Below are 54,518 nucleotides of genomic sequence, written 5' to 3' on the forward strand. Positions count from 1 at the left end.
GCGCGGCGTTTGCCGAGCGCACGCTGGAGGAGCAGGAACAGTTGTGGCGGCGCGCCAAGCAGGACGAGGCCGGCCACTGACAGACGCGGCGGCCGTGGCCGCCGCGTCATCCCGTTTTTGCTGTCGCGACTACTTCGCTGGAGCTGTCGCGTCGCTGGCGGCGCGCGGCTGCCATGCCGCACGCATCTTCTCGCGCTCGGCGCGCATCTTCGCCTCGTTGGCCAGGTTTTCGTCCAGCCCCTTGCGCAGCGTGGCGATCGCCTGGTCGACATTGGTCGGCTGTGCCTGCAGGCGGGCCAGTCGCTGGTAGACGTAGTCGCGCACGCGCGGGTCCTGCGACTTGGCCAGCACGTCGTTGTAGACCGCCGCCATGTCCTTGCTGCGGCCGGCCTGCTGGTACAGCCGTTCCAGCGCGCGCAGGTCGCCGATCACGCCGCTGCGCTGGTGGTGCATGTGATGGCCCGCCATGCCGTGGTCGCGGTCGCCGGGAAGGATGCGTGCCTGCTTGGTGACGACCATGTGCGGATTGGCGGGCGACGCCGGCGCGTTCTGGGCCATCGCGAACGTGGCCGACCCGGCCAGCAGGGCGACGAGGGCGGAAGCGAGGAGGGTCTTGCGTTGCATGGGCTGTCTCCGTGGGTAATGGGATGATCAACGCGCCGGCCGCGCAGGAGTTGACTGCGGCGTTCAGACTGCTGTCATCCTTGCAACCCTTTTGCGATCCGCTGCATCCAAGCCTGACCGACTACCGAGGAGAGTCCCATGCGCCGTCTTTTCATCGCCGCCATGCTGTGTGCCCCGTTCGCCGCGTTTGCCGCCGGATCGTGCGAGTTCGAGGCCCCGCGCAACCTGCAACTGGACCTGGCTGGCGTCCGCAGCGTGCAGATCGACGTCAACAGCCACGACCTGCACCTGATCGGCGGCGCCGACACCAGGGGCCTGACCCTGGTCGGACGCGCCTGTGCGTCGAAGAAAGCCGCGCTGGACAAGCTCACGGTCACCCAGCGACGCGACGGCGACCAGCTGTTGATCGACATCGGCGGCGACCACCAGGGTTTCAATTTCAACCTGTTCGGCGGCAACGTCAGCATGAGCCTGGACGTCACCGTGAACCTGCCGGCGAACGTGCCGGTCACCGTGCGCGTGGGCTCCGGCGACGCCGACGTGCGCGGCGTGCAGGAGCTGCGCAGCACGGTCGGTTCCGGCGACCTGCACGTGCGCCAGATCGCCGGCAAGTTCGCCACCAGCGTGGGCTCGGGCGATGTCGACGCCAGCGATGTCGGCAGCCTGCAGCTGGGTTCGGTGGGCTCGGGTGATTTCAAGATCGATGGCGTCAAGGGCGACGCCAGCATCGGCAGCATCGGCTCGGGCGACGTCACGCTGCGCAACGTCGGCGGCAGCGTGCACGCCGACACGCTGGGCTCCGGCGACCTCACCGTGCACGATGTCGGCGGCGATCTCACGCTCGGCGCCAAGGGCAGCGGCGATGTCGACCACTCCGGCATCAAGGGCAAGGTCAGCGTGCCGCACGACGACGATTGATTCCGCCACAAGCCGGCATCCCGTAGGGCGGGCACTGCCCGCCGCTCTTGATCGCGTGCATCACCGAAAGGCATGGCGGGCAGTGCCCGCCCTACGAAGCTGGAGCGAACAACATCGGGCACTTCGGTGCGTCTACGGCTGAATTCCGCGCCAGACCAGATACACCAACGGCGCGCACACCAGCAGGAACGGGATCGACACCCGGTGCAGTTGCCGCAGGCCGTGCGGCTGCCCTGCCAGGCGCAGGGCGATCAGGTTGGCCAGCGAACCGATCGCCACGCCGAAGCCGCCCACATTGACCGCCACCGCCAGCGCGATGGCATCCGGCGCTCGCTCGAGCAGCAGCACGGTCGCCGGCACGTTGCTGATCAGCTGCGCGGCGACAATGCCGCTGGCGAACAGCACCATCGGTTGATCGAGATGGAGCCCGTCGAGCACGCGCTGCATCAGCGGCAGCTCGGCGAAGTGGCCGAGGCCGAGGAAGATCGCGGCGAAGGTGAGCAGCAACAGCCAGTCGATCCGCACCAGCGAGGCGCGGGCCAGCGCCCCGAACAGCACCAGCAGCGCCACGGCGCCCAGCGGCGCCAGATGGTATTCCATCGCCACCACCATGCCGACCAGCGCAATCATCGACCACGCGCCGAGGCGGCCCGAGTGCACCGCGCCGTCGATGTGCCGGGGGCTCAATGCCACCCGATCGCGCGGCAGCCAGTACCAGGTGAACGCCGCCACCAGTGCCAGCATGACGGCCGCGGCCGGCAGCATCGCCAGCGCGAAATCGAGGAACGACAGCCGCGAGTGCTGCCACAACAGCAGGTTCTGCGGGTTGCCGATCGGGCTGAGCGTGGAGCCGGCGTTCACCGCCAGCGCCTCCAGCACCACCATGCGCAGCACCGGCAGGTTGGAGATCGCGCCGATGGACACGGTCAGCGGCACGATCAGGAACAGGCTCACGTCGTTGGTCAGCACCATCGAGAGCAGCGCGCTGGCGGCCACCAGCAACAGCCCCAGGCCGCGCAGCGAGTGCGCCCGCGCCAGCGAAGCGGCCGCTGCGTGCTGCACCAGGCCGCTGTCGCGGATGCCCTGGATCGCGATCAGCAGGCCGGTCAGGCCGGCCAGCGTGGGCAGTTGCAGCCAGTGCCGATAATCGTCGACCGGACGCGGATCGAGCAGCGCCAGCAACAGCACCAGCGCGGCGAACACCAGCAGCAGCCATTCGTGCTGCAGGCGTTTGCGCCAGCCGGTGGCGGGTGACGACGCGGCAGGTTCCACGCGCGCTCAGCCCTCGCGCAGCAGGCGCATCGGTGGCGTGCGGCTGACCCGGCGCGTGCCGGCCAGTCCCAGCAGCATCACCACCAGCGCGGCGGCGGCCGCGCTGGCTACCAGCGGCCACGCCGGCGGCACGAAGCCCTCGATGTGGAACACCGCCCGACCCAGCCACCAGCCGCCGCCGGCGGCACCCAGCGCGGCGGTCAGGCCGGCGACCAGGCCCAGCATGGCGAATTCGCAGGCGGCGGCCACGCGCAGCTGTGCACGGCGCGCGCCCAGCGTGCGCAGCAGCGCGGCCTCGTGGCGCCGCTCGGCCGCGCTGGCGGCCAGCGCCGCGGCCAGCACCAGGATGCCGGCCAGCAGGCTGAAGCCGAGGATCCAGCGCACCGCGCTGCCCACGCGGTCGATGATCTCGCGCACCCGATCGAGCAGCGAGTCGACGTCGACCAGGCTGAGGTTGCCGTATTCGCGCGACAGTTGCGCCAGTTCCGCCGCGTGTCCGGACGACAGGTGGAAGCTGGCCAGCCAGGTGTGCGGCAGCTCGCTGGCGTGGGCCGGGTCGAGCAGCAGGAAGAAGTTGACCCGGAACGAGCTCCAGTCGACCTTGCGGATGCTGCCCACCCGCGCCTCCAGGCTCCCTTCGCCGACGTCGAAGCGCATCGTGTCGCCGAGCTTCAGGCCGAACATGTCGCGCCACATGGTGTCGATCGACACCTCGGGCCGATCCGGCGCAGCCCCATGCCAGTGGCCGGCCACCACCTCGTTCGCCGGCGGCAGCGCGGCGGACCACGACAGCCGCAGCTGGCGATCGGTCCACTCCTTGGCGCGCGGGTCCGCGAACTGCAGTCGGTCGATGGCGTGGCCGTTGATCGCGGTGAGCTTGCCTACCGCCAGCGGCAGCATGTTGAGCTGGTCGGCGCCGATCCGCGCCAGCGATTGCGAAAAGCCGGCGCGCTGGTCGCTTTGCAGGTTCAGGGCGAACCAGTTGGGCGTATCCGCCGGCAATTCCTGGCGCCAGCCCTGCAGCAACGCCGGTGCCACCACCGCAAGCAGCAACAACGCGCACAGACCCAGGCTGAGCGCGGTCGCCTGGATCACGCTCAGCGCCGGTCGTCGCGCCAGCGCGGCCAGGCCCAGCCGCAACGCCGGGTGCGCGCCCGGCGCAATGCGCCGGGCCAGCCACAGCAGCGCGCCGGCCAGCAGCGCCGCGAGCACGCTCACGCCGAGCAGGCTGCCGGCGAGGATACCGGCCAGCTGCAGCGAGCCGCTCTGGCCCCAGATCAGGCCCAGCGCCACCAGCGCGGGGATCAGGTACAGCGCGTCGAAGCGCCGCACGCGCCGCGACAGACTCTGCCGGAACACTGCCACCGGCGGCACTTCGGCCAGCCGTGCCAGCGGCGGCAGCGCGAAGCCCACCAGCACCGCGATGCCCATGGCCGCGGCAGCGAATGCCGGCGCCAGCGGCAAGACCGTGGGCACGTTGCCGAACAGCTGACTGGCCAGCAACCACGCCAGCTGCGCCATTCCCAATGCCAGCGCGACGCCCAGCGCCGCCGCCGGCACGGCGAGCGCACCCAGGGTGCCCAGCAGCAGGCCGAGCACGCGCCGACGCGAGGTGCCCAGCGCGCGCAGCAAGGCCACTTCGGCAGTCTTGCGCCGCGCGTAGCGCTGGGCGGAAAGGGCGATCGCGATGCCGGCGAGCAGGGCCGACAGCAGCGCAGTCAGCCGCAGGAATGAACCGGCGCGGTCGAACGCACTGCGCATGCGCTCCCGGGTCTGCTCCGGCGTAATCAGTTGCGCACCCGAGGGCAGCGCGGTCGTCTCGGCCCAGTCGCGCCAGGCGCGCACCGCATCCGGCGAGCCGGCCAGCAACAGCCGATGGCGCGCGCGGCTGCCGCGCCCGAGCAAGCCGGCCTGCTCGGCATCGGCCAGGCTCATCAGCGCGCGCGGCGCCAGCGCGAGCAATTCGCCGCCGTCGGGCTGGCGCAGCAGTTCGGCGCCGATGGTGAGCGTGCGCCCGCCCAGTTGCAGGCGGTCGCCCACCGCAAGGCCCAGCGCGACCAGCGCGCGATGATCCAGATAGACCTCGCCGGCGGCCGGCGCGCGGCTCGGCGGCAGCGCATGGCCGTTGCGATCGCGCAGCTCCAGCGTGCCGCGCAGCGGATAGTGCGCATCCACCGCCTGCACGTCGAGCAGTTGGGTGCGTTCGTGGGCGAACGCCACGCTGGGAAAGCCGGCGGTGCGCGTCAGCTGCAGGCCGTCCTGGCGTGCCTTGTCGGCGAAGGCGGCAGGCAGGGCCTGCGGCGCGGATACGCCGATGTCCCCGCCGATCAACTCCGCGGCGCTGGCCAGCATGCCACGCTCGATCCGGCTCGCCAGCGTGGCGACCACGCCCAGCGCCACCACCGCCAGCACCAGCGAGGCGGCCAGCGTGCGCAGTTCAGGCAGGTGCCATTCGCGACGCAGGCTGCGCAGCGACAAGCGCAGCAGGCTCATGCCGGCACGCCCGCGTCGGTCGACGCCACGCGCCCTTCCTCCAGCTCGATGCGGCGATCGCAGCGCGCGGCCAGGCCGGCGTCGTGGGTGACCAGCACCAGGGTGGTGCGGTGGTCGCGGTTGAGCGCGAACAGCAGGTCGCAGATGTGGTGGCCGGTGCGCTGGTCCAGGTTGCCGGTGGGCTCGTCGGCGAACAGCACGCGCGGGCCGTGCACGAAGGCGCGGGCGATCGCCACGCGTTGCTGCTCGCCGCCGGAAAGCTGCGCGGGGTAGTGCCGCCGCCGCGCGCTCAGGCCCACCGCCTCGAGCGCCTCCCGCGCACGGCTGCGCGCCGCGCTGCTGCCCTCCAGTTCCAGCGGCAGCATCACGTTCTCCTCGGCAGTGAGCGCCGGCAGCAGGTGGAACGACTGGAACACGAAGCCGACCAGTCGCCGCCGCAGTTCGGCGCGGGCTTCCTCGTCCAGCTGCTCCAGCGCATGGCCGTCGAGGGCGATGCTGCCGCGGTCGGGCGTGTCCAGCCCGGCCAGCAGGCCGAGCAGGGTGGTCTTGCCCGAGCCGGAAGCGCCCACGATGGCGAAGCTCTCGCCGGGCATCACGCGCAGGTCCACGCCGTCGAGGATGTCGAGCCGCCCCTCGGGGCCGTTGACCGACTTGCTAACATCACGGGCTTCGAGGACGGGACGGGAAGAATCATTCATGCGGCGCTGCCTGTGGTTGCTGGTTCTGCTCTGCGGTTTCGGCGTCGCCCACGCGGCGGCGCCGAAGACCGTCCTGGTGCTGGGCGACTCGCTGTCCGCCGCGCACAACATTCCGGTCGAAGCCGGGTGGGTGCATCTGCTGGATGTCCGTCTGGGCAAGATGGTGCCGAAGTGGCGTGCGGTCAATGCCAGCATCAGCGGCGAAACCTCGCTGAGCGGCCGACACCGCTTGCCCGCCTTGCTGCAGACCTACCAGCCGGCGGTGCTGGTGATCGAACTGGGCGCCAATGACGGCCTGCGCGGGTTGCCGCTGCCGGCCTTGCGCGACAACCTGACGGCGATGATCGAGCTGGCGCAAAAGCACAAGACACGCGTGCTGCTGCTGGGCATCGAGCTGCCGGTGAACTACGGCCCGCAGTACCGCGACGGCTTGCGCGCGATCTACGCCGACCTGGCGCGCCAGCGGAAGGTCGCGCTGCTGCCGTTCCTGCTCGACGGCGTCGCGCTGGACCCCGGCCTCATGCAGGCCGACGGCCTGCACCCGGTGGCCGCCGCCGAGCCGCGCGTGCTGGAAAACGTGTGGAAGGTGCTGCAACCGCTGCTGCAAGCGCCCAACGTCCACTGAACGGCGCCGCGGCCAGTTCACGCCGTCGTCACCGTGGCTCCGGGTATACCTTCACAAATGTGAAACCGGACCACAGCGAGGCAAGACATGACGACTCATGACGAGCAAGCGGGCCTGATCCTGCTGGTTGAAGACAACCGCCAGATCGCCGAGATGGTGGGCGAGTTCCTTGAAATGCGGGGTTATTCCGTCGATTACGCGGCCGACGGCGTGAGCGGGTTGCACCTGGCCGTATCCAACAGTTACGACGTGATCGTGCTGGACCTGATGCTGCCCGGGCTGGACGGCCTGGAGCTTTGCCGCAAGCTGCGCAAGGAGGCGAAGAAGTCCACGCCCGTGCTGATGCTCACCGCGCGCGACACCCTGGAAGACAAGCTGGTCGGCCTGGAGGCCGGCGCCGACGACTACCTGGTCAAGCCGTTCGAGGTGCGCGAACTGGTGGCGCGGCTGCGCGCGCTGATCCGCCGCGACCGCCGCCAGGTATCCACCGAAGTGCTCACCGTGGGCGACATGACGCTGGACACCGCCACGCTGCGGCTGACCCGCGAGGGCCAGGATCTGGTGGTGTCGCCGATCGGCCTGAAACTGCTCGCGATCCTGATGCGCGAATCGCCGCGCGTGGTCAGCCGGCGCGACATCGAGCGCGAGATCTGGGGCGACACGCTGCCCGATTCGGACACGCTGCGCTCGCACCTGTACAACTTGCGTCGCGTCATCGACAAACCCTTCGCACGACCTTTGCTACATACCATCCATTCCGCTGGCTACCGGCTGGCCGACCTGGAATCGGAAATGGCGTCGGCGCAGCAACCTGCGTGATGGCGAGGCGGCGAGGGCAATGAACAGCAGGGTGTCGAACGCGATCACATTCCGCACGGGAGCCTTCAAGCGACGCATCGCCTGGGTGTTCGGCTTGCAGTTCGTGGCCCTGCTGATCATCGGCGCGATGGGCATTTTCAACGTCGCGCCGTGGGAAGCGGTGATCGTGCTGATCCTCATCACCACCGTGCTGGCGTGCCTGGCCGCCCAGCACGAGTGGGTGCAGATCCGCTCGCTGGCGCGATTGATGGCCGGCTGGAACGATGCCCGGCCCGACCCGGAAGCGTTCCACCCGCAACGCCTGTCACGCCGCACGGATGCGGACGTGGCGTCGCTGGCGCGCGGCCTGCACGGCTTCGCCACGCGCATCGCCGGTTACGGTCAGCGCGAGCGCAACTTCACCCGCGACGCCAGCCACGAACTGCGCAGTCCGCTGACGGTGATCCGCATGTCGGTCGACATGCTGGTCGACGAGCAGGGCCTGAGCGATTTCGGCTCGCGCTCGGTGCGCCGGATCAAGCGTGCCTCGCGCGAACTGGAAATGCTGGTCGAGGCGCTGCTGGTGCTCGCACGCGATGCCGGCACGCCGGTGGATACCGAGCGCTTCGTGGTGAACGACGTGCTGCAGGGCGAACTTCAAGCCGCGCGCGAAATGCTCTGCGGCCGGCCGATCGAGTTGCGCCTGGAACAGCCGGCGACCTTTGCGCTGGACAGCTCGCCACGGGTGTTCTCGGTGCTGTGCTGGCAGTTGCTGCGCAATGCCTGCCAGCAGGCCGAGCGCGGCAGCGTGGTGGTCAGCGTCGAACCCGGCATGGTAAGCGTGCGCAACCTCGCCCCGGCGAAAGGCGCTGGCGATGCCGATGCCGATGCCGATGCCGATGCCGTTGCCGATGCCGATGCGGGCGCGCCCGGTGCCGATCGGCACGGATTCGAGCTGGCGATCGCGCGGCAGATCAGCGACCGCTTCGGCTGGCCGCTGGAGCTGCAGACGCATGCAGGAGGCGAAAGCATCGCGCGCATCCGTTTTCCCGACGCCCTGCCGGCGGGCGGGCAAAGCCCGAACGCGTAGGCGCCCGGCAACGCGCAACGCCCTGTCGTCGCGTGACGGGAGGCATCGCGCGCAAGCGCGCTCCTGCGCGAATCAGCCGGCTTGCAGCGCCGGCGCCACGGCGAACGCGCAGCCGGTCTTCGCCTTCACGTCGCCCAAGCTCACGCCGTCGTTGAGCTCGATCAGGGTCAGGCCCTTGCCCTTCTCCACCGAGAACACGCACAGGTCGGTGATGACGAGGTCCACGCATTCCTTGCCGGTGATCGGCAACTCGCATTGCTGCTTGATCTTCGGCGAGCCGTCCTTCGCGCAGTGCTCCATCAACACCACCACGCGGCGCACGCCGCTGACCAGGTCCATCGCGCCGCCCGGGCCCTTGACCATCTTGCCGGGTACCATCCAGTTGGCGAGATCGCCGGTGGCGGAGACTTCCATGCCGCCGAGGATCGACAGGTCGATGTGGCCGCCGCGGATCATCGCGAAGGAATCGGCGCTGGAGAAGAACGCCGAGCCGGGCAGGGTGGTGATGGTCTGCTTGCCGGCGTTGATCAGGTCGGGGTCGACCTGATCCTCGGTGGGGAACGGGCCGATGCCGAGCAGGCCGTTCTCCGACTGCAGCACCACGTTCACGCCGGCCGGGATGTGGTTGGCCACCAGGGTGGGGATGCCGATGCCGAGGTTCACGTAGTAACCGTCGCGCAATTCCTTCGCGGCGCGCTGTGCCATCGCGGTGCGCGTCGGGTTTTCCTTGCCGGTGTTGGCGCCGGCGAGGGTGCGGATCTCGATGCGCTTCTCGTACTTCTCGCCCTGCACGATGCGGTCGACGTAGATGCCCGGCACGTGGATGTTGTTCGGGTCCAGCTCGCCGACCGGCACCAGGTGCTCCACCTCGGCCACGCAGACCTTGCCGCAGGTGGCGATCATCGGGTTGAAATTGCGCGCCGTCTCGCGGAACACCAGGTTGCCCATCGCGTCGCCCTTCCACGCCTTGACGATGGACAGGTCGGCGGTGATGGATTCCTCCAGCACGTACTCCTTGCCGTTGAATACCTTGGTCTCCTTGCCCTCGGCCAGCTTGGTGCCGAACGCGGTGCGCGTGTAGAAGCCGGGGATGCCGGCGCCGCCGGCGCGCAGCTTCTCGGCCAGCGTGCCCTGCGGCGTCAGGTGCAGCTCCAGTTCGCCGGCCAGCGTCTGCCGCTCGAACTCCTTGTTCTCGCCCACGTACGAGGCGTACACGCACTTGACCTGGTGGGTCTTGAGCAGCGGGCCCATGCCGAAATCGTCCACGCCGGCGTTGTTGCCCACGATGGTCAGGTCCCTGGTGCCCGCCTGCAGCAGGCCGCCGATCAGGTTCTCGGGGATGCCGCACAGGCCGAAACCGCCGGCGGCGATCGTCATGCCGTCGAACAACACGCCCTCAAGGGCTTTCGTCGCGCTCGGGTAAACCTTGTCCATTGCCGTGCCTTCCTCATGGAGAGTCAGCTGCCAAGGATACGACGGAATCGCGCCGGCCGGCCTTGTACCAAGGTCGCAGACAGGCAGGCACATGGCTTGACGCGAACAATTACGCATGTAAACATAGATTCACTTACACGCGTAAACGGTGACTCATGGCGATCAGCGAAGCCGAAGCGGTGGTGATGGACGTGCTCTGGCGCGAGGCCCCGCGCACGGCCGAGGAGATCCTGGCCGAGGTCGGGCCCACGCAGGGCTGGCAGGAGGGCACGGTGAAGTCCCTGCTCAACCGCCTGCTGAAGAAAAAGGCCGTGCAGGCCGAACGCGACGGCCGCCGCTACCTCTACACGCCGCTGCTGGCGCGCGAGCAATACGTGCAGCAGGAGAGCAAGGGCCTGCTCGATCGTCTGTTCGGCGGCCGCGTGGCGCCCTTGGTGGCGCACTTCTCCGAGCAGCGCAAGCTGTCGAAGAAGGACATCGCCGAACTGCGCAAGCTGCTGAAGGAGCTCGACGATGAGCAGCATTGATGCGCTGATGGCGGTGTGGGCCAGCCATGGCTGGTTGGCACTGCTGGCATTCACCGTCGCCGTAATGATCGTCGCCGCCCTGCGCAGGCCGTGTCGCCGCCTGTTCGGCACCGAGCGTGCGTTCCAGTTGTGGTTGTTGCCGCCATTGGCGGTGCTGGCGAGCCAGTTGCCGCATGCGGCGGGAGCCGAGCGTACGACGCTTCCCGCACTGGTCTACGCGATCACGTCGGCGGGCGCCGCATTGCCTGTCCCGGACGCCAACGGAGCGGAGTTCGACTGGCGCGGCGGCCTGGCTCTGGTGTGGTTTGCGGGCGCCGCGTTGATGGTCCTGCTGGGCCTGCTTGCCCAGTGGCGCTATCGGCAGCGCCTTTCGGGCGCCAAGCAACTGCTCGTGCCGTCCTCGCGCTGGCCAGTGTTGCTCGCGGCAAGTGCCAGTGTCGGTCCGGCGGTGGTCGGTGCGTGGCGGTGCCGCATCGTGCTCCCCGCGGATTTCGAACGGCGCTACGACCGCGTCGAGCAGGCGTTGATCCTGGCCCACGAGATGGCGCATGCGCGCCGGCGCGACGGCTGCTGGTGTCTGTTGGCGCAGTGCCTCGCTGCGGCGTTCTGGTTCCATCCGTTCTCATGGTGGGCGCTTGCCGCATTTCGCCAGGACCAGGAGCTGGCCTGCGATGCCAGCGTTCTGCGCCAGCACGGCATGCAGCGGCGCGCGTATGCGCAAGCCATGCTGAAAACCCCATCGGCGATACTTGCCTTGCCCGTGGGCTGTTCCTGGTCACCTCGCCACCCACTCACGGAGCGTATCGCCATGTTGAAATTGCCGCGTCCCGATCCTCGTCGCCGAATGTCCGGCCTGGCGACCATGCTCCTGCTGGCGCTGGCTGTGAGCGGCCTGGCCTTCGCTGCCAGCCAGCCCGGGCCGCCGGCATCGTCGTCCGACTCCGCAGGTCTCGCCCATCGCTATACGCTCAAGCTGGCACTTGGCGTGGATGGGCAGCCGGCACGCCTGCACGCAACGAGCTGCCTGAAACCGGGCGAGTACTACACGGATACCCAGACCGCCATCGGCACGCTGCCGCCATGGCATGGCCGTTACACCGTCGTGCCGGGCGAACACGGCATGCTGGAAGTGCAGGCGCATTTGAGCGGCGGTTCGTTGCCGGCCCCGGTCGATCCCAGGGTCCGCACCCATCCGGGACAGACGGCCACGATCCAGGTGGGTCAGCAGGTGGCCGGCAAGGACGGCAGGACAGTTGAAGATCACACCATCAAGATCGAGTTGACGCCCAGCGTCGGTTGTTGAATGCCGGGCCAGGCTGACGCCCTTGGCTATACTCCGCGACATGCGTTCGAGGAGTCTCATGTGAAGCCGCCATACCTGTTCCTTGCCCTTGCTGTCTTCGGAATCACCGCCATGAGCCACGCCGCCGTTTCGCCCGTGCTGGTCATCCACGGCGGCGCCGGCGTGGTCGTGCGTGACATGACGCCGGCGAAGGAGCAGGCCGTGCGTGCGGCGATGACCCGGGCGCTGCAGCAGGGCCATGCCCGGCTCAAGGCCGGCGACAGCGCGCTGGACGCGGTGACTGCGGCGATCACCGTGCTGGAGGACGATCCGAACTTCAACGCGGGCAAGGGCGCGGTGTTCACCCATGACGGGAGAAACGAGCTCGACGCGGCGATCATGGATGGCGACACCTTGCGTGCCGGCGCGGTGGCGGGGGTCGAGCACGTGAAGAATCCGATCCTGCTGGCGCGCGCGGTGATGGAGCATTCGCCGCACGTGATGCTGTCCGGCGCCGGTGCGGAAGAGTTCGCCAAGGAGCAGGGCATCACCCTGGTCGATGCCGCGTATTTCCGCACCGATGCGCGCTGGCAGCAATTGCAGCGGGCGCTGAAGGAGGATGCGGCAAAGCAGCCGCATGCGGACGTCGAGACGGCCAAACACTTCGGCACGGTGGGTGCGGTGGCGCTGGACGCGCGCGGCCACCTGGCCGCCGGCACCTCCACCGGCGGCATGACCGACAAGCGCTGGGGCCGCATCGGCGATTCGCCGATCATCGGCGCCGGCACCTACGCCAACGAGAGCTGCGCGGTCTCCGGCACGGGCTGGGGCGAGTTCTACATCCGTGCCGTCGCGGCACATTCGATCTGCATGAAAGTGACCCAGATGCGCGTGCCGCTGAAACGCGCCGCCGCCGAGGTGATCAACCAGCAGATCCCGTCGATGGGCGGCAACGGCGGCGCCATCGCGCTGGACGCGGAGGGCCACATCGCGATCCCGTTCAACACCGACGGCATGTATCGTGGCTGGATCGGCGCCGACGGTGTGCCGCACGTGGCGATCTACGGCGACGAGGATGACGGCACCACGGAAATCCCGGAGCCGGTTCCCGCCGAGAGCGACGCACAACCCTGACGAAACGGCGTAGGGCGGGCACCGCCCGCCATCGTGTCCGACGAAATGTCCGGAAAGCCGGCGGGCGGTGCCCGCCCTACGGGCTTGTGCATCGATGCGGAAATCCGGCCATGAACAACCCGACGCGACGCGCCTCTGTAGGAGCGCACCCTGTGCGCGATGCCTTCCGTTCCGAGACGAAGAGCTCGCGCACAGGGTGCGCTCCTACAAGGAACCGTCGGGCGGGCGCTGCCCGCCCTACCGGATCTTGCGCATCTGCGCGGGGGTGAGCTCGCCGCTGATGCCCAGGCGGCTGCTGTCGGCGCGGATCACCAGCACGCGCGGGGTCTCGCCGCCCCAGTTCGGGTCGAGCAGGAAGTTGAGGCGCTCGGGGCTGGCTTCGGCATAGGCCCGGTTCGGGAAGCCATCCACTTTCATGCGCTGCAGCCGCGCCTCGATGGCCTGGCGGCGTTCGATGCTGTCGGTGGTGACGATCACCAGTTCGATGTCGCGCGGGTGGGCACGCTGCAGTTTGGCCAGCGCTTCCAGGTTGGGTTCGCAATAGGCGCAGTCCAGCGCCCAGATCGCAATGATGCGGGTGCCGTGCGCCGGCGGCTTGAGCAGCGCAGGGATATCGCTGGCAGCCAGCGGCCGCAGCCCGGCTTGTTGCGCCAGCGCCGGCGCGGCGAAGGCGAGCAGGACAAGCAGGAACCAGCGATGCATCACAAGGCCTCCGTGTCGACGAGTTTGAAGCCGTCGGTCGTGTTCCAGGCGACGAATGCATGGCTGCCGCGCAACAGGAGCTGCGGCGAGCCGGCGGCGTGGGTGGAACTGGCAATGCCGCGCGGTGCGGCGAAATGCAGCCCACCGTCGTCCGAGCGGCGCAACATCAGTGTATAGCCGTCGGCGTCCACCTGGTTCCAGGCGATCCACACTGTATTGCCGCGCACGATGACATCGGCGTGGCTCGCACCCGGCCCGCCGATTTTCAGCACGTGTCGCGGCGCATGGCCGGGATCGAGCTGGCCGTACCAGATCGTCGGTGCGTCCTTGGCTTCATACCACACCGCATGTCGCACTCCATGCGCGTCGACCGCCAGGCCGGGCCCGTGATCGGGACAGGCGGCGACCTGCCACTGGTTGAAGGTGGCGCGCTCGGCGTGCGCCGGTGCGTTGCCGGCCGGCACTACCGCATAGGCATGGTCGCGGATGTTGTCACCGTAGATGGCGCGGAAAAACGCGACGATACCGCCATCGACCGTGCGCGCGAGCGTGGTGCGGCAGCACTCGCAACTGTGGTCCGCCAGTTTGCGTTCCGGTGCAAAGTGGCGGCCGCCGTCGGTCGAGCGCGCGTAGTAGAGCGCGAAACCGGCATACGGCTGGCCGGCAGCTTTGGCGGCGTCATGGTCGCGGCCGTCGATCCACGCCGACACGATATCGCCGTTGGTGGCGACCGCGAGCGAGTCGAAACCGCGCGTGGCCGGCGCGGTGTCGTGGTTGATGGTGATCGGCGCGACAAACGTCTTGCCGCCGTCGGTCGAACGCGCAAAGCGCACGTTGCCGACCCACCCGGCCGCAGGCTTGTCGGTCCATTGCACATAGACCTGGCCTGCCGGGCCGAAGGCGATCTTGGGTCGGTTTTCGCCGGTGGCGTAAATGGTCTCCGGCGCTTGGTTCACGGCCACCGGCGGGCTGAGCGTCTTGCCAAGGTCGGTGGAACGCTGCAGCACCACGTGCCCGCCACGCGTGCTGACCAGCCACAGCGTGCCCTGTGCATCGAATGCGGCGCTGGCGCCGAGCGCGGATTGGCTGCCCATGTCCATATGCATGACATGGGCGTTGACGGCGAGTGGCAAGAGGCCGAGGCCAAGCCAAGACCAGCACAGTGACCGGAGCCAGCGATGGAAGGATGGGGACATGACGGACTCCCTGGGCGCTGTCAGTAGTGGAAGGTCGCGCCGACATACAGCGAGCGTGGCGCACCGGGGTTCAAGACGCCGTCAGTGGCCGTGACCCGGTCGAACACACCGAGACTGGCGGCGTAGCGGCGATTGGCGAGGTTGTCGGCCTGAGCGTAAAGCTCCCAGCGGCCGTGGCGCCAGCCACCGCGCAGGCCAAGCAGCGTGTAGCCGCCAGCACGGTAGCTGTTGGCGAAGTCCGCGTAGCGGGTGCCGATGGCGTCGAGCGTGGGGCCGAGGTAATACCCGCCGGCGGTGCGCCACATGAGTTCGGCGTGCAGCGCGTAGCGCGGCGCCGAGGGCAGGCGGTGGTCGCCGTAGTGCGGGTCGTGGCGGAACGAGAAATCGTTCCAGCTGGCGCTGACCAGTGGCTCCAGCCGGGTGCCGCCTGCGAGTAGCCAGCTGGCGCTGGCCTGCGCTTCGATGCCGGCGTGCACGGTGCGCGGCAGGTTCGCGGTGAGGCTGGTACCGGGCGCGTTCGGGTTGTCGATCGAAAACACTTCATTGCGCAGGCGTTCGAGGTAGCCGGAAACGCTCCAGTGCCAGCGCGGTGCCGCACCATGTTCGTCGCTGGCGCCGCGCACGCCCAGTTCGTAGCTCTCTCCGCGCGTGGGTTTGAGGGTGGCGCTGGGGCCGAGATCCATGCGTGCGTTGTCGAGGTCGAACGTGTTGGGCGACTGGTACAGGCTGCCGACGCTGGCGTAAATCTGGCTGGCGGGGGTGAGCTGGTGGATCACGCCCACGCGCGGATTGATGGCGCTGAACCGGTTGGTCTGGTTGCGTGGCGTGCGGTTGCCGGCATCAAAGCCGTCGATCTGGCGATCGGTCAGGCGCGTGGTGGTGCCTTGCGCGCCGTACACCAGGGTCCAGCCCGGCGTGAATTGCCAGCGATCCAGCGCGAACAGGTTGGCGTGGGTGGTGCGCTTGTTCACCAGCGCCTGCAGCTCGCCGCGGGTGCCGACCTCGTTCGCGTAATTGCCCCCGCGGTTGGTCGTCTGTGCAAAGTTCACGCCCGCCACGATGTCGTGGTTGCCGGTGCCCAGGTGGTAGCGCAGCATGCTGCCGCTGGTACGCTGGGTGGTGTTGATGAGCAGGCTGAAGACATTGATGAGGGGGGCATCCGGCGCCGGGCCGCTCGGCACGTAGACATCGACGATCGGGTGGTACAACCGCTGTGCCTCGCTTGATACGCCGAACTCGAGCGAACTGTCGTCGTTCACGTTCCAGATGCCCTTGAGGGCGAGGCGTGCGGTGGTCACGTTCAACTGGTGGTTGCCCCGCGCATACGCCGGGTCGGCCTGCCACGGATCGGCGTGGAACTCGTCCCGGGTGAGCGCGCCCGGCAATTGCTGGCGGTTGTTGATGTACGTGGCGTAGGCGCGCAGCTCGAGGCTCTCCGTGGCCTGCCAGCCGCCGTTGGCATACAGGCTGTCGCGGTTCTGCTGGCTGTGCCGGCGGTAGCCGTCGTAATGCTTGGTGTCCACCGTGAACATGCCGTCGTAGTCGCCTGCGACGCCGCCGGTGCCCAGCGTGGCCTCGCCGTTGCCGTGGCTGCCACCGGTGACCGACAGCGTGCGCGGATCGCTGTTGAGCGCGGTGCGTGAGATGACGTCGATCGCACCGCCCAGCGTGCTGGCGCCGTAGGAAAGGGCATTGGCGCCGTTGGCGACGATGATGTTGCTTGCCATTCGCGGGTCGAGCATGCGGTTGTGGTTGTTTCCGTCGGCGGCGGATACCGGCAGGCCGTCCTGGAACAGCGCGACGCCGGCATTGTCGTACGCCAGCGAGTTGAGGTTGGAGCCGCGAATGGACAGCGTGAGGTTGTCGCCACCGGTATTGCTGTTGGCCATCACGCCGGGCACGTAGCGCAGCGCATCGGCGAGATTGTTGATGGCACGCCCCTGGAGGCTGGCGCCACTGGAGGCGTACACGCTGCCAGGTACCTTGCGCGCGTTGGCGTTGGCGTCGTCGCCACCGGTGCTGATCACGTAGACCGGGCCCAGCGTGATCGCCGAGTTCGCGTTGGCGTGGTCATCCGCGCCCTGCGACGCGGGATTGTCCGCAGCGGTGGCGGCGCCGAAGGCGCCACTGGGCAGCCCGGCAAGCGCCATGGCCACGGCCATGGCAAGCAACGACGCTCGCGGCGTCGCGTGCAAAAAAGTCGACATGGAAAACTCCGAAAACAGGTTGGCGTGCGCAACGGACGTCGCGCGCGGTGTATCCGTACTTTCAGAGCGGGGCGGGTGGTCCGCGGGCACCAAGGCCGTGGCGGGGACCAGCGACATAATCAAGGTGTTGGGCGGTGCGGACCGGGCCATGGACCGGTGCAATCGCCAGCAGCGCCACAAACAGCGCCAAAGTCAGCATGCTGGCCAGCAGTGGACAGTAGCCGCAGGTGCCGTTGTCCGGATGCGTGCTGCCATGGTCGGGATGCCCCGCATGGCCCGCATGGGCAGTGGGGGAGGGCTGATCGGGCCTCGCCATCATCGCGTGTCCGGCCATCGCCATCGCGTGCGGCATGCCGTAGTTGCCGGCACTGAGCACGCCAAGCAATCGACCGGTGGTCGGCATCACCAGCAACAGCAACATGGCCGCAAACGCAAGCCCCGCCAGCAAGCGGCGCTGCGGGTGCTGGTGGTGGGCGAAGAAGCGTTTCAGCGGCCGGTGAAGCATGGACTCAGGCGCGACTGGTGGGCATGACCGCGCTGGGCACCACAACCCCGATCGCACCAGCAGCGGATCGTGTCGCGATGGGAGAAGATGCGTACATGCTCACTCCAAGGATCATCGCTCAAAGGTTAGCAGTGCGGCCGTGAAGAAACAGGTGGCGTGATGTCGCGGCATGCATGGGATGCGCGCGGCACCAAAAGGTGCCGGCGCCGAACCTCACTCCTCGCCGGGGCGCTCGCGCACCGGGTGCTTGCCGAGCTTGCGCTGCAGCGTGCGGCGGTGCATGCCGAGCCGGCGCGCGGTCTCGGAAATGTTGCCGTCGCATTCGGTGAGCACGCGCTGGATGTGCTCCCACTCGAGCCGGCGCAGGGCCAGCGGCTGTTCGGGGGCGTCCGGCGGCTCGTTGTCTTCGGGCGCGGCGGCATCGCCGTCGAGCAGGGCGCGCACCACCGCGTCGGCGTCCACCGGCTTGGCGAGGTAGTCGTGCGCACCTCGCTTGATCGCCTCCACCGCGGTGGCGATCGAGGCATAGCCGGTCAGCAGCAGCACGCGCAGGTCCGGCACCAGGGTATGCAGCTCGGGGATCAGTCGCAGGCCGTTCTCCTCACCGAGTTTCAGGTCCAGCACGCAGTAGCGCGGGCGATGGCGGCGGGTCAGCGCGCGTGCCTCGTCGAAATTGCTGGCGGTGATGACCTCGAAGCCGCGCGAGCCGAGCGCGCGGGCCAGCACGCGCAGGAACGTGGCGTCGTCGTCGACCAGCAGCAAGGGGCGCACCGGATCGGCAAGGGGCGACTCGGTCATGGTTCGGTTTCCTTCACTCGGGCAGGCGTCCATTCTTGCCGGAAGCGGCGCCGGTTGCACGCCTGGCGCGTCAGCGCCCGGTATCGACCGGTTCGGCGATCACCGCCAGCGGCAGCCGCAGGCACATCTCGGCGCCCTGTTCGACGTTGCGCGCCACCAGTTCGCCGCTCAGGCGCTCGGCCGTGGCCTCGGCCAGTGCCAGGCCGATGCCGAGCCCGCTCTGCTTGCGCGAATAGCCGAGCCGGGTCAGTTCGTCGGCGGTGTCGAAACCCGGGCCGCGGTCGGACACGCTCAGCTCCAGCCAGCGGTCGTCGCGGGTGATGCGCAGCGACACTGCATTGGAGCCGTTGGCCGCCGAGGCGTCGGCGGCATTGTTGAGCAGGTTGATCAGCGCATGGCGCAGCCCGGCCGGCGTGCGCAGCACCAGCGCCGCCAGCGTCTCGTCGAGGCTCAGGGCAAGCTCCGCTTCGGGCCGCAACAGCTGGAAGCGCTCCAGGCAACCGTGGATGAACTTGTCCACGCGGATGCGCTCGGGGTCCTGCGACAGCTGCGCCTTGCCGAAGGCGATCATCTCGCGCAGGATCGTGCGGCAGCGATCCACCTGGTCCTCCAGCAGCGCCAGATCCTCGTCCAGCAGCGGGTTGCCGGCGTGTTCGCGGCGCAGCTCCGGCAGCAGCGTGCGCATGGTCGACAGCGGCGTGTTCAGCTCATGCGCGGCCCCGGCCGCCTGGGTGGCGATGGCCAGGATGCCCTCGCCGCGCAACGCGCGTTCGCGCACGCGCTGCACCTCTTTCTGCTGCTCGCGCAGTACCCGCGCCAGGCGGCTGATGAAGAAGCTGAGCAGCAGCGCCATGATGACGAAGTTCACGCCCATCCCCGCCACGTGCAGCGAGAACCGCCCGGGCGCGCTGCCATGCGGGGGCAACGGCAACGGAACATGCGCGTAGAGCAGGATCACGTAGGCCACGCCGGCCAGCGCCGACACCGCCAGCACCGAGCGCCCGGGCAACGCCGCCGCGGTGAGCGCGATCGGCACCAGCAGCAGGGTGATGAACGGGTTGCTGGCGCCGCCGGTGAAATACAGCAGGTAACCCAGCACCAGCGTGTCGAACGCGATGTGACAGACCGCTTCCCACTCGCGCAGCGGCCACGGTTGCGCCAGCCGCCAGGCGGCAAACACGGCGAACACCGCCAGCACGCCGATGCCCAGCAGCAGCGGCAGCAGCGGGATCTGCAGATCCATCCACCATGCGCACACCAGCACCGCGGTGCTCTGGCCGGCGATCGCGCACAGCCGCAGCCACGCCAGCGCGCGGGTCAGTGCGTGGGGTCCTACCTGTCGGATGACGATCTGCTGTGGCATGGCAGGCAATGTGTTGCGCGGTGTCGCGACCCGCCGGGTCGGCGGGTCGCCTGATCGCCGCCGGGCTTACTGCTCCGAACCGATCGTCGGCAGCGGCGCCGGGTTGTTGTGCGCGTGATGCTGTGCCGACAGCTTGCGCATCAGCGGCAGCACGGCCAGCGCGATCACGGTGCAGGCGATGCCGGCCCAGCCCAGCTTGCTGAACAGGCTGGTGTAGATCGGCATGGTCTGCAGCGGGTCGGTGATGTTCTCCGGAATGCTGGCGAAGTTGGCCACGATACCGCCCAGGTACTGCGACACGCCCGAGGCGACGAAGTACGCGCCCATCATGAAGCCGCCCATGCGCTCGGGCACGTAGCGCGCGATCATCGCCAGGCCCAGGCCGCTGACCAGCAGCTCGCCCAGCGACGAGGCGCCGTAGCCCCACACCATCACCCACGAGCTGGTCTTGCCATCCACCGCGAAGTGCGCGGCCCAACTGTAGATGAAGAAGCCCAGCGCCACCGCGGCGAAGCCGAGCGCGAACTTGGTGGCGATGGAGATGTCCTTGCCGCTGCGCCCGGCGGCGTTGTAGAGCAGCGCCAGGATCGGGCTCAGGATGAAGATCCAGATCGGGTTGAACGACTGGAACTGCGCCGGCGCCCAGTTCCACAGGTGGACGCCGAACACGTCGAAGCTCGGGTTCACGTTGCGCAGCGCGAACAGGTTCAGCGAGGTCGACATCTGCTGGTAGAAGATGAAGAAGAACACCGTCTGCACGGTGAGCACCAGCGCGGCGATCAGGCCGGCGCGCTCGGAGCGCTCGCTGGTGCCGATCAGCCAGGCGAAGATGCCCAGCACCACCGCGGCGGCCACATAGACGAAGATGCGCGCCACTTCTTCATGGGCCAGCACGTAGGCCGAGGCGAACACGGTCAGCACGCCGACGCCCAGCACGGCCAGCAGCTTGCCCACGTGCATCGGCTGTTCGTCCGGCGCCGAACCGACGTGGTTCAGCGTGTGGCGCATCACCAGGTAGTTGGCCAGGCCCACCAGCAGGCCGAACGAGCACACCGCAAACGCGGCATGCCAGCCCAGCTCGTTGCCGTAGTGCAGGTTCACGTAATCCTTGATCCACGGCGTGAGCAGCATCGAGAACGTCGAGCCGATGTTCACCGCCATGTAGTAGATGGTGAACGCGCTGTCGATCTTGGAGTCGTCGCCCTCGTAGATCTTGCGCACCAGGTTGCCGGCGTTCGGCTTGAACAGGCCGTTGCCGACCACGATCACGCCCAGCGAGCAATACAGGAACCAGACGCTTTCGGTCGGTACGGCCATCAGCCCGTAGCCGACCGCCAGGATGGTCGCGCCCAGCAGCATGGTGCGCCGCGTGCCGAGGATCTTGTCGCCCACCCAGCCGCCGATCGCCGGTGCCACGTAGATCAGCGCCGCCGCGGCGCTCCACACCAGGTTGGCCTGCTCATCGGGGAAGCCCAGGCGCTGGACCATGTAGTAGACGATGAGCGCCTGCATACCGTAGTAGCCGAAGCGCTCCCACATTTCGATCAGGAAGACGGTGCTGAAGGACTTCGTCTGCGAGACGGCTGGGTTCTGGGTGGCCATGTTTTCCCCGGGCATTGGTTCAAATCCTGGTGGCGTGCGCGCACGCACCGGTGCCGCTGGACCCTGAACGGATCACAACCGGGCAAGGGTAGCGCATCCCCCCAAAGGTCATAGCTGCACCGCCGCATGACAATTCGTGCGCTGCGTGCTTGCGCTGTGTGCGCCCGATGGGGCGGAGGAACGGCTGTGGCATCATGGCGTGCCCGCGTTCCGCGGCGCGACAGGAGCCCGTTCGCCATGCCCCAGGCAAGCTTTCCCCGGACCGCGCGCGTCCGCGTTTCCTCCCGCACCGGCGCCGCGTCGCCGGTGTCGGCCTGAAGCGGAGGCGCAGCATGCCGGCCGAGGGTTTTCGGGGTCCGCGCCAGGTCTGGAACGCGTTTCGCTGGTCGATGAAGGGGCTGCGCGCCGCCTGGCGCCACGAGGCGTCGTTTCGGCTGGAGGCGATGCTGGCGGTGGTGCTGATTCCGCTCGGCCTGTGGCTGGGCGAGGGTGGCGTGGAAAAGCTCCTGCTTGTCCTCGCGCCGCTGCTGGTGCTGTCGGCGGAGCTGCTCAATTCGGCGATCGAGGCAGTGGTGGACAAGGTCAGCCCCGATTTCAACGAGCTGGCCGGCCGCGCCAAGGACATGGGTTCGGCGGCCGTGTTCGTGCTGCTGGTGCTGGTGGCGTTGAGCTGGGGCCTGATCCTGCTGCCGCGCTGGTTTTAGCTCCCGGTCGTGCTCATTGCGCCGGGACAGGCCGGATGCTGCAATGCAGATCCGTCCGCTCAGGAGCGATGCCATGAAAATCTTGCGTACCTTGATGATTCTGCTGCTGGTCGGCTTGATGTCCGGCTGCGGCTACAACGCCATGCAGCGTCAGGACGAGGCGGTCAAGGCAGCCTGGTCCGAAGTGCTGAACCAGTACCAGCGCCGCGCCGACCTGGTGCCGAACCTGGTCAACACGGTCAAGGGCTATGCCCAGCACGAGGAGAAGGTCTTCGTGGAGGTGACCAACGCGCGCGCCAAGGTGGGCAGCCTGCAGGTCAACGCCGACACCATCAACGATCCGCAGAAGCTGCAGCAGTTCCAGGCCGCACAAGGCGAGCTGGGCAGCGCGTTGTCGCGGCTGATGGTGGTCAGCGAAAACTATCCGCAGCTGAAGGCCGACGGCCTGTTCCAGAACCTGCAGGCGCAGCTGGAAGGCACCGAGAACCGCGTCACCGTGGCGCGCAACCGCTACGTGCAGGCGGTGCAGCAGTACAACGCGATGATCCGCACCTTCCCCAACAACATGACCGCCAAGATGTTCGGCTACAAGGTCAAGCCGAACTTCAGCGTGGACAACGAGAAGGCCATCTCCACCGCGCCCAGGGTGGATTTCGGCACCAGTGCGCCAGCGCCCGCGACCTCGGTGCACTGAAGTGATCCGCCGCCTGCTGCCGCTGCTGCCGCTGCTGGCGTTGCTGCTGTGCCTGCCGGCGGCGCTGCAGGCGGCGGCGGTGCCGCAACTGGCGCGGCACGTCACCGATCTCACCGGCACGCTCAACGCGGCCCAGGTCGACCAGCTCGACGCGCAACTGGTGGCGCTGGAAAAGGCCAAGGGTGCGCAACTGGTGGTGCTGATGGTGGGCAGCACCGGCGAGCAGCCGATCGAGGAGTACTCGCTGGCGGTCGCCGAAGCCAACAAGATCGGCCGCAAGGGCACCGATGACGGCGTCCTGCTGCTCGTCGCCAAGAACGACCGGCGCGTGCGCATCGAGGTCGGTTATGGCCTGGAGGGCGCGATCCCCGACGCCGCCAACGCGCGCATCATCCGCGAGTACATCGCGCCGAAGTTCCGCACGGGCGACTATTTCGGCGGCATCCACGACGCCGTCGGCGCGCTGACCCAGCTGATCGACGGCGAGCCATTGCCGCCACCGGTGGAAGGGGCGCCGCGCGAGGATCGCGGCCTCGGGCTGCAAGGCATGTTGATGATCGCGTTGTTCGCCGCGATCTTCCTGCGCGGCGTGCTGGGCCGGGCGCATGCGCTGGTACGGGTGCCGCTGGGCGGCGCGCTGATTGGCGGCCTGTTGTGGCTGCTGGTTTCCGTCGGCGCCGGCGTGCTCGGCGCGGTGGTGGGCGGCATCGTGATGCTGCTGCCTTCCGGCGGCGGGCGCTCGATCGGCGGTGGCGGCTGGGGCGGTTTCGGTGGTTTCGGCGGCGGCGGATTTGGCGGCGGAGGTTTCGGCGGCGGCGGTTTCAGCGGAGGCGGCGGCAGCTTCGGCGGCGGCGGTGCCTCGGGGAGCTGGTGACATGACGCGCATGCAACGAGTGCTGGCAAACACGTTCGAGGGCTGGTTCCAGCTGCGGCGGCGTTTTCCCGCCAGCTTGCTGGACGAGATCACGGCTGCCATCGCCGCCGGCGAACGTGGCCACCACGGCGAAGTGCGCGTGGCCATCGAATCGCGACTCCACCCGCTGGCCGTACTGGGCGGACTTGACGCAGCCATCCGCGCGCGCCAGCTGTTCAGCCAGCTGCGCGTGTGGGACACCGAGCACAACAGCGGCGTGCTGCTGTACGTGCTGCTGGCCGAGCATCGCATCGAGATCGTTGTCGACCGCGGCATTGCCGCACGCGTGTCACCGGCGGCATGGGCCGGCATCTGCACCACCATGCGCAACCACTACGCAAACGGCGAATGGCGCGAAGGCAGCCTGGGCGGCATCGCCGCCACCCACGCCCTGCTGCTGCAGCACTTTCCCGCCCACGACAAGGCCAATCCCGACGAGCTGCCGGATCGGCCGGTGTTGCTGTGAACGCGCGCGGGCGTGTCCCGTGGCCAGACCGGCACTCGTAGGAGCCCGCTCGCGGGCGATGCTTTTGCAGATCCCTGGTCCGAGACAAGAGCATCGCCCGCGAGCGGGCTCCTGCGTGCGTGCGCCCGCGGCATCTTTCCGAATCCTTGCGTGACGCTACACTTGGCCTTTGCCCGATCGGCCCCTTCCGCATGTCGCAGCCTTTTGTCGCCCAATTCGATCCGGTCGCCTTCCATGTCGGTCCGGTGCAGGTGCACTGGTACGGCCTGATGTATCTGCTGGGCTTCCTCTTCGTCGCCGTGCTGGGCGAATACCGGCGCCGCCGCGGACGCCTGCCGGTGAGCCGCGACGCGCTGGGCGACTTGCTGTTCTACGGCATGCTGGGCGTCATCGTGGGCGGGCGCATCTGGTACATGCTGTTCTATTACGAGGGCGGTATCGGCTGGATCTGGCGCGAGCCGCTGGTGCTTTTCAAGGTGTGGGATGGCGGCATGAGCTTCCACGGCGGTCTGCTCGGCGTGCTCGCCGCAGGCTGGTGGTGGTCGCGGCGCAACGCGCTGCACTTCTTCGACACGGTGGATTTCGTGGCTCCGCTGGTGCCGCTCGGACTGGGCCTGGGACGGCTCGGCAACTTCATCAACGGCGAACTGTGGGGCAAACCCGCGCACCATGCATGGGCGATGATTTTCCCCGGCGCACAGGCCGAGGACATCGCCTGGGCCACGGCGCACCCGGCCTGGCTGCCGCAGCTGCAGCAGTTCGGCGGGCTGACCCGACATCCCTCGCAGCTCTACGAACTGTGCCTTGAAGGCGTGGTGATGTTCGTGGTGCTGTGGCTGGTGTCGCTGAAACCGCGTCCGCGTTATCTGGTGTCGGGTTTGTTCGCGCTGCTGTATGGCGTGTTCCGCTTCGCGGTGGAGTTCGTGCGCGTGCCCGATGCGCAACTGGGCTATCTGTTCGGCACCGACTGGGTGACGATGGGACAGATGCAGTCGCTGCCGCTGATCGCGGTCGGGCTGGTGCTGATCGCCATGTCCCGCCGCGCGCCCACGTTGGCGCTGGCCAATCCCTCGTAGGGCGGGTACCGCCCGCCGCTTCTTGACGCACATGCGGCGGGCATTGCCCGCTAGCTGTTCCCCGGCACGACAATGATGGGCATTGTCCTCCCCGCGGGCGGCGTCAGAAGTTGCGGTCGCCGCCCAGGATGTCGCCCAGGCCGCCGAGGATCGAGCCCTCGCCGCGACGTTGCCCGCCGCCCTGCGGCGCGGCTGCCAGCATGCGACCGGCCAGTCGCGAGAACGGCAGTGATTGCAGCCACACCGTGCCCGGGCCGGTCAGCGTGGCCAGGAACACGCCCTCGCCGCCGAACAGCATGCTCTTGATGCCGCCGACCGCTTTCACGTCCATGTCCACGGTGTCGTGGAAAGCCACCACGCAGCCGGTGTCCACGTCCAGCCGTTCGCCCGCGGCCAGCTCGCGTTTGATCATGGTGCCGCCGGCATGCACGAATACCCAGCCGTCGCCTTCGAGCTTCTGCATGATGAAGCCTTCGCCGCCGAACAGGCCGGTGAGGATCTTGCGCTGGAAGAAGATGCCCAGTTGCACGCCGCGCGCGCCGGCCAGGAACGCGTCCTTCTGGCAGATCAGCCGACCGCCGTGGTCGGAGAGTTTCATCGCCAGCACGGTGCCGGGGTAGGGCGCGGCGAAGGCGACCCTGGCCTTGCCCTGGCCGCGGTGGGTGAACACCGTGGTGAACAGGCTCTCGCCGGTGATCACGCGCTTGCCGGCGGAGAGCAGCTTGTCCATCAGGCCGCCGCCGCTCTGGCCGCCGCTGGAGCCGTCGCCGAACACGGTATCCATCTGCACGCCGGCCTCCTTGTACATCAGCGCGCCGGCCTCGGCGATCGCGCTTTCGCCCGGATCGAGTTCGATCTCGACGAACTGCATGTCCGTGCCCACGATCGTGTAGTCGATCTCGTCGGCGCGTCCGCTGCCCAGCGTCGCCGGCACCGGCGGCGGACCCATCGCCGCGCCCAGTTCGGCCACGCTGCGGATCGCCTTCCACTCGGTGAAACCTTCGCGCCAGCAATAGCCGTCCGGCTGGCGCCGGGCCTGAGCCATCGCGGCGGCGTCATCCAGCGGGCCGACGCGTTCGGTATTCTTGCCGTAGCTGAAAAACCACGCTGCCATGACCGTCTCCGTGCGGAAAAGCCAGAGTCTAGCCGTGGCCCCTGCAGGAGTGCACCTTGTGCGCGATGCTCTTGTGCCGTGCCTCGAAGAGCATCGCGCACAGGGTGCGCTCCTACCTATACTTGGCCGATGCATCCATACCTCGACCTGCTCCGCCACGTCCTCGACCACGGCACCCCCAAGGCCGACCGCACCGGCACCGGCACGCGCAGCGTGTTCGGCTGGCAGATGCGGTTCGACCTTGCGCAGGGTTTTCCGCTGGTCACCACCAAGAAGCTGCACATCAAGTCGATCGTGCACGAGCTGATCTGGTTCCTGCGCGGCGACACCAACATCGCCTACCTCAAGGAACACGGTGTGCGCATCTGGGACGAGTGGGCCGACGCCAACGGCGATCTCGGCCCGGTCTATGGTCAGCAATGGCGCGCGTGGCCGACGATCGACGGCGGCACGATCGACCAGATTTCCTGGGTGGTGGACGAAATCAGGCGCAACCCCGATTCGCGGCGGTTGATCGTCAGTGCCTGGAACGTCGGCGAGTTGCCGAAGATGGCGCTGATGCCGTGCCACACGCTGTTCCAGTTCTACGTGGCCCCTTCGTCGGGCCCGGGACAGGCTGCCAGGCTCAGCTGCCAGCTCTACCAGCGTTCGGGCGACATCTTTCTCGGCGTGCCGTTCAACATCGCGAGTTACGCGTTGCTCACGCACATGATTGCGCAGGTCTGCGGCCTGGCCGTGGGCGATTTCGTGCATACCCTGGGTGACGCCCATTTGTACGACAACCATGTCGAGCAGGCACGCTTGCAGCTGAGTCGCGAGCCGCTGCCGCTGCCGCGGCTGGTGCTCAATCCCGAGGTGCGCTCGGTGTTCGATTTCCGTTACGAGGACATCGCGATCGAAGGCTACCAATCGCACCCGGCGATCAAGGCCGCGGTGGCGGTCTGATTCCGTGCGCGGCGCGGCCTGCTAAGATTCCAGACATCCCGCGGCGCCCGAGTGGCCGCCTTTTCGATGATCACGATTGCAAGGATTTCCCATGGCCATCTCGCTCATTGCCGCACTCGATGAAAACTTCGCGATCGGCCGCAAGGGCCAACTGCCATGGCACCTGCCGGACGATCTGCGCTGGTTCAAGCAGCTGACCGTCGGCAAGAATGTGCTGATGGGCTACAACACCGCCGTCTCGATCGGCCGCGCGCTGCCGGACCGGGTCAACATGGTGCTCACCCGCCGCCATGAGGCGCCGTTTCCCGGCCAGATCACCGTGCGCTCGATCGAGGAGGCGCAGGCGCGTTGCAGCAACACCGGCCTGATGGTGATCGGCGGCGGCATGGTGTTCGCCGAGGCCTTGCCCAACGCGCGGCGGATGTACCTGACCTGGGTCAGCGCAGCCATCGACGGTGCCGACACGTTCTTCCCCGGCGTGCACTTCAGCGATTGGACTGAAGTCTCGCGCGTGCATCACAAGGCCGATGCCGAGCACGCCTACGACTTCGACATGGTCGAGTACCTGCGCAACGCGTGATGCCCGCAACGGTCATGCACGTGATGGCTGGCGTCCTGCTGGACGACAATGGTTGCGTGCTGCTGGCGCAGCGCCCGGCAGGCAAGCATCTGGCGGGATTCTGGGAGTTCCCCGGCGGCAAGCTCGAAGCCGGCGAGACACCGCTGGCGGCACTGGCGCGTGAACTGCTGGAAGAGCTGGGCATCCAAGTGCGCGACGCCGAGCCCTTGGTCTGCTTGCCGTGGCGATACGAGGATCGGGAGCTGCTGCTCGATGCCTGGCGCGTCTCGTCGTGGCGCGGGGAACCCCGTTCGCTCGAAGCACAGCCGTTGCAGTGGATGCTGCCGGCAAGCGTCGACCCGATGATCCTCGCTCCCGCGGACCGGGTGATTCTGGCGGAGCTGACGGCGCCGTTGTAGGAGCGCACAGGGTGCGCTCCTACAGTGCCAGTGCCAAGTACCGCTGGTGCAGTTCGGCCACGGGCTGATCCAGCGCGCTTTCGTCGCCGCTGTTGTCGATCACGTCGTCCGCGAGGGCGAGGCGCTCGGCGCGAGTGGCTTGCTGCTCGATCATGCGCCGTGCCAGGGCCTCGTCGACGCCGTCGCGGGCGATCAGGCGGGCCAGTTGCACGGACTCGGGGACATCGACCACCAGTACGCGGTCGACCCAGCGGTACTGCGCGATGTTCTCCGCCAGCAGCGGGATCGCCAGCAGGCAATACGGCGCGCTCCCGCTCTGCGCGCGTTCGCGCAACCAGGCACGCACGCGCGGGTGGATGATGGCTTCCAGCCTGCGCCGCGCGGCGGGATCGGCGAAGACGCGCCGGCGCATCGAGGGACGATCCAGCTCGCCGCGGTCGCCCAGCACGTCCGCCCCGAATGTGGCAACCACCTCGGCAAGGCCTTCGCTGCCGGGTGCGATCACCTCGCGGGCAGCCACGTCGGCGTCATGCACCGGCACGCCGAGCGCCTCGAAGCGCCGCGTCACCGCGCTCTTGCCGGCGGCCACGCCGCCGGTCAACGCCACCACGAGGCGCGGCCCGCCGCTCATCGCAGGCCGGTGAAGTGCATGTAGCCCTGCAGCAACTGGGGACCGGCCATGAACCACACCCAGCCGGCGGCGGCCAGGAACGGTCCGAACGGCATCGGGATCTCGCGCCCGTGCCTGCGCAACGCGATCAGGCTGCCGCCCACCAGGGCGCCGATCAGCGACGACAGCAGGATCACCGGCAGCAGGGCCACCGGCCCCATCCACGCGCCCAGCGCCGCCAGCAACTTGAAGTCGCCGTGGCCCATGCCTTCCTTGCCGGTGAGCAGCTTGAACGCCCAGTAGACGCTCCACAGGCTCAGGTAGCCGATCGCCGCACCGATGATCGCCGAAGGCGCGCTGGCGAACAGCGGGATCAGCGACAGCACCATGCCCAGCCACAGCAGCGGCAGGGTCAACTGGTCCGGCAGCAACTGCGTGCGGAAGTCGATGCCGGCCGCGGCGATCAGCACCCAAGTGAACACCAATCCTGCCAGCGCGGTCCAGGACGGTCCGAATTTCCAGACCACCAGCGCGCTCAGCACGCCGCTGAACAGTTCCACCAGCGGATACTGGATCGAGATCTTCGCCTTGCAATAGCGGCAGCGTCCGCGCAGCAGCAGCCAGCCGAACAGCGGAATGTTGTCGGCCGCCGACAACGGATGCTTGCAATGCGGGCAGTGCGAAGGCTCGCGCACGATACCCGGCGGCAGCGGCGCGTCATCCGCCGGCAACTCCAGCACCTCGCGCGCCTCCCGGCGCCAGCTTGCGGTCATGCGCTCGGGCAGGCGCAGGATCACCACGTTGAGGAAACTGCCCACCAGCAGGCCGAGCACGGCGGCGAGGGCGATCCAGACGGACAGCGGAAGTTCGGGCATGCGTGGACCTTTAAAGCCCCTCCCCCTCCGGGGGAGGGGTTGGGGAGAGGGTGCGGCCCCGAGCGAAGTCCAGAATCGCCTCAAGCACCGCTGCGGTTTCCTGCAACACCTGATTGTCCCAGAATCTCAGCACCACGAGGCCTTGCCGTTCCAGCGCGCGCCTACGAATCCTGTCGGTTTCTTCATCGTGTTGCGAACCATCGACCTCGACGACCAGCCTGAATCCTTCGCAGAAGAAGTCGGCGATATACGGCGGGATGGGGTGCTGACGGCGGAACTTGAGCCCGACGAGGCGTCTGGCGCGCAGGTGATACCAGAACTTGATTTCAGCAGCGGTGCTGGTGGTGCGCAGCGACTTGGCCGTGGTCAGCGTTCGGGAAGGAAGGGGCGGTTTGTGGTGCATGGCTTCGGGCGTACCCTCTCCCCAACCCCTCTCACCCGCAAGGGGACTCCCTTAGGGTCGCCGGTGGGAGAGGGGCTTTCCAAGGATCAGAACGTGCCAGCCAGCTTGAAGATCGGCAGGTACAGCGCGATCACGATGCCGCCGACCAGGGTGCCCAGCACCACCATGATGAGGGGTTCGAGCAGGGTGGAGAGGGTGTCCACCGCGTTGCTGACCTCTTCCTCGTAGAACTCGGCGACTTTGAACAGCATGCTGTCCAGCGAGCCGGACTCCTCGCCGATGCCGGTCATCTGTACCACCATGTTGGGGAACAGCCCGGTCTGTTTCATGGCCAGCTGCAACTGGTGGCCGACCGAGATGTCGTCGCGCATCTGTCGCACGGCGTCGCCGTAGACGATGCTGCCGGTGGCACCGGCCACGGCATCCAGGGCTTCCACCAGCGGCACGCCGGCGCGGAAGGTGACGCCCAGCGTGCGAGCGAAGCGGGCGATCGCGGAGTTGCGCACGATGTCGCCCATCACGGGCATTTTCAGCGCGAGGCGATCCAGGAAGTGGGCGAACTTCGGCGAGCGCTTCTTGCCGATGACGATGGCGGCGATGCTGCCGACGATGATGCCCACCACGATGTACCAGTAGCCCTGCATGAACTCCGAGGCGTCGACCAGGAACTGGGTCGGCGCGGGCAACTGCGCGCCCGCGTCCTGGAAGGTCTTGGCGAACACCGGCACCACGAACAGCAGCATGATCAGGATGACGATGAACACCACCGCCAGCACCATCATCGGGTAGAACAGCGCCTTCTTGATCTTCTTCTTGATCGCCTCGGTGCGTTCCTTGTAGGTGGCCACCGTGTCCAGCACGGTGTCCAGCACGCCCGAGGTTTCGCCGGCATGCACCAGGTTGCAGTACAGCTCGTCGAACTGCACCGGGTAGCGGCCCAGCGCCTCGTGCAGCGAGGCGCCGCCCTCGATGTTCTGCTTGACGTCGAGCAGCACGTTCTTGAAGCGGACGTTCTTCTGACCGTCGGCGATGATGTCGAAGGACTGCACCATCGGCACGCCGGAAGCCATCATGGTGGCGATCTGGCGGCTGAAGATCGCCACGTCGCCCGGCTTGATCGTGCTGCCGGAGGCGCCGAACAGCGGCTTGGCCCGTTCGCGCACGGTTTGCGGGTTCATGCCCTGGCGGCGCAACTCGGCCTTGACCAGCGAGGCGTTCTTGGCGGGCATGTCGCCCTTCATGCGCTTGCCGCGCTTGTCCAGCGCCACCCATTCGTAAGTGGTCAGTTGACTGACCTCGGCCCGCTGGGCGCCGAGCGCACGCGTCTTGTCTGCCCTTGCTTTTGCGGTTGCGGTAGCCGTGGCCATGCGCATCTTCCCCCGATGGTTCGATCTCGAAGCCGGCGCGCAGGCCGGCTGGCAAGTCATTTTCTACAGCTTAGGTCATTTTCGGCGCTGCAAACCGTGGCGCCTTGCGCAAGTTCCGCAGCGCTGCAGCCCCGCCGGGCGTCATTCCTTGGTCACCCGGTCGATCTCGGTGAGACTGGTCAGCCCCTGCTTCACCTTGAGCAGGGCCGAGGCGCGCAGGTCGTTGACCCCGGCGGCCTTGGCCACTTCGGCGATCTGCATGGCATTGCCGCCCTGCAGGATGATCTTCTGGATATCCTCCAGCATCGGCATCACCTGGTAGATGCCCACGCGGCCCTTGTAGCCCTCGTTGCAGCCCTCACAACCCACGGCCTGGTAGATGGTCAGGCCGGCGTCGATGTCGGCCTGGCTGAAGCCGGCATCCAGCAGCACCTTCGGCGGCAGCTCGATCGGCTTCTTGCATTCGTGCAGGCGCCGGGCCAGGCGCTGGGCGATGATCAGGGTCACCGACGAGGTGATGTTGTAGGGCGCGATGCCCATGTTCATCAGGCGCGCGATCGTCTGCGCCGCGTCGTTGGTGTGCAGGGTGGACAGCACCATGTGGCCGGTCTGCGCGGCCTTGATCGCGATCTCGGCGGTTTCCAGGTCACGGATTTCGCCGACCATGATCACGTCCGGGTCCTGGCGAAGGAACGAACGCAATGCGCTGGCGAAGGTCATGCCGCGCTTGGCGTTCTGCTGCACCTGGTTGATGCCCTCGACGCGGATTTCGACCGGGTCCTCCACCGTGGAGATGTTGCGCTCGGCGGTGTTGAGCATGTTCAGGCCGGTGTACAGCGACACCGTCTTGCCCGAGCCGGTGGGGCCGGTGACCAGCACCATGCCGTAAGGCTTGTGGATCGCATCGACGTAGAGCTTCTGCTGCTCCGGCTCGTAGCCCAGTTTCTCGATGCCGATCCTGGCCGCCGAACCGTCGAGGATACGCAGCACGATCTTCTCGCCGAACAGCGTCGGCAGCGAGCTGACGCGAAAGTCGATCGCGCGGGTCTTGGAGAGGTTGAGCTTGATGCGGCCGTCCTGCGGCACGCGCTTCTCGGCGATGTCCAGCTGCGCCATCACCTTCAGGCGCGAGGAGATCCGGTTGGCCATCTTCATCGGCGGGCTGGCCACGGCCTTCAACATGCCGTCCATGCGCAGGCGCACCCGGTACTGGGTTTCGAACGGTTCGAAATGGATGTCCGAGGCGCCGCGGCGAATCGCGTCGACCAGGATCTTGTTGACGAACTTCACCACCGGGGCGTCGTCCGTGGCATTGGCGTCGATGCCGGTGGATTCGGCCTCGTCGCTGCCCACCTCCAGATCCAGCTCGTCGAACTCGCCGGTATCCATGTCCGGCATGTTGTCGCGCATGGAGTTCAGCAGGTTCTCGATCGTCCGCTGCAGCGAACTGCGCTCGACCAGGATCGGCTCGACCAGGCAATTGGAATGGAACTTGATCTCGTCCAGCGCGTGCGACTGGGTCGGGTCGGCGATGCCCACGAACAGGCGCTTGCCGCGCCGGAACAGCGGCAGCGCCTGATGCTTGGTCATCAGCGCCTCGCTGATCAGGTCCAGCGGCATCGTGGTCGGGTTGAGGGAGGTCACGTCCATCATCGGCATGCCGAACTCGAGCGACAGCACCCGCGTCAGCTGCGCGTTCTCGACCAGGTTGTGATCCAGCAGCCACGCGCCCAGCGACACCTTGCGTTGCGTGCTGTCGACCATCGCCTTGCGAACGTCATCCTCGGGCAGCAGCCCTTCGGACACCAGGCGGCGCGCCATGCCGGTCAGGCCTGCGAGCGACGGTTGCGGTTGCGATGACATAACTTACGTGACCCTTTCCCCGTATGTGGTTGAATCTACCGCAGTCTGGCGTTCAGGTCATCCTTTGCCTGCAGCCGGAGTCCCGGTAGGGTGATGCGGCGCACAAGCTGGATAGTCCGATCGCCGCCGGGGCGCAAAGGCGGCTTTGGTCCAAGCGTAAGCACGGATCGCGCCAGGCTGTCGTGTGGGCATTTGCAGGTTGTCTCCCGGTTCCTTACAGTATGGTAAGGAAAAAGGAGCCAGCCATGTCGACGTCCACCATCACCAGCAAGGGCCAGATCACCATCCCTGCAGCCGTGCGAGAGGCGATGCAGGTGCGTACGGGCGATCGAATCGAGTTTGTGGAGATTGAGCCGGGTCGGTACGAATTTGTTGCCGCAACGCGGCCGATAAGGGCGCTCAAGGGCATGTTCGGCAAGCCACGAAAGAGCATGACAATCGAGCAGATGAACGCGGCGATCGCGGCGGCTGCGGCAGGCAAATGATCGGCCTCGATACCAACGTGCTGGTTCGCTACATCATGCAAGATGACGCTGCGCAGGCGAGCAAGGCTTCCGTCTTGCTCGAAAGCCTGACTGTCGATGCGCCGGGCTGGATAGCACTGATATCCATTGTCGAGCTGGGTTGGGTACTGGGCGCAGCCTATGGATTGCAGCGCGCCCAAGTGCTTGCGGCGATCGAATCCATACTGACGATCAAGGAGTTGCGGGTGGAGCGCGCCAGTCTGGCCTGGAAAGCGCTGCGTACCTGCCGTGCAACCAAGGCGGATTTGGCCGACTGCCTGATCGCCAGCTCCGCCGCCTCGGCTGGCTGCGAACGCACCATGACCTTTGACCGCGCTGCAGCCAGGTTCGTGGGCATGAGCTTGATTGCCTGACTTCGCACTCGTCGGCAGTCCTCGGCCAACCTTCACGCTATGATCCCCCTTTACCGGGGAGCCCGATCTTGAACCAGCTCAGCATCATCCTGCCTGCCAAGAACGAGGCGCCCGCGCTTGCGGCATTGCTGCCGCAACTGCGCGCGGCGCATCCGGCGGCCGAGATCATCGTGGTCGACGACGGCTCCACCGACGACACCCGCAACATCTGCGAAAACAACGGCGTGCAGTGCCTGTCTTCGCCGTACTCGATGGGCAATGGCGCGGCGATCAAGCGTGGCACCCGCGCCGCCACCGGCGACATCCTGGTGTTCATGGACGGCGACGGTCAGCATGATCCGGCCGATGTCGCGCGTTTGCTCGACCAGCTCGACCGCGGCTACGACATGGTGGTGGGCGCCCGCGACTGGAGCAGCCAGGCCGGTGTCGGTCGGGGCATCGCCAACACCGTGTACAACTGGCTCGCCACCAAGATGACCGGCCACCCCGTGCTCGACCTCACCTCCGGCTTCCGCGCCGTGCGCGCCGACAAGTTCCGCGAATTCCTGCACCTGCTGCCCAACGGCTTCAGCTACCCCACCACCAGCACCATGGCGTTCTTCCGCAGCGCCTACGCGGTCGCCTACGTCCCGATCACGGCTGCCCAGCGAGTCGGCAAGAGCCACATCCGGCCGCTCAAGGATGGCATCCGTTTCCTGCTGATCATCTTCAAGATCGCCACGCTGTATTCGCCGTTGAAGTTGTTCCTCCCCGCAAGTGCGGTTTTTTTCCTGCTGGGCTGCGCGAATTACGCGTGGACCTACAGCCATTACGGCCGGCTCACCAACGGCAGCATGTTGATGTGGAGCGCCTGCGTGATCGTGTTTTTGATCGGGCTCATATCCGAACAGATCACGGGGCTGATTTACCGACAAGATCAAAGCTGAGCGTGCGGCTGGCATTGTTCTACTGAGCAAGGGTTATACGTCAATGGCATCTGCAACAAAGCGCGCGTTGATCACAGGCGTCACTGGGCAAGACGGTGCGTATCTGGCCGAGTTTCTGCTCGATCGCGGGTACGAGGTTCATGGGATCAAGCGTCGTGCGTCCTCTTTCAATACAAAGCGCATCGATCACCTGTATCGCGACCCGCATGACCCCGGGGTGCGCTTTTTCCTGCACCACGGGGATGTCACGGACACCTCCAGCCTCATACGGATCATGCAGCAGGTGCAGCCGGACGAGGTCTACAATCTGGCCGCGCAAAGCCACGTAGCCGTCTCGTTCGAGCAGCCTGAATACACCGCCGACACGAATGCGCTTGGCACGCTACGGCTGCTCGAGGCCATTCGCATCCTCGGGATGCAGGGACGAACCCGGTTCTACCAGGCATCGACCTCGGAAATGTACGGGCTGGTCCAGGAGACCCCGCAACGGGAAACCACGCCATTTCACCCGCGATCCCCGTACGCCGTGGCGAAGCTCTACGCGTACTGGATCACGGTCAACTACCGTGTCGCGTACGGCATCCATGCGAGCAACGGCATCCTGTTCAACCACGAGTCTCCGGTTCGTGGCGAGAACTTCGTGACGCGCAAAGTCACTCGCGGTCTGGCGCGCATCAGGCTGGGTCTGCAGTCGTGCCTGTACCTGGGAAACCTGGATGCGAAGCGGGATTGGGGGCACGCGCGCGACTATGTCGTGGCGCAATGGATGATCCTGCAGCGCGACCAACCCGACGATTACGTGATCGCCTCAGGACATCAACGCAGCGTTCGCGAGTTCGTGATCGCGGTCGCGCGGGAAATGGGGATCGGACTCACATGGCGGGGTACCGGGCTGGACGAGCAGGGTATCGATGAAAAAGGGCGGGTTATCGTTGCCGTTGACCCGCGCTATTTCCGCCCCGCCGAGGTCGACACACTGCTGGGTGACGCCAGCAAGGCAAAGCGTGAGCTGGGCTGGGAGCCGAAGATCGGCTTCGATGAGCTTGTGCGCGAAATGGCCCAAGCCGACCTGCGTGACGCGGAGCGCGATGCGTTGATCCGACAGCACGGTTACCACGCCGACGACTTCAACGAGTAACCGCATGCAACTGGCGCGGAACATGGCGGTGGCGATGGCCAACTCGGTCGTCGTGGTGCTGATCAACCTGATCGCGCTGCCGTTCTATCTGCGATTCCTCGGCATGGAGGCGTATGGCCTCATCGGGTTTTACGCGACGCTGCAGACAGTATTTCAAGTGCTCGATCTCGGACTGGCGCCGACTGTCAGTCGCGAAATCGCGCACGGCGCGGAGACGGGGCAGCAGCGTCGTTCGGCTTCACTGCTGCGTACCCTGGGAATCGTGTACACGGGTATGGCGGTCATGATCGCGGTGATCGTCGCGTTTGTCTCGCCATGGATCAGTACACACTGGCTACAAGCGGAGGCGCTGCCGACGACAACCGTCACGCAAGCCGTGACGTTAATGGGGGTCAATCTCGCCTGTCGTTGGCCGATCAGCCTTTACCATGGTGGATTAATAGGTGCGCATCGGCTTGCGCGGTCGGCAGCAACGAGCATGGCCGTCAATATCTGTGCCGCGATCGTTACCATCGCGGTCCTTGCGTGGAGCGTCCGAAGCATCCAGGCATTCTTTGTCGTGCAGGCAATCTTTGGCTTATTGCAGGTGATCGTGCTGCGCGTGCTTGCTCGGCGGGCGGTGGGTGAATGCGATGCGCCGTATGATTTTGGCGACTTCAGACGAGTATGGAACTTCTCGGCGTGGATGGGCGGCGTAGCCATCGCCGGTTTGTTGGTCTCCCAGTTCGACAAGATTGTGTTGAGCCGGTTGGTTTCGCTCGAGTCATTTGCACACTACATGTTGGCTGCGTTGCTCGTAAGTGGCCTGCAGATCCTCACGATGCCGGCGTTCAACACGCTTTACCCGAAGTTTTCTGCGCTCATCGCGCGCGGCGATATGTTGGCGCTTGAATATCTCTACGACTCGGCAGCGAAGCTGTTCGCTACGGCTTTGTTTGCGCTCGCGTTCGGTGTGGTATTTCAGACGGGTCCGCTCGTAACGTTGTGGCTGGGCGATCCCCGCATTGCGGCAGAAATCGCCCCCGTTGCCGCGTGGCTGGCTGTCGGTTCGGCCCTCAATGGCGTTATGTACTTTCCGTACAGCCTCCAGCTCGCTTCAGGTCAACCCAAGCTGGCGTTCGCCATCGCACTCGGTCTGCTGGTCACCATAATCCCTACGGTTCTCTTGTTGGCCACGCGTTTTGGGATTCTTGGTGGAGCGCTAGGTTGGGCCGCGACCAACATGCTCTACGCGGTAGTAGGAACATGGCTTACTGGCCGAAGGGTCGCGGCTTTCGCGGGCGTGTCATGGCTGTTGCGCAACGTGTGCATTCCGGTACTTGCGACGCTCGTTCCGGCATTGCTTGGTGCATGGATATGCCGCATGCTCGCCGTCGGGCCATGGGCAGCCCTTGGGATTGGCGGCATAGCGGCGCTGGCAGGCATCGCAATGAGCGTCGCAGGCAGCTTCTCGCCAAGTGAATTCAAGCGTTTGGTGGCCATGGCATTCGGTCGCGCAGCGCCGGCAAACTAGTAAGTAGCGGGAGAGGGAATGCTGAGCAAGGCCATCGAATACTTGATAGACCACAAGGATCGCCAACGCATTGCGATCGCTCTGGCGAAAGGAGCCGCGTCGCGCGCAGCCCGGCGGGTCGATCTGCAGTACCCGGCGACGTGGGAATTCTCGGGTTTCAGCCAGAACGGCGAAGACGGCATCATTGATGTGCTGCGTACCCAGTTGAAACGAGCGAACCGCTATATCGTCGAGATCGGTGCTGCCGAGGGAACAGAAAACAACAGTAGCTGGCTGCTGACCACGGCAGGCTACGAAGGTCTGATGATCGAAGGCGACCCGCGACAGTCCGCGCGCGCGCGCCGCAATATTGGACGCTACAGCATCGGCAGCCAGTTCGTGTCCATGTTCGTCACGCTGGGGACGGTGGACGCGATCCTGGGCAAGGTTGCGTTCCGCGATCCCGACGTGTTCTCGCTCGATATCGACGGCAACGACTGGCACATAGCGAATGCATTGTTCGCACGCGACTTCCGCCCGAAGATCGTGTCGGTGGAGTACAACTCGGCGTATGGACCGGAGCGCAGTGTCGCTTCGAGGTACCGCGATGACTTCAGGCGCTCGACAGCGCATCCTTCGCAGTTGTACTACGGCGTGTCATTGACCGGCTGGAAGGCGTTCTTCGACAAACGTGGCTATCGCTTTGTCAGCATCGATTCCAACGGCGTCAACGCCTTTTTCGTGGACGCGCAGCAACTGGATGACGCGTTCATGGCGGGCTTGCAGTCGCGGCAGGGGTTCATCGAGAACCGTTACCAGCTGCGGGCCTATGGCCGTGACCATACCGGCCAGTTCGCATTGATGGCGAGCCAGCCGTTTGAGCAGGTGTGATGCATCCGCGGCTATCCATCTGTATCGCGACCCTGAATCGCGCCGCGTTCATCGGCGAAACGCTGGACACGATTGTCGCCCAGTTGCGCGATGACACCGAGTTGCTCGTTGTCGATGGTGCGTCGAGGGACAACACGGCCGAGGTCATGTCCCGATACGTAGCGGCCGACCTCCGCGTGCGTTACATCTGCCTACCGCTGAACTCGGGCGTTGACCGGGACTACGACATCGCCGTGTCGCATGCCCGCGGCGACTATTGCTGGTTGATGACGGACGACGACCTGCTGAAACCTGGCGCCGTTGACCGCGTGATGGCGGCGCTGGAGGGCGACGTCGAACTCGTGGTTGTCAACACGGAAGTACGTACCGTCGACTTTGGGGGCACGTTGCGACGTACGCTGGTTGCCACTGGCGCGAGTTCTGAGTACGCGCCGCAGGATGCCGATCGCCTGCTCGTCGACACGGCACACGCGCTGAGTTTCATCGGCTGCGTGGTCATCAGTCGACGCTTCTGGAACGCACGCGACCGTGTTGCCTATTACGGCTCGCTGTTCATCCACGTCGGAGTGATCTTCCAGTCGCAAACGCCGATCACGCATGTCATTGCGGAGCCGTTGATCACGATCCGCTACGGTAACGCAATGTGGACTCCGCGCGGCTTCGAGATCTGGATGTTTAAGTGGCCATCTCTGGTATGGTCCTTCGACAGCGTATCTGCACAGGCAAAGGCCCGGATATCTGCGCCTGAACCCTGGCGGCAACTGCGCAAGCTCTGGCTCTATCGCAGCATCGGTGGCTATGCGCGGGACGAGTACGACCGCTTCTTGGCCAAACACTCCATGCCCCGGAACAAGCGGCTGCTCTCCCGCGCCATCGCGGTGATACCTCCGGGTTTGGCCAATGCGCTGTCCAGCCTTTATTGCGGGATACTTGCACGCCACGCGCGCATGAACATCTATGACTTGGCGCGCAGTCCCCATGCATCCTTCGTTTCGCGTGCAGTGGCACGCTCGGTCGGTTTTTGATGAGCACGGCTTTCATTACTGGCATTACCGGGCAGGATGGCAGCTATCTGGCGGCAGACTTGCTGGATGGCGGGCATCGCGTCATCGGGCTGCTGCGCACAGGGCGGGCGCCGGGCGTGATGCTCGGCGGTGTCGAATATGCGGAGTGGGATTTCACTGATATCGGCGCACTCACGGCGTTGTTGCACAAATTTCGGCCGGGCGAGTTCTACAACCTTGCGGCGCTCTCGTCCGGTGCCGGCATGTACGACGACCCGGTAGCGATCGGCGAGCTCAACGGCATGGCGGTTGCGCGAATGTTGAGCGCCATTCTCGACGCCGACGCGTCCATCCGGTTCTGTCAGGCTTCGAGTAGCGAGATGTTCGGCGACCCCGTCTCGTCGCCACAGAATGAATCGACGCCCTTTCGGCCATGCAGCCCCTATGGTGCTGCAAAGCTCTTTGCGCATACGGTCGTAGGGGCGTATCGCATGCGGCACGGAGTGTTCGCGTGTTCGGCGATTCTCTACAACCACGAGAGTCCCCTGCGCGGACGGGCCTTCGTGACACGTAAAATCGTGGATGCTGTAGCTCGCATCCGCGCCGGCCTCGTGGACGAACTCAAGTTGGGCGACCTCGAGGCGCAGCGCGACTGGGGGTACGCGCCCGACTATGTCCGTGCACTGCGTTTGATGCTCGCTCACGGCGAGCCTGACGACTATGTGGTGGCCACCGGGCAGCTGCATTCCGTGCGGGAGTTCTGCGAGCTTGCGTTCGCGCATGCTGGCCTCGACTATCGCGACTGGGTAAGAGAGAACGAAGCTGACGTGCGTCCGGATCGCCGTGGCCAGGTCGTGGGCGACGCTACCAAGGCCAAGCAAATTCTGGGGTGGTGTCCATCGACGGATTTCGGCACGCTCGTGCGACTGATGGTCGACGCTTCGATCGCGTCGCTTGCTAACAAGGACTCGGTGTCATGACCCAACCGATTCACCGCTGCCGCGTGTGCGACAGCACTCGCCTTGAGCCGGTACTCGATCTCGGCGAGCAGATGTTGACCGGCGTGTTTCCGCACACGCGGGACGCGCAGGTAACCCGTGGGCCGTTGCAACTGGTCAAGTGCATGGCTGACGACGGTTGCGGCCTGCTGCAACTCGCGCATTCCTATGATCTTGGCGAGATGTACGGCGACAACTACGGATACCGCTCGGGCCTCAACGCGAGCATGGTGCGCCACCTGGGCGCAAAGGTGGCTCGTATCTGCGAACTCGTGTCGCTGCGTCCGGGCGATCTGGTGGTCGATGTGGGTTCCAACGATGGCACCACGCTCGGGGCGTACCCGGAGTCGATCGGCGCCGACCTGCTTGGTATCGACCCCACCGCCGCGAAGTTCCGGCAGTACTACAAGGCGCATGTCGACCTGTGCGCGGATTTTTTCACCGCCGCCAAGCTGCGCGAGGTTCGCCCCGGCAAACAGGTGCGGGTGCTGACCTCGTTCTCGATGTTCTACGACCTCGAATCGCCCATCGCCTTCATGCGCGATGTACATGGCGTGCTGGCCGACGATGGCATATGGGTGTTCGAGCAGAGTTACATGCCTGCGATGCTGGATGCGCTGTCCTACGACACGGTTTGCCACGAGCACCTGGAGTACTACGCGTTGAAGCAGGTGAAATGGATGGCCGATCGTGTCGGCTTCACCATCATCGACGTCGAATTCAACGACGTGAACGGCGGCAGCTTCTCGGTGACCGCGGCCAAATCGACTTCGGGCATGCCCCAAAGCCCCGAGGTGGCGCGCGTGCTCGCCGAGGAACGTGCCCGCGGGCTGGACACGCTTGCGCCGTTCGAGGACTTCGCCCGACGCACGTCACAGTCGCGTTCGGGCCTGCGCGCGTTTCTCGCAGAGGCCAGGGCGCAAGGGAAGACCGTCGCCGCGCTGGGCGCTTCCACCAAGGGCAACGTGCTGCTGCAGTATTGCGGCATCACGACCGACGACGTCGCCGAGGTGGGCGAAGTGAACCCCGACAAGTTCGGCACGTTGACGCCCGGAACCTTCCTGCCGATCCGCCCCGAGACCGACGTGCTCGCCCACGACCACGACTACCACCTGGTGCTGCCGTGGCATTTCCGGTCCCACTTTCTCGCCAATCCCCGCTACGCCGGACGCACCCTGGTGTTCCCGTTGCCGGAGCTGCAGGTCGTGCGTGCCGGGAGCGAGCCCGCCTGATGTTGCGGACGCAGCCCACGGAAAAGCCCGCGCCGCGCGCCCGCGCGATCGCCTTCTACCTTCCGCAGTTCCATCCGACTCCGGAAAACGACGAGTGGTGGGGCAGGGGGTTCACGGAATGGACGAACGTCGTGGCCGGCACACCGCGCTTCAAGGGGCACGGCCAGCCGCACCTGCCGGCTGACCTCGGCTTCTACGACCTGCGCGTCCCCGAAACGCGGCAGCAACAGGCGGACCTGGCCCGTGCGGCCGGTATCGAGGCGTTCTGCTATTACCACTATTGGTTCAAGGGAAAGCGCCTGTTGAACCGGCCGCTCGACGAGGTCCTCGGATCGGGTGCGCCGGACTTTCCGTTCTGCCTGTGCTGGGCGAACGAGAGCTGGTCGCGCGCATGGAGCGGGCGCGAGCATGACCTGCTCGTGCAGCAGACCTATGACGATGCGGACGACGCTGCACACATTGCGTGGCTGTGCGGCGTGTTTCAGGATTCGCGCTATCTGCGCGTCGACGGTCGCCCGCTCTTTCTGTTCTACATGCCCGAGAAGCTGCCGGATGCGACTCGCCTGCTAGCGCAGTGGCGCACCGAGTCACTCCGGCGGATCGGCATCGAGCCTTGTTTCTGTGCCGTACAAACAGGCTTCTCGACGCGCGACGCGGCGGGCCTGTGCGCGCTCGGTTTCGACGGCGTGGTGCAGTTCGAGCCGAACCGTAGCCATTTTCCCACGCCAAGGAATCCGGCCGGCCGGGCGGTCTCCTTTCTGCGGCATGCGCTTCCCGCGCGCTGGTACGACGCCTTGCGCAACAACGCGCGGCTTGGGCAACGCAACATCAATACCGTGGTCGACTACGCCTCCTATGTCGACCGGAGCATGGTCGGCAGCGCGCTCGACGACACGACTTACCCCGTTGTATTTCCGAGTTGGGACAATTCGGCACGCCGGACGTCCGCGACAATCATCGAGAATCACGACGCCGGTCAGTACAGGCGCTGGCTGGAGGACGCCGTCAACCGCGTGGGATCGCGCAGCGCCGAGCAGCGCCTCGTGTTCATCAATGCCTGGAACGAGTGGGCTGAAGGCTGCCATCTCGAACCGGATCGCCGGCACGGGCTTGCCTTCCTGGACGCGACGGCCGAGGCCTTGGGGAGCCGCTAGCCTTCGTCGCGTTGAGACGATGACATCTTTACTGCCCTCCCAAACGAGTCCGCGACGCCAGCTCAGGGGGCGTAGCTGATTCCGGTCATCGGACCTTGGGTATGCCGTAGCGCGCCAGCATGGCCACCTTGCGCAACTGCCAGCGAACCACGGAGAACCATGCTGTCGCAGATATGGCGCGCCCGCCCTGCACCTCGCTGCGTCGCGCGCGCAGCGTCGCCCATTCGCGAAATGGTTCGGTGAGCGCGGGCAGGTAAATTTCGCGCCACAAGGTCAGGTCACGGCGCAGGATCGACAGCACGAGACCTTCGATTGTCAGGGCCGCCAGATGGGCGAACAGCAGCGGCCACATGGTGAGGCCCGGGGTCAGGATCATCATGGTGCGGGTCTTGTTGCGTTCGCTCAGTCGACGCCGCCGGATCGAGGTGCGTAATCCCTCTTCGGCGCGGTTTCCACCAAACGTCGCACCCTGGCGGTGGCGGTAGCCGCTGGTGGTCAGCGCCGTGACGGGAAGTCCCCGCAACCTGGCGAGGCCGCACAGATACATGTCCTCTGCGATGGATTCGAACCATTCCGGCAACCCGCCCAGTTCGTTCCAGACGCAGCGAGGCAGGAACATGCAGGCGCCGATGACGTAGGCGACCTGGTGCCGCTTCGGGTCCAGGTTGGGGATCGGATTGCAGAATGGATCCAGCAGGCAGCCGCGATCGACCAGCTTGCCGCTTTCCCAGTCGTACTGGGGCAAGGTGAGGATGCCGGGGCGACCGGAAGCGCGCGCCGCACCGACCAGAGTCTCCAGCGCTCCCGGGTACAGCGCGGCGTCATTGTTGAGCAGCAGGATGTATTCGCCGCGGGCGTGGTTGGCCATGCGGTTGTTGCCCGCGCAGAAGCCGACATTCTCCCGGCTGGCCAGCAGCTCGACCTGCGGATAGCGCTCTCGCAACAGGGCTATCGAGCCGTCGGTCGATGCATCGTCGTGCACGATGATTTCGACGTCGCCGTCGATGCGCTGGGCGAGCACGGAAGCGATGCATTCGTCCAGGATCGCCGCCCCGTTGTAGTTTGCGATGCAGACCGAACAGACCGGGGCCGCCGGACGGTTCAGTGCCGGGTACGGTTGAACCAGTCCCATGTCTTTCGCAGGCCTTCTTCAAGTGAGGTCGCAGGCACCCAGCCGTAACGATCTCGCGCCATGGTGGAATCCATCACGATCTGCCGCGCATCCACGGGTCGATCCAGTTCATGGCTACGCAGCAGCGGTGTGCCGGTCACCTTTTCGATGGTGTGGAAGAGTTCGTTCAGGCTGACGCCGGTACCGCTGGAGGCGTTCAATACCTGCGCGCCAGCGGGCATCGGTGAAGAAAGTATCGCCGTGCACAGGGCAACGAAGTCGTCGATGTACAGGTAATCGCGCACGATCGAACCGTCACCCCAGACCGGAAGGGTTTCGCCGCGCATCAGCTTGCCGAAGCAGGCCGGCACGATGCCGAAGCCCGGCCGTTCGAGCTGACCGGGGCCGTAGATGTTGGAAGGCCGCAGCAGGATGGCCTGGCCCTCGTACTGATGGCACCACGCGGTGATGAGGCATTCGGCGGCCACCTTGGCGGCGCCGTGGTAGGAACGCGGCTGCACAGGCGAGGCTTCCGTCGATGGATCGGCCGAGCTTGCCGCGTACAAGCTGCCACCCGAGGACAGGTAAAGCAGTTTCACGCAGGGGTTTGCCTGCAGCGCCTGAAGCAGCGCGGCTAGCGGCAACAGGTTGCCCCGCACTTCGTCGAGAGGCCGCCCGCTCGAGGTGCCGGGTGTGGAGTTGGAAGCCAGGTAGACCACGGTGTGGCATCGATCCAGCAACTCGGCGAACGGCTGCGGGTCGGTCGCCGCGCCAACCACTGACTCAACGCCGGCCACGTCATGACCGAAGGGCCTGCGACTGACGGCGATGACCTTGTTGCCGCGGGAAGACAGCGCCCGGATCAGGTGTTGCCCGACGAACCCTCCGGCGCCTACCACCAACACTTGGTCATCCATCGACGGATCCCTCAAGCAATCTGCGGTAGATCGTGGTGTAGCGTCTGGCACAGTCGTCCCAGGTGCCGAACCTGTTCGCCGCCCGTTGCCTGGCGGCTTCACCGAAGCGCTGGTTGGTGGTGTCCTCTTCCAGTTGCTCCAGGGCCTGGCGATAGGCTTCGGCCGAGCTGCACAGAATGCCGGTTTTTCCCGATTCGACAAGGGCGGCGTGCGCAGGCATGTCGGACGCGATGATAGGCAGGCCGGCAGCCATCGCCTCGAGCATGACCTGCGGGCGACCTTCTGCGTGGCGACTCAGGGTGACGAGCCCGCATGCCTGCGGAAACCACTGGGATGCCAATTGATGGGGTGACGCGGCACCGTGGTAATGCACCCAGTCGGGGATGGCGATATTTTCCTGCATGGGGCCGAACAGATGCAGCTCACGGTCGCCGTTGGCGAAACACCCCCGCGACCACTCGAACAGCGGGCCCAGCTTGTCGGCGGTGAGACGCGTGACCACCAGCCAGCGCCGGGGCTGCGATCCGGCGGACTGCCGCTGGATGGCGTACCAGCGCTCCTCGATCCCGAACGACACCGGGATAACTTCCGCGATGTCGCCGAATGCCGCCTCAAGCGGCGCCTGCATCCACTCCGCATTCGGACAGAGGGCGACCCGGCGACGGCGCATGGCGCGACGCAAAAAATGGCGCACGAAAGGCAAACGGAGCAGCTTGAGGTCGTTGCCCAGCGCCGTGATTAGCGCCGGCTTGCCGTTGTCCGGAAGCGGCAGCGCGCACTGCAGCCAGTTCACGTGGTAGACATCGATGTCCGTATTCCGGCGATAGGCGGAAGCAAGCATGCGCAGCAGCTTCAAGGGCGCCAGCAGCGAGTTCAGACCGCCCTGGCGCATGAGGTGCGAAATGCCGCCCGCTGACATGAGTGCGGCGAGCCAGGCGCTTTCCGCTGGCGTCGTGGCCTGGGTTGCGGTTGCCGGAAGTTCGCCGGGCGGTGCCCAGACACTCAGATGCATGCCGTCCGACCGCGCCAGCGCGTCCACCATCCGCAGAACGAAGGCGCCACGCCAGTCGGCTGCATCGCGCGGATAGGAAGTGCTGAGCAGGAGTACGCGCATGCGATCCACAATGGTCCTGGGGTTCGGGCTTTCGATCACTGCAACCCGGGCAGGGTGCGCAATTGCATCAGCGTGGCGTCGAGTCGCCCTCCGTAATTCAGCGACTCCAGTTGCTTCAGTTCGTCGCGTGCCGCGCCGTTGCTGCCGGTGCCTGACAACATCCGGATCAGGGTGATCCGGTAAGCCGGTTCTTCCGGCGCCGCCTTGACGGCATCCCGGGTTAACTCCAGTCCGAGCGTGTGGTCGTCAAGCACGTTCCACGCATAGTCACCGTAGGAGGACAGGAGGCGGGCGCTGGGGGGCTGGTGCGACAGGGCGGCCACGTAGGCTTCGACCATGCGCCGCTTCGACAGGTTGCAACGCTGCTCGCGCGCGCACTGGGTAAGCGCTCCGAGCGAGCTTTCGTCCTGCACTCCGGGCTTGTGGGACCGCAGTTTCGCGATCAGGCTTTCCCACCAGGCGTCCTTGATCGGGATGCTCATGCGCGAGTTCATGAAGATCAGCGCTTGCTCCGGGAGGATGGAGGATTCGGGCAGCGCGGCAGCTCTTTCCAGCGGCGCATAGGCCAGTTGGGTGAATGGCGAGGTGGGATCGTAGTGCGAATAGATGATGTAGGTGCGGCCCAGTTCGTACTGGGCACGCGGCGACAGCGGCGCGCGGGACGCAAGGTCTTCGGCCAGCCGCAGGGGGTTGCCCCATGCATGGGCAGTGAGGGCGGTCAGGCCGGCCCAGCACAGCAGGGCTCCGGCCAGCAGTGCATATCGCGGCAGCGCCATGGTCGTTGCGGGAGGAACCGCCAGCAGGGGCACGATGGCCAGCAGCAGGCCGAAGCTGGCGAAGTAGTTGCGGTGCTCGTAGATCAGTTCCAGTGGCAGGATCGTGCCGGTGAGCAATTGGCAGCCGAGAAAAAGCCCGATGCCCAACGCTGCCAGCGGCAGGCGCTTGCGCAACCAGACCATCGTGGCGACCAGCAAGCCAAGTAACACGATGCTGGCCAACGTTGTCCAGGGCGCGAGCAGCCCGGTCGAGATGCGGAAGTCGTCGTGGTAGAACGAAAGCGCATCCGGCGTGGGCAGCAGCGTCCAGCGGATGTAATCGACCACGATGCGCGCCTCGCTGAGCAGGCGGGTGCGCAGCGAAAAATCCCGTGTCGCCCACACGGCGGGGTTGAAGATGCCGGGCGTCAGCCAGGCCAGCCCTACCAGCATCGGAATCAGCAACACCACCACGAACAGGCCGGCAAGGCGCAGGTCGCGACGGCCATTTGCCGCGCGGAAACGGAACACCAGCCACTCCACCAGCACGGCATAGAGCGGCAGCATCACCGCGGTTTCCTTGGCCAGCACGCCCACGCCCGTGCACGCCACAATGCTGGTCACGCAAAGCAGGAACCCTCGGATCTCCTGCGACAGCCTGGCCCGGGCCGCTGACAGGGCGAGGTACGAATCGGAATCTGCCAGCGGTCCGCCAAGCATGCGCTGGCGACCCGCGACGTATCCCAGCAGACCGAGCAGCACGAACAGGTTGGCCATGCTCTCCATGCGCTGTACCACGTACAGCACGCCGGTGAGGTTAATCGGCAGCAACATCCAGCCGGCTGTGATCAGCGCGGCGACTATGCCCGCGCGTCGCTCCGTGGCTGCCATCGCTCCCGCCGGGATGCTCCGCAGCAACGCGCGGGCCAGCAGGAACACCAGCAGGCCGTTGAACAGATGGATGACCAGGTTGGTCAGCTTCATCCAGTAGGGGTCGAGTCCGCTGACCAGGTAGTTGGCCGCAAAACTCAGCGACGCCAGCGGGCGCTTGAACTCGCTGGACGGCGAAGACAGCGCCGCGCCCACCAGTGACGAAAAACTGGCGTCGGGAGGCTGCACGCCATGGTTGTCGACGATGTTCGGGTAGTCATCGAACAGGAAGCCGCCGGAAAGGCCCGGGCAATAGATCGCGAAGGTCACGATCAGTGCGGCAAGCAGCAGCCACCAGCCGGAGCGGTTGTTCGATAGGATGGACGGGTGCCCGGGCGTTTGATTCATTCGGTGGCGTGGGACTGGTGTGCGGCGTCGTCGCGCAGTGTAGCGCGCAGGTGCGCCAGCTCCTTCGGCCAGTAATGTTGATGCCGCAACACCCAGGCATGGATGCGCGGCATGCCGAAGCCGGTCTCGTACGCCTGCTCCGGCTCGATCGCCATATGGTCGAGATGGGCCAGACCCTGCCGAGGGAATCCGCTGGCGCCCAGCAGGGCAGCCTGTTTCAGTGCGGCGGAAACACGCACCTGCTTGTCCAGCGCCTGGTTGAACTCCGCCAGCGCGGTGTTTGCGTCACCCTGCCTGAGCGCCAGATGGCCAAGCAGGTAGTGGAGATCCTGCTGGCGTCCCGGGTTGTCGGCGAGGTGGGGGTTGGCCAGCGCCGCCTGCAGCAGACTGCCGAGCGTGGCGTAGGTCAATTGCGGGCAGGAGGGGTGCGCCGCCTGATCCATCGCGCGCTCGAACCAGTTGACCAGCAGCGTGCCCGGGTCCCGGGTCGTGCGCAACGCGTGACGCGAGGCCTCCAGCGTTCGCGCGTCCACATGGCCAAGCAGGCATTGCGCGCCGAACAGGTTCAGTGCCAGTTGCACCTGGTCCGGTGCCTTGGCGAGGGGTTCGAGCAGGCGGTGGATGGCTTGCACGGGCTCGCCTGCGCTCATCTCCAATTGTGCCGCATTGGCCTGCGCACGTGGGGACTGCGGGTTCAGCCGCGCCCACAGCAATGCCTGGTCGTGGCTGTTGCCCCAGAGGCTGGCGCGGGCGTGTGTCATCAGTCCCAAGCCCGCCAGGATCACGGCAGCCAACCCCCACTTGGCGAACTGGATCCTGTGGTCGAAAGGAGCGGGGTTCGCTGGGCTGGTCCGGATGACTGCCTTCTCTTCGTCATTCTCGTGCAAAGTGGAATCGCCCTCGATTCGCCCTGCGGCCGGCGCAGCCCGCACGCTGCACAGCCAGAGTGCCAACGGCCAAAACATCAACAGCGCCGGCAGATAGTTGCGATGCTCGAAAAACAGCTCCAGCGCCACTGTGCTGGACTCAAGCGACTGGCCCACGAAATAGAACAGGATCGCCAACGCCGCGGCTGGCCAGCGCCGGCGCAACAGCCATGCGCCCGCGATGAGGGCGACGATGGCCAACAGGGCGGGCAGCGTGGTCGCTGGCGACCACAACGAGGTCGATGCCTGGACCTGATCGTTGAACAAGCCCGGCGTGAACGGTCGCGGCAGCCACAGCAGGTCGAAGTAATCCATCAACACGCGCGGTTCGCTCAGCAGGCGCTGGCCAAGCGTCCACGGGCGTACTGACGAAACGCCGCGGGTAAAGCCGATCCAGCCCTGATGCAGCAGATAGCCCGTAACGAGGGCAGTGGGCAACCAGCCGAACAACTCCATGCAGCGGCGATACGCGCGCTGCTGTTTGCTCGCAAATGCGGGTTGCGAACGCGGCGAAGTAGAACGCAGGAATACATGCTCCACCACCAGCGCCAGCGCGGGCAGCAGGATGCCATTAGCCTTGCTCAGAACGCCGAGCACGGTGCAACCGCCCAAGCCGAGGGCGATCCACAAGGTGCCGCGCCAGGTTTGGCCCCCCGCCAGGGCCGTTCGTCCATGCAGCCAGGCCAGCAGGCCGAGCAGAGTGAAGGTGGCCGGCAGCATCGCCTCGCGCTGCACGACGTACAGCGTTGTGGAGACGAACAGCGGATGCAGCACCCACATGCCGGCACCGATGACGGCGGCGAGGTCGCTGCGATGGCCGCCCGCACGCTTCATGGCCATGCGTCCGAGCCGACGTAGCAGTAGTGCCAGCAGCACGCCGTTGACCAGGTGCAGGACCAGGTTGGTGCGCTTGAACGGGTAGGGGTCGGCCGGCCAGTCGCGAGCATCCAGCAGAAAGCTCAGCAGGGTCAGCGGCCGCCCAGTCGGGTCTGCCTTGCCGGAGGTGATGTAGCGCCAGAACGTGGGCCAGGTGTCGACCGGACCGGTGGCACCCAGCGCGGGAAGGTTGCCGAAATCGTCGAACAGGAAGGAGCCGTGGAGGCCTGGATGGTAGACAAGGACCGCTACCAGCAGGAGCAGGCAGGAGAGCAGCCCGAGCGGCAGACGTGAGGGTCGTGCGGAGATGGCTGGTTCCTCCAGACAAGAGAAGGGCCGCTCGTGGCGGCCCTTCCGATCATCGCAGAAACGATGCTGTTACTGACGGCACGACGTCGGCAGGTACTTCGTGTCGACCGTGGTGTAGGTCGCGTTCTTGCAGCTCCACTCGATCGAGCCCGCGTGGGTGATGGCGGACAGGCCGAAGAACTTGCCGTTGATCGCCTTGTTCGCAGCATTGCCGAAGGTCACTTTGATGATGCCCGGGTTCGTGCCAGCATCGACGCTGGTCACGTACTTGCCCCGGATGTCGGTGGCAGCAGCAAGGCCCGCAGACTTATTGGTGCTGGGGAACGTGCCGGTGTTGGAGTAGAACTCCGAGATTGCGGTCTTGGAGCCGTCGGCCAAGGTCGAAGCTTCCGAAACCTGCGAGCGAACCAAGTAGTCTTGGTAGGCCGGGATGGCTATGGCGGCGAGGATCGCGATAATCGCGACCACGATCATCAGCTCGATCAGGGTAAAGCCTTTCTGCATGCTCTTCATGGTGGTTCCTCTGTGTTGGTTAGCTAACCGGTGATGCCCCCTGAGCCCCAGTCCTGGATCCCCCTAGGCAGGATCGGACCCCTTACTCAATGGTCAGGAACGACCAGGAAGCTCGCGGAAAAGTGAAGCAGGTTGCATGCCACTTGTACCGCTGGTGTATTCCCGCATATCGCGAGCTCTTGGATTGTGCCTTTCGTCACGAATGGCCGCAAGCGTTGGTACGACTGGAAGTTCGTTATTCCGTTTGTGGCAAAGTAGCCATCCTGGGTGTTGGCGTGCCGTGTCAGTTAGTGACGCGTTGCGTCAGTTTGTGAGGTAGAGGGGATGCTTCTTCCTTCGATCTACTTTCGGCAGGATGAGGGCAGGTACTTGCCGTCGACGGTACTGGGGGCGCAAGTCCACAGGATGCTGCCCCCCACGGTGGTAGGTGACAGCACGAGCACTGCGCTGCGAATAGCCGTGTTGGCTTTGGCACCTTGGAACGCCACAGTAATCGCGCCGTCAGTCACATCCACGCTGGACACGTAGCTGCCGTGTATATCGCTTTTTGGAGCCAGCCCGGCAGATTGGTTGTTCGGCGGATACTCGCCCTTGTTGGATACGTAATCCCACACGGCCGATTTCGCACCAGAAGCCAGACTCAGGCCTTCAGTGACTTGGGCACGGACCAGATAGTCCTGGTATGCCGGAATGGCTATGGCGGCAAGGATGGCGATGATCGCGACCACGATCATCAGTTCGATCAAGGTGAAACCGGCAGACTTGTGCTGGCGTTGCATGGGAGACCCCCTTGGGATGAGGGGGGGCAGGCACGATTTGTACCAATTTTTGCCAGCAGGACGTGCGCCAGTTCACCGTTCTTACGACGACGGCTGCCGAGAGCCTGCAGGGATACTGACGGCTAGTGGCTCGGATAGGCATTAACCGGGATCGGTCCGTCGTTGTTGCCACCACACTGCGATCGTATAGAGGGTTGTCAACGCCAGGAGGATCTCGAAGGGACGGAACGGAATCGAATAGCGCGGCTCGGCTTGCAGCATTGAGTAAACGAGCGTCACAAATGCAACAAGGGATAGTGTGGAGATCAGTGCGACTCGGCATGTCGTTGGTGGCCTCGACCCCAGTCGATTCCGCTGAGGCCAGCCGAACAGGAAGGCTGCGAGCGCAAGGAGCATCAAAAGCGTGTTTGCAGCGTGGCAGATGGCCGCCAGTGCAATCCACATTGGCTGGGTCTGAAACGGTGCATTCCTAGTTGGAAAGACGAAGATGTCACCTTGTCCGATCTCAATACTCCAACCCCACAACAACGCGGGCTTCTGGATCAGGTACCACCGGGCAAACTGCAACGGGTGCTGGGAAAAGCGCCTGAGCATGGCTTCTACGCCGTGCAGAGGTGAGCTCCGAAGTTGTGCATAGTCATCGTCCACATGCTGGAATACGGCCTTGGCCCTGGCCTTCGCTTCTTCGTCGCCGAGCACGGAATCGCGCCATGCAGACTGGAACTCCAGCCTGCTGCCTTGGGCGAGATTGAGAAGAGCACGGTCCGTTGAGGAAGTGCCTGTAACCGGTGCCACAACGATGGCGTTTCGCAGTGCCCACGCGGATGGCAGAACGCATGCCCCTAGTGCCAACGCAATGCATAGCTTTCGGGGGCTCAACCCGCGCCACGCAAGGAGAGCTGCCAGCAGCATGCCAAAGGGCAGTAGTACCGCGTTGGTCAAAGCGGCTGCCCCGAAGATCAATCCGGCCAACGCCGCTAGATGTGTGCTCCTTCGTTGGAATGCCACTGCGCCGCTGAGGATGCCGAGAACAACCAGAAATCCAAAAACCGTCTCACTGAGCAGGTAGCCATTGATCGTGATGCTGTGTGGCCAAAGCGCCATCATCACGCCCGCAGCAGCAGCCCACGGAAGTGGTAGCCAGTGCCGCCCCAACTGGGTAGCGAAAGCCACAGTGAGTGCGCCAAGCAACGCTTGACTCAATAGAACCGCAGCGTACCAAGCATCCCCGGCGCCCAGAGCTTTCATCCACAGCGCGAGAAACGCCGGATAGCCCGGGTCACGGTAATTGTCTGGATGGATGACGGTGGCGCCAGGAAGGTCTTTCGAAAAGATACCGTGGTTGCTCAGGTTCAGCGCGTATGCGTAGTACTGTGTCGCGTCACCGCGCACCGGCTCCAGGACCAACGCGTGGCTGACGTAATACCAGCGAAGCCCGAATGCAAACAGGAAGATGGCGAGAAGAACCAACCATTCGTGCCAGCGTCTGATCTCTCCGTCGTCACTTGTGGTCATGTGGGAAATATTGGCTTCAGGGCTACGGCGGAACGCGTAGTATGCACGGTGACGCGTAGTACGGGCTGTCGCGCCGAGATCCGACAGAAGTCATCTGGCTGATCGATACGTCCAAGCGTTATGCAACACGAACGTTGTCGGCGTGACCAGCGCAATTACCAGCGCGATCCCTAAACGGTAATCCAGACCTGCAATTTCGGCGGCCGCAGCGATGGCTGTAGTAGCGAGGCAACCGAATACGGCGACGCAAACGTAGCGGCGCAGCGTGCGACGATCCATGCGGCTAGCGAAGCTCCACATCGTATTCATCGCGTATGAGAACGCCGTAGCGGTGACAAATGCGATGGGGTTGGCGATGTACGGAAGCGTGTGCAGCCGAGCGATCAGGGTCACCGCGACCAGCACGTGGATGCCGGTGGCGATCAACCCGGTGACGCCGAAACGCAGCAGCCGCCCTAGCCACGGGAGTCGACGCCATACCTCACTTTGCACGCGCAATGCCCATCAGTGAAACGCCTGCAGGAAGATTGAAGCGGGTCAGCATGCGTCGCTCAAAGGAAAAGATGGCGCAGAGTATCGAATTCACGGGTTGGGCGGGAACGCCGGTTCCGGACGATCTTTCCCGTGAGGCGATTCGATCCTTCAGTCGGACCAGTGCCGCCAGAGGCAGCAGCAGCATGTTGAAGTAGGTGATCCGGTCAATGGACAGACCGCTGTCGGTGAAGACCCGGCGCAAGGCGCGGGCGGTGTAACGCCGTTTGTGATGCAGGAAAACATCGTGCGCGCTCCACAGCCATTGATATGCCGGCACGGTGATCAATACGCGCCCGCCGGGCGCTAGGTGGTTCCGCAGCACGGCAAGGGTCTCTACGTCTTCGTCGATGTGCTCCAGCACGTCGAACAGGCAGATGAGGTCGAATTGCTCGCCCGGGAAAGGGATGGCGTGCGGGCAACTGCCGGCGCGCAAGGTGAACTGGCTTGTGGCCTTTTCCGCCGCGAGTTTTCTGGCGTTGTCATCCATCTCGACAGCACTCACGCTGCCGTGGCGGGACAGCATGAGCAGATTGCCGCCGGTGCCGGAACCCACTTCGAGGATGCGTGCGGAGCGCGGCAGCGCCAGGGTCTCGATGATGCGGTCGATGATCCTGCGCCGTCCTCGGAACCACCAGTGCGTGGACTCCGTCGCGGCCATCTCCGCATAGGCTTCAGGGTTCATGGTGGACGCCGTGTACCTGCCGTACCACGTACACCGGCCGTTGTTTCGATTCGGTGTAGATGCGTCCGATGTACTCGCCCAGGATGCCGACGCTGAGCAGTTGCAGGCTGCCGAAGAACAGGATGGCGACCAGCAGGGATGCGTAGCCGGGTACATCCACGCCGTAAAGCAGCGTCCGGGTGACGATGAAAACAAGGTAGATAAAAGTCAGCAACGCGCTG

General features: G+C 65.9%; 55 protein-coding genes (2 of these 55 cut by a window edge). 26 read left to right on the forward strand and 29 right to left on the reverse strand.

Going from position 1 to position 54,518, the window contains the following annotated elements; translation table 11 throughout:
* A protein-coding gene (gene mazG / locus ACFCQI_RS12170; RefSeq protein ID WP_395117035.1) for a nucleoside triphosphate pyrophosphohydrolase crosses the window boundary here: on the forward strand, window positions 1-80 show its 3' end. Its footprint begins 724 nt before the window's first position; the window shows 80 of its 804 coding nt (coding positions 725-804); its start codon lies off the left edge, out of view; it ends in the stop codon at window positions 78-80.
* Between the two features lie 49 nt (window positions 81-129).
* On the opposite strand, the gene ACFCQI_RS12175 is transcribed toward mazG, so the two are convergent.
* Window positions 130-624 (reverse strand): hypothetical protein, encoded by a 495-nt coding sequence (locus ACFCQI_RS12175; RefSeq protein ID WP_395117037.1) that lies wholly within the window; start codon window positions 622-624, stop codon window positions 130-132.
* Between the two features lie 138 nt (window positions 625-762).
* Between ACFCQI_RS12175 and ACFCQI_RS12180 the strand changes: the two genes are divergently transcribed.
* Window positions 763-1,542, forward strand: coding sequence for a DUF4097 family beta strand repeat-containing protein (locus ACFCQI_RS12180; RefSeq protein ID WP_395117038.1), 780 nt, complete (start codon window positions 763-765; stop codon window positions 1,540-1,542).
* 132 nt (window positions 1,543-1,674) lie between these two features.
* Here the strand turns inward: ACFCQI_RS12180 and ACFCQI_RS12185 are convergent, their stop codons facing one another.
* From ACFCQI_RS12185 to ACFCQI_RS12195, 3 genes are read right to left on the reverse strand one after another with little or no spacing between them, the layout of a single operon-like run.
* The gene (locus ACFCQI_RS12185; protein WP_395117040.1) at window positions 1,675-2,814 is read right to left on the reverse strand and encodes an SLC13 family permease; all 1,140 of its coding nucleotides are present in this window, start codon (window positions 2,812-2,814) and stop codon (window positions 1,675-1,677) included.
* 6 nt (window positions 2,815-2,820) lie between these two features.
* On the reverse strand, window positions 2,821-5,307 hold the full coding sequence (locus tag ACFCQI_RS12190; protein ID WP_395117042.1) for an ABC transporter permease: 2,487 nt from the start codon (window positions 5,305-5,307) through the stop codon (window positions 2,821-2,823).
* Window positions 5,304-6,005 (reverse strand): ABC transporter ATP-binding protein, encoded by a 702-nt coding sequence (locus tag ACFCQI_RS12195; protein WP_395117044.1) that lies wholly within the window; start codon window positions 6,003-6,005, stop codon window positions 5,304-5,306. The genes ACFCQI_RS12190 and ACFCQI_RS12195 overlap by 4 nt, the downstream gene beginning before the upstream one ends.
* Between ACFCQI_RS12195 and ACFCQI_RS12200 the strand changes: the two genes are divergently transcribed.
* The 3 genes from ACFCQI_RS12200 (at window position 6,004) to ACFCQI_RS12210 (ending at window position 8,518) form a co-directional block, all read left to right on the forward strand.
* Window positions 6,004-6,630 carry an arylesterase gene (locus ACFCQI_RS12200; RefSeq protein ID WP_395117046.1) on the forward strand — a complete coding sequence of 209 codons (627 nt, stop codon included), beginning with the start codon at window positions 6,004-6,006 and terminating at the stop codon, window positions 6,628-6,630. The genes ACFCQI_RS12195 and ACFCQI_RS12200 overlap by 2 nt on opposite strands.
* An 87-nt stretch (window positions 6,631-6,717) precedes the next feature.
* A complete protein-coding gene (locus ACFCQI_RS12205; protein WP_395117047.1) occupies window positions 6,718-7,449 on the forward strand; it encodes a response regulator transcription factor in 732 nt (243 codons plus the stop codon).
* 19 nt (window positions 7,450-7,468) lie between these two features.
* Window positions 7,469-8,518, forward strand: coding sequence for a sensor histidine kinase (locus ACFCQI_RS12210; protein WP_395117049.1), 1,050 nt, complete (start codon window positions 7,469-7,471; stop codon window positions 8,516-8,518).
* 72 nt (window positions 8,519-8,590) lie between these two features.
* On the opposite strand, the gene ACFCQI_RS12215 is transcribed toward ACFCQI_RS12210, so the two are convergent.
* Window positions 8,591-9,952, reverse strand: a complete 1,362-nt coding sequence (locus tag ACFCQI_RS12215) for a 3-oxoacid CoA-transferase subunit B (protein ID WP_395117051.1) — start codon at window positions 9,950-9,952, stop codon at window positions 8,591-8,593.
* A gap of 155 nt (window positions 9,953-10,107) precedes the next feature.
* Here ACFCQI_RS12215 and ACFCQI_RS12220 point away from each other — a divergent pair, with 155 nt between their 5' ends.
* The 3 genes from ACFCQI_RS12220 (at window position 10,108) to ACFCQI_RS12230 (ending at window position 12,895) form a co-directional block, all read left to right on the forward strand.
* Complete coding sequence (locus tag ACFCQI_RS12220; protein ID WP_395117053.1) at window positions 10,108-10,479, forward strand: BlaI/MecI/CopY family transcriptional regulator; 372 nt, start codon at window positions 10,108-10,110, stop codon at window positions 10,477-10,479.
* A 7-nt stretch (window positions 10,480-10,486) separates the two neighbouring features.
* The gene (locus tag ACFCQI_RS12225; RefSeq protein ID WP_395121351.1) at window positions 10,487-11,782 is read left to right on the forward strand and encodes a M56 family metallopeptidase; all 1,296 of its coding nucleotides are present in this window, start codon (window positions 10,487-10,489) and stop codon (window positions 11,780-11,782) included.
* A 111-nt stretch (window positions 11,783-11,893) separates the two neighbouring features.
* Window positions 11,894-12,895 carry an isoaspartyl peptidase/L-asparaginase family protein gene (locus ACFCQI_RS12230; protein ID WP_395117055.1) on the forward strand — a complete coding sequence of 334 codons (1,002 nt, stop codon included), beginning with the start codon at window positions 11,894-11,896 and terminating at the stop codon, window positions 12,893-12,895.
* A 237-nt stretch (window positions 12,896-13,132) separates the two neighbouring features.
* On the opposite strand, the gene ACFCQI_RS12235 is transcribed toward ACFCQI_RS12230, so the two are convergent.
* The 7 genes from ACFCQI_RS12235 to ACFCQI_RS12265 all read right to left on the reverse strand — a co-directional run bounded on the left by ACFCQI_RS12235 (window position 13,133) and on the right by ACFCQI_RS12265 (window position 21,268).
* The gene (locus tag ACFCQI_RS12235) at window positions 13,133-13,597 is read right to left on the reverse strand and encodes a hypothetical protein (protein ID WP_395117057.1); all 465 of its coding nucleotides are present in this window, start codon (window positions 13,595-13,597) and stop codon (window positions 13,133-13,135) included.
* On the reverse strand, window positions 13,597-14,691 hold the full coding sequence (locus tag ACFCQI_RS12240) for a sialidase family protein (protein ID WP_395117059.1): 1,095 nt from the start codon (window positions 14,689-14,691) through the stop codon (window positions 13,597-13,599). The genes ACFCQI_RS12235 and ACFCQI_RS12240 overlap by 1 nt, the downstream gene beginning before the upstream one ends.
* A gap of 122 nt (window positions 14,692-14,813) precedes the next feature.
* Window positions 14,814-17,000: a TonB-dependent receptor family protein gene (locus tag ACFCQI_RS12245; RefSeq protein WP_395117061.1), complete on the reverse strand. Its 2,187-nt coding sequence runs from the start codon at window positions 16,998-17,000 to the stop codon at window positions 14,814-14,816.
* A 61-nt stretch (window positions 17,001-17,061) separates the two neighbouring features.
* Entirely contained in the window at window positions 17,062-17,421 is a 360-nt protein-coding gene (locus ACFCQI_RS12250; RefSeq protein ID WP_395117063.1) for a DUF2946 family protein, read from the reverse strand.
* A gap of 297 nt (window positions 17,422-17,718) precedes the next feature.
* Window positions 17,719-18,303, reverse strand: coding sequence for a response regulator transcription factor (locus ACFCQI_RS12255; RefSeq protein WP_395117065.1), 585 nt, complete (start codon window positions 18,301-18,303; stop codon window positions 17,719-17,721).
* 70 nt (window positions 18,304-18,373) lie between these two features.
* Window positions 18,374-19,666 (reverse strand): ATP-binding protein, encoded by a 1,293-nt coding sequence (locus tag ACFCQI_RS12260; protein ID WP_395117067.1) that lies wholly within the window; start codon window positions 19,664-19,666, stop codon window positions 18,374-18,376.
* A 66-nt stretch (window positions 19,667-19,732) separates the two neighbouring features.
* Window positions 19,733-21,268: a peptide MFS transporter gene (locus ACFCQI_RS12265; protein WP_395117069.1), complete on the reverse strand. Its 1,536-nt coding sequence runs from the start codon at window positions 21,266-21,268 to the stop codon at window positions 19,733-19,735.
* 332 nt (window positions 21,269-21,600) lie between these two features.
* On the opposite strand from ACFCQI_RS12265, the gene ACFCQI_RS12270 reads away from it, so the two are divergent.
* From ACFCQI_RS12270 to lgt, 5 genes are all read left to right on the forward strand, one after another.
* Window positions 21,601-21,972 carry a diacylglycerol kinase gene (locus ACFCQI_RS12270; protein WP_395117071.1) on the forward strand — a complete coding sequence of 124 codons (372 nt, stop codon included), beginning with the start codon at window positions 21,601-21,603 and terminating at the stop codon, window positions 21,970-21,972.
* A 73-nt stretch (window positions 21,973-22,045) separates the two neighbouring features.
* A complete protein-coding gene (locus ACFCQI_RS12275) occupies window positions 22,046-22,666 on the forward strand; it encodes a LemA family protein (protein WP_395117073.1) in 621 nt (206 codons plus the stop codon).
* 4 nt (window positions 22,667-22,670) lie between these two features.
* Entirely contained in the window at window positions 22,671-23,540 is an 870-nt protein-coding gene (locus ACFCQI_RS12280; protein ID WP_395121352.1) for a TPM domain-containing protein, read from the forward strand.
* 1 nt (window position 23,541) lies between these two features.
* A complete protein-coding gene (locus ACFCQI_RS12285) occupies window positions 23,542-24,045 on the forward strand; it encodes a TPM domain-containing protein (protein WP_395117075.1) in 504 nt (167 codons plus the stop codon).
* A gap of 191 nt (window positions 24,046-24,236) precedes the next feature.
* On the forward strand, window positions 24,237-25,121 hold the full coding sequence (gene lgt, locus ACFCQI_RS12290) for a prolipoprotein diacylglyceryl transferase (protein WP_395117077.1): 885 nt from the start codon (window positions 24,237-24,239) through the stop codon (window positions 25,119-25,121).
* 103 nt (window positions 25,122-25,224) lie between these two features.
* On the opposite strand, the gene ACFCQI_RS12295 is transcribed toward lgt, so the two are convergent.
* The gene (locus ACFCQI_RS12295; RefSeq protein ID WP_395117079.1) at window positions 25,225-26,235 is read right to left on the reverse strand and encodes a TIGR00266 family protein; all 1,011 of its coding nucleotides are present in this window, start codon (window positions 26,233-26,235) and stop codon (window positions 25,225-25,227) included.
* Window positions 26,236-26,364: 129 nt separating this feature from the next.
* Between ACFCQI_RS12295 and ACFCQI_RS12300 the strand changes: the two genes are divergently transcribed.
* The 3 genes from ACFCQI_RS12300 (at window position 26,365) to ACFCQI_RS12310 (ending at window position 28,158) form a co-directional block, all read left to right on the forward strand.
* A complete protein-coding gene (locus ACFCQI_RS12300) occupies window positions 26,365-27,180 on the forward strand; it encodes a thymidylate synthase (RefSeq protein WP_395117081.1) in 816 nt (271 codons plus the stop codon).
* 91 nt (window positions 27,181-27,271) lie between these two features.
* Window positions 27,272-27,760, forward strand: coding sequence for a dihydrofolate reductase (locus ACFCQI_RS12305; RefSeq protein WP_395117083.1), 489 nt, complete (start codon window positions 27,272-27,274; stop codon window positions 27,758-27,760).
* Window positions 27,760-28,158: an NUDIX domain-containing protein gene (locus ACFCQI_RS12310; protein WP_395117085.1), complete on the forward strand. Its 399-nt coding sequence runs from the start codon at window positions 27,760-27,762 to the stop codon at window positions 28,156-28,158. Before ACFCQI_RS12305 ends, ACFCQI_RS12310 begins: the two co-directional genes overlap by 1 nt.
* 19 nt (window positions 28,159-28,177) lie before the next feature.
* On the opposite strand, the gene coaE is transcribed toward ACFCQI_RS12310, so the two are convergent.
* The 5 genes from coaE to pilB all read right to left on the reverse strand — a co-directional run bounded on the left by coaE (window position 28,178) and on the right by pilB (window position 33,276).
* Complete coding sequence (gene coaE, locus ACFCQI_RS12315; protein ID WP_395117087.1) at window positions 28,178-28,789, reverse strand: dephospho-CoA kinase; 612 nt, start codon at window positions 28,787-28,789, stop codon at window positions 28,178-28,180.
* The gene (locus tag ACFCQI_RS12320) at window positions 28,786-29,643 is read right to left on the reverse strand and encodes a prepilin peptidase (RefSeq protein ID WP_395117089.1); all 858 of its coding nucleotides are present in this window, start codon (window positions 29,641-29,643) and stop codon (window positions 28,786-28,788) included. Before ACFCQI_RS12320 ends, coaE begins: the two co-directional genes overlap by 4 nt.
* 10 nt (window positions 29,644-29,653) lie before the next feature.
* Window positions 29,654-30,046 carry an endonuclease domain-containing protein gene (locus tag ACFCQI_RS12325; protein WP_395117091.1) on the reverse strand — a complete coding sequence of 131 codons (393 nt, stop codon included), beginning with the start codon at window positions 30,044-30,046 and terminating at the stop codon, window positions 29,654-29,656.
* Window positions 30,047-30,132: 86 nt separating this feature from the next.
* Entirely contained in the window at window positions 30,133-31,413 is a 1,281-nt protein-coding gene (locus ACFCQI_RS12330) for a type II secretion system F family protein (protein WP_395117093.1), read from the reverse strand.
* A 141-nt stretch (window positions 31,414-31,554) separates the two neighbouring features.
* Complete coding sequence (gene pilB / locus ACFCQI_RS12335) at window positions 31,555-33,276, reverse strand: type IV-A pilus assembly ATPase PilB (RefSeq protein WP_395117095.1); 1,722 nt, start codon at window positions 33,274-33,276, stop codon at window positions 31,555-31,557.
* Between the two features lie 245 nt (window positions 33,277-33,521).
* Here pilB and ACFCQI_RS12340 point away from each other — a divergent pair, with 245 nt between their 5' ends.
* The 10 genes from ACFCQI_RS12340 to ACFCQI_RS12385 all read left to right on the forward strand — a co-directional run bounded on the left by ACFCQI_RS12340 (window position 33,522) and on the right by ACFCQI_RS12385 (window position 42,988).
* Complete coding sequence (locus tag ACFCQI_RS12340) at window positions 33,522-33,761, forward strand: AbrB/MazE/SpoVT family DNA-binding domain-containing protein (protein WP_395117097.1); 240 nt, start codon at window positions 33,522-33,524, stop codon at window positions 33,759-33,761.
* Entirely contained in the window at window positions 33,758-34,153 is a 396-nt protein-coding gene (locus ACFCQI_RS12345; RefSeq protein ID WP_395117099.1) for a PIN domain-containing protein, read from the forward strand. The genes ACFCQI_RS12340 and ACFCQI_RS12345 overlap by 4 nt, the downstream gene beginning before the upstream one ends.
* Before the next feature lie 68 nt (window positions 34,154-34,221).
* Window positions 34,222-35,079, forward strand: a complete 858-nt coding sequence (locus ACFCQI_RS12350; protein WP_395117101.1) for a glycosyltransferase family 2 protein — start codon at window positions 34,222-34,224, stop codon at window positions 35,077-35,079.
* Between the two features lie 43 nt (window positions 35,080-35,122).
* A complete protein-coding gene (gene gmd / locus ACFCQI_RS12355; RefSeq protein ID WP_395117103.1) occupies window positions 35,123-36,217 on the forward strand; it encodes a GDP-mannose 4,6-dehydratase in 1,095 nt (364 codons plus the stop codon).
* A gap of 4 nt (window positions 36,218-36,221) precedes the next feature.
* Window positions 36,222-37,730, forward strand: coding sequence for a lipopolysaccharide biosynthesis protein (locus ACFCQI_RS12360; protein ID WP_395117105.1), 1,509 nt, complete (start codon window positions 36,222-36,224; stop codon window positions 37,728-37,730).
* An 18-nt stretch (window positions 37,731-37,748) separates the two neighbouring features.
* A complete protein-coding gene (locus ACFCQI_RS12365) occupies window positions 37,749-38,600 on the forward strand; it encodes a hypothetical protein (RefSeq protein WP_395117107.1) in 852 nt (283 codons plus the stop codon).
* Complete coding sequence (locus ACFCQI_RS12370) at window positions 38,600-39,625, forward strand: glycosyltransferase family 2 protein (protein ID WP_395117109.1); 1,026 nt, start codon at window positions 38,600-38,602, stop codon at window positions 39,623-39,625. Before ACFCQI_RS12365 ends, ACFCQI_RS12370 begins: the two co-directional genes overlap by 1 nt.
* Window positions 39,625-40,584 (forward strand): GDP-mannose 4,6-dehydratase, encoded by a 960-nt coding sequence (locus tag ACFCQI_RS12375; protein WP_395117110.1) that lies wholly within the window; start codon window positions 39,625-39,627, stop codon window positions 40,582-40,584. The genes ACFCQI_RS12370 and ACFCQI_RS12375 overlap by 1 nt, the downstream gene beginning before the upstream one ends.
* Window positions 40,581-41,834 carry a class I SAM-dependent methyltransferase gene (locus ACFCQI_RS12380; RefSeq protein ID WP_395117112.1) on the forward strand — a complete coding sequence of 418 codons (1,254 nt, stop codon included), beginning with the start codon at window positions 40,581-40,583 and terminating at the stop codon, window positions 41,832-41,834. The genes ACFCQI_RS12375 and ACFCQI_RS12380 overlap by 4 nt, the downstream gene beginning before the upstream one ends.
* Window positions 41,834-42,988, forward strand: coding sequence for a glycoside hydrolase family 99-like domain-containing protein (locus ACFCQI_RS12385; RefSeq protein ID WP_395117114.1), 1,155 nt, complete (start codon window positions 41,834-41,836; stop codon window positions 42,986-42,988). The genes ACFCQI_RS12380 and ACFCQI_RS12385 overlap by 1 nt, the downstream gene beginning before the upstream one ends.
* 85 nt (window positions 42,989-43,073) lie before the next feature.
* Here the strand turns inward: ACFCQI_RS12385 and ACFCQI_RS12390 are convergent, their stop codons facing one another.
* From ACFCQI_RS12390 to ACFCQI_RS12440, 11 genes are all read right to left on the reverse strand, one after another.
* Window positions 43,074-44,120, reverse strand: coding sequence for a glycosyltransferase family 2 protein (locus ACFCQI_RS12390; protein ID WP_395117116.1), 1,047 nt, complete (start codon window positions 44,118-44,120; stop codon window positions 43,074-43,076).
* Entirely contained in the window at window positions 44,090-45,016 is a 927-nt protein-coding gene (locus tag ACFCQI_RS12395; protein WP_395117118.1) for an NAD-dependent epimerase/dehydratase family protein, read from the reverse strand. Before ACFCQI_RS12395 ends, ACFCQI_RS12390 begins: the two co-directional genes overlap by 31 nt.
* Window positions 45,009-46,130: a glycosyltransferase family 4 protein gene (locus ACFCQI_RS12400; protein ID WP_395117120.1), complete on the reverse strand. Its 1,122-nt coding sequence runs from the start codon at window positions 46,128-46,130 to the stop codon at window positions 45,009-45,011. The genes ACFCQI_RS12395 and ACFCQI_RS12400 overlap by 8 nt, the downstream gene beginning before the upstream one ends.
* A 35-nt stretch (window positions 46,131-46,165) precedes the next feature.
* Window positions 46,166-48,163, reverse strand: coding sequence for a hypothetical protein (locus ACFCQI_RS12405; protein ID WP_395117122.1), 1,998 nt, complete (start codon window positions 48,161-48,163; stop codon window positions 46,166-46,168).
* Window positions 48,160-49,923 (reverse strand): tetratricopeptide repeat protein, encoded by a 1,764-nt coding sequence (locus tag ACFCQI_RS12410; protein WP_395117124.1) that lies wholly within the window; start codon window positions 49,921-49,923, stop codon window positions 48,160-48,162. Before ACFCQI_RS12410 ends, ACFCQI_RS12405 begins: the two co-directional genes overlap by 4 nt.
* Before the next feature lie 420 nt (window positions 49,924-50,343).
* On the reverse strand, window positions 50,344-50,787 hold the full coding sequence (locus ACFCQI_RS12415) for a pilin (protein WP_395117126.1): 444 nt from the start codon (window positions 50,785-50,787) through the stop codon (window positions 50,344-50,346).
* Between the two features lie 341 nt (window positions 50,788-51,128).
* The gene (locus tag ACFCQI_RS12420; RefSeq protein ID WP_395117128.1) at window positions 51,129-51,566 is read right to left on the reverse strand and encodes a pilin; all 438 of its coding nucleotides are present in this window, start codon (window positions 51,564-51,566) and stop codon (window positions 51,129-51,131) included.
* A 141-nt stretch (window positions 51,567-51,707) separates the two neighbouring features.
* Window positions 51,708-53,081 carry a hypothetical protein gene (locus ACFCQI_RS12425; protein ID WP_395117130.1) on the reverse strand — a complete coding sequence of 458 codons (1,374 nt, stop codon included), beginning with the start codon at window positions 53,079-53,081 and terminating at the stop codon, window positions 51,708-51,710.
* 90 nt (window positions 53,082-53,171) lie between these two features.
* The gene (locus tag ACFCQI_RS12430) at window positions 53,172-53,573 is read right to left on the reverse strand and encodes a GtrA family protein (RefSeq protein ID WP_395117132.1); all 402 of its coding nucleotides are present in this window, start codon (window positions 53,571-53,573) and stop codon (window positions 53,172-53,174) included.
* The gene (locus tag ACFCQI_RS12435; protein ID WP_395117134.1) at window positions 53,563-54,297 is read right to left on the reverse strand and encodes a class I SAM-dependent methyltransferase; all 735 of its coding nucleotides are present in this window, start codon (window positions 54,295-54,297) and stop codon (window positions 53,563-53,565) included. The genes ACFCQI_RS12430 and ACFCQI_RS12435 overlap by 11 nt, the downstream gene beginning before the upstream one ends.
* A protein-coding gene (locus ACFCQI_RS12440) for a glycosyltransferase family 2 protein (RefSeq protein WP_395117136.1) crosses the window boundary here: on the reverse strand, window positions 54,287-54,518 show its 3' portion. 791 nt of this gene lie beyond the right edge of the window; only the last 232 of its 1,023 coding nucleotides appear in the window; the start codon falls outside the window, past its right edge — the gene reads right to left on this strand; the stop codon is at window positions 54,287-54,289. The genes ACFCQI_RS12435 and ACFCQI_RS12440 overlap by 11 nt, the downstream gene beginning before the upstream one ends.

This window comes from Rhodanobacter sp. FW102-FHT14D06, from assembly GCF_043950705.1.
Lineage (GTDB): Bacteria > Pseudomonadota > Gammaproteobacteria > Xanthomonadales > Rhodanobacteraceae > Rhodanobacter.

What these genes read in the sequence shown, in the direction of transcription:
- ACFCQI_RS12175 (WP_395117037.1), bottom strand. Translation starts at nt 624, where the DNA reads ATGCAACGCAAGACCCTCCTCGCTTCCGCCCTCGTCGCCCTGCTGGCC.
- ACFCQI_RS12180 (WP_395117038.1), top strand. Translation starts at nt 763, where the DNA reads ATGCGCCGTCTTTTCATCGCCGCCATGCTGTGTGCCCCGTTCGCCGCG.
- ACFCQI_RS12190 (WP_395117042.1), bottom strand. Translation starts at nt 5,307, where the DNA reads ATGAGCCTGCTGCGCTTGTCGCTGCGCAGCCTGCGTCGCGAATGGCAC.
- ACFCQI_RS12200 (WP_395117046.1), top strand. Translation starts at nt 6,004, where the DNA reads ATGCGGCGCTGCCTGTGGTTGCTGGTTCTGCTCTGCGGTTTCGGCGTC.
- ACFCQI_RS12195 (WP_395117044.1), bottom strand. Translation starts at nt 6,005, where the DNA reads ATGAATGATTCTTCCCGTCCCGTCCTCGAAGCCCGTGATGTTAGCAAG.
- ACFCQI_RS12205 (WP_395117047.1), top strand. Translation starts at nt 6,718, where the DNA reads ATGACGACTCATGACGAGCAAGCGGGCCTGATCCTGCTGGTTGAAGAC.
- ACFCQI_RS12210 (WP_395117049.1), top strand. Translation starts at nt 7,469, where the DNA reads ATGAACAGCAGGGTGTCGAACGCGATCACATTCCGCACGGGAGCCTTC.
- ACFCQI_RS12215 (WP_395117051.1), bottom strand. Translation starts at nt 9,952, where the DNA reads ATGGACAAGGTTTACCCGAGCGCGACGAAAGCCCTTGAGGGCGTGTTG.
- ACFCQI_RS12220 (WP_395117053.1), top strand. Translation starts at nt 10,108, where the DNA reads ATGGCGATCAGCGAAGCCGAAGCGGTGGTGATGGACGTGCTCTGGCGC.
- ACFCQI_RS12225 (WP_395121351.1), top strand. Translation starts at nt 10,487, where the DNA reads ATGGCGGTGTGGGCCAGCCATGGCTGGTTGGCACTGCTGGCATTCACC.
- ACFCQI_RS12230 (WP_395117055.1), top strand. Translation starts at nt 11,894, where the DNA reads ATGAGCCACGCCGCCGTTTCGCCCGTGCTGGTCATCCACGGCGGCGCC.
- ACFCQI_RS12235 (WP_395117057.1), bottom strand. Translation starts at nt 13,597, where the DNA reads ATGCATCGCTGGTTCCTGCTTGTCCTGCTCGCCTTCGCCGCGCCGGCG.
- ACFCQI_RS12240 (WP_395117059.1), bottom strand. Translation starts at nt 14,691, where the DNA reads ATGGGCAGCCAATCCGCGCTCGGCGCCAGCGCCGCATTCGATGCACAG.
- ACFCQI_RS12245 (WP_395117061.1), bottom strand. Translation starts at nt 17,000, where the DNA reads ATGTCGACTTTTTTGCACGCGACGCCGCGAGCGTCGTTGCTTGCCATG.
- ACFCQI_RS12250 (WP_395117063.1), bottom strand. Translation starts at nt 17,421, where the DNA reads ATGTTGCTGTTGCTGGTGATGCCGACCACCGGTCGATTGCTTGGCGTG.
- ACFCQI_RS12255 (WP_395117065.1), bottom strand. Translation starts at nt 18,303, where the DNA reads ATGACCGAGTCGCCCCTTGCCGATCCGGTGCGCCCCTTGCTGCTGGTC.
- ACFCQI_RS12260 (WP_395117067.1), bottom strand. Translation starts at nt 19,666, where the DNA reads ATGCCACAGCAGATCGTCATCCGACAGGTAGGACCCCACGCACTGACC.
- ACFCQI_RS12265 (WP_395117069.1), bottom strand. Translation starts at nt 21,268, where the DNA reads ATGGCCACCCAGAACCCAGCCGTCTCGCAGACGAAGTCCTTCAGCACC.
- ACFCQI_RS12270 (WP_395117071.1), top strand. Translation starts at nt 21,601, where the DNA reads ATGCCGGCCGAGGGTTTTCGGGGTCCGCGCCAGGTCTGGAACGCGTTT.
- ACFCQI_RS12275 (WP_395117073.1), top strand. Translation starts at nt 22,046, where the DNA reads ATGAAAATCTTGCGTACCTTGATGATTCTGCTGCTGGTCGGCTTGATG.
- ACFCQI_RS12285 (WP_395117075.1), top strand. Translation starts at nt 23,542, where the DNA reads ATGACGCGCATGCAACGAGTGCTGGCAAACACGTTCGAGGGCTGGTTC.
- lgt (WP_395117077.1), top strand. Translation starts at nt 24,237, where the DNA reads ATGTCGCAGCCTTTTGTCGCCCAATTCGATCCGGTCGCCTTCCATGTC.
- ACFCQI_RS12295 (WP_395117079.1), bottom strand. Translation starts at nt 26,235, where the DNA reads ATGGCAGCGTGGTTTTTCAGCTACGGCAAGAATACCGAACGCGTCGGC.
- ACFCQI_RS12300 (WP_395117081.1), top strand. Translation starts at nt 26,365, where the DNA reads ATGCATCCATACCTCGACCTGCTCCGCCACGTCCTCGACCACGGCACC.
- ACFCQI_RS12305 (WP_395117083.1), top strand. Translation starts at nt 27,272, where the DNA reads ATGGCCATCTCGCTCATTGCCGCACTCGATGAAAACTTCGCGATCGGC.
- ACFCQI_RS12310 (WP_395117085.1), top strand. Translation starts at nt 27,760, where the DNA reads ATGCCCGCAACGGTCATGCACGTGATGGCTGGCGTCCTGCTGGACGAC.
- coaE (WP_395117087.1), bottom strand. Translation starts at nt 28,789, where the DNA reads ATGAGCGGCGGGCCGCGCCTCGTGGTGGCGTTGACCGGCGGCGTGGCC.
- ACFCQI_RS12320 (WP_395117089.1), bottom strand. Translation starts at nt 29,643, where the DNA reads ATGCCCGAACTTCCGCTGTCCGTCTGGATCGCCCTCGCCGCCGTGCTC.
- ACFCQI_RS12325 (WP_395117091.1), bottom strand. Translation starts at nt 30,046, where the DNA reads ATGCACCACAAACCGCCCCTTCCTTCCCGAACGCTGACCACGGCCAAG.
- ACFCQI_RS12330 (WP_395117093.1), bottom strand. Translation starts at nt 31,413, where the DNA reads ATGGCCACGGCTACCGCAACCGCAAAAGCAAGGGCAGACAAGACGCGT.
- pilB (WP_395117095.1), bottom strand. Translation starts at nt 33,276, where the DNA reads ATGTCATCGCAACCGCAACCGTCGCTCGCAGGCCTGACCGGCATGGCG.
- ACFCQI_RS12340 (WP_395117097.1), top strand. Translation starts at nt 33,522, where the DNA reads ATGTCGACGTCCACCATCACCAGCAAGGGCCAGATCACCATCCCTGCA.
- ACFCQI_RS12345 (WP_395117099.1), top strand. Translation starts at nt 33,758, where the DNA reads ATGATCGGCCTCGATACCAACGTGCTGGTTCGCTACATCATGCAAGAT.
- gmd (WP_395117103.1), top strand. Translation starts at nt 35,123, where the DNA reads ATGGCATCTGCAACAAAGCGCGCGTTGATCACAGGCGTCACTGGGCAA.
- ACFCQI_RS12360 (WP_395117105.1), top strand. Translation starts at nt 36,222, where the DNA reads ATGCAACTGGCGCGGAACATGGCGGTGGCGATGGCCAACTCGGTCGTC.
- ACFCQI_RS12365 (WP_395117107.1), top strand. Translation starts at nt 37,749, where the DNA reads ATGCTGAGCAAGGCCATCGAATACTTGATAGACCACAAGGATCGCCAA.
- ACFCQI_RS12370 (WP_395117109.1), top strand. Translation starts at nt 38,600, where the DNA reads ATGCATCCGCGGCTATCCATCTGTATCGCGACCCTGAATCGCGCCGCG.
- ACFCQI_RS12375 (WP_395117110.1), top strand. Translation starts at nt 39,625, where the DNA reads ATGAGCACGGCTTTCATTACTGGCATTACCGGGCAGGATGGCAGCTAT.
- ACFCQI_RS12380 (WP_395117112.1), top strand. Translation starts at nt 40,581, where the DNA reads ATGACCCAACCGATTCACCGCTGCCGCGTGTGCGACAGCACTCGCCTT.
- ACFCQI_RS12385 (WP_395117114.1), top strand. Translation starts at nt 41,834, where the DNA reads ATGTTGCGGACGCAGCCCACGGAAAAGCCCGCGCCGCGCGCCCGCGCG.
- ACFCQI_RS12390 (WP_395117116.1), bottom strand. Translation starts at nt 44,120, where the DNA reads ATGGGACTGGTTCAACCGTACCCGGCACTGAACCGTCCGGCGGCCCCG.
- ACFCQI_RS12395 (WP_395117118.1), bottom strand. Translation starts at nt 45,016, where the DNA reads ATGGATGACCAAGTGTTGGTGGTAGGCGCCGGAGGGTTCGTCGGGCAA.
- ACFCQI_RS12400 (WP_395117120.1), bottom strand. Translation starts at nt 46,130, where the DNA reads ATGCGCGTACTCCTGCTCAGCACTTCCTATCCGCGCGATGCAGCCGAC.
- ACFCQI_RS12405 (WP_395117122.1), bottom strand. Translation starts at nt 48,163, where the DNA reads ATGAATCAAACGCCCGGGCACCCGTCCATCCTATCGAACAACCGCTCC.
- ACFCQI_RS12410 (WP_395117124.1), bottom strand. Translation starts at nt 49,923, where the DNA reads ATGAAGCGTGCGGGCGGCCATCGCAGCGACCTCGCCGCCGTCATCGGT.
- ACFCQI_RS12415 (WP_395117126.1), bottom strand. Translation starts at nt 50,787, where the DNA reads ATGAAGAGCATGCAGAAAGGCTTTACCCTGATCGAGCTGATGATCGTG.
- ACFCQI_RS12420 (WP_395117128.1), bottom strand. Translation starts at nt 51,566, where the DNA reads ATGCAACGCCAGCACAAGTCTGCCGGTTTCACCTTGATCGAACTGATG.
- ACFCQI_RS12425 (WP_395117130.1), bottom strand. Translation starts at nt 53,081, where the DNA reads ATGACCACAAGTGACGACGGAGAGATCAGACGCTGGCACGAATGGTTG.
- ACFCQI_RS12435 (WP_395117134.1), bottom strand. Translation starts at nt 54,297, where the DNA reads ATGAACCCTGAAGCCTATGCGGAGATGGCCGCGACGGAGTCCACGCAC.